This window comes from Candidatus Lokiarchaeota archaeon (assembly GCA_014730275.1).
GTDB lineage: Archaea > Asgardarchaeota > Thorarchaeia > Thorarchaeales > Thorarchaeaceae > WJIL01.
The window spans coordinates 114,361-169,636 of the sequence record WJIL01000016.1 but is presented as its reverse complement, the minus strand read 5'-3'; the positions used below and the strand labels follow the sequence as shown (position 1 = coordinate 169,636).

The following is a 55,276-nucleotide window of genomic DNA, read 5'->3' as shown; positions in this document are numbered from 1 at the left end:
TGCCCATTTATGCTCCGCAATCAGTTCATTCATGATTTTTTCATCACGATCATCCATTTCGACCGATTCCAGATCTCTGAACAGAATATCCTCTTCTTTTCCATGATGACAGGCATCTGCATAGATGCGAATGAAATCTACGGCGGTTTCAATGAAAGATGGATCGGGTTCTCCACCTTCTGCAATCCGTTCGGTTTCCTTTTTCATTGCAGAAATCATCCGCTCGATCAGCCTGTGCTCTATCATCAACGGGCCAATTGGTTGCACCAACGCTTTTACCTCGGTTTACTATAGTTAATAACATTATAAAAGTGATTGGATAGGAATTATTGGGGTACAAAGAGACTTGGAACATTGCGCACACGGAGGCTCGGCTGTAACGGTATGCAATTGCAAGATGAGGAATCATATGCGGTTTGTTGAAAAAGAAAAGCGCTGATGTTCTCAGTCATGTCACCGAAGAAGCATGAAAAGAAACTCCCAATGACCCAGCGATGTGGAATATTCCTCATTCTTCTGGTTTTCGCAGCCATTGCAACCTTTCTGGGATTGAATGCCCTTGGACAAGCAGAATCGCTTGGTATGCCTGCAATATTTTCCTACATTCCTCTTGGAATAGCTGTCATAATGGTTGTAACTGCACTCGACATTCTTACAGGATTATGGACTCCAAAGTCACGAGGCAGAATAGTAGTTAGACCCATGTAGGTCATGTGCAGGGAGGTCATTTGCCTGTACCAAGTAAGAGTTATTCTATTCCAAGTAGAGAGAGGGGCGTCCTGGCAAGGCAAATGTGGCTTTGCCCTTTGGATCGTATTCAGGGTCCGCTGCATCATGAACATGGACTTCTAGGTCTAGAGCTGCGCACATGTAATCTTCAGCATCATTGAAAACAGCCAGCTCCTGTTTGGCACTGTCTGAGTAGTCCCAGACGCCGTTTTCTTTCAGGATTCTGTCGACAATCTTCTTAACGTCCCCACCATGCTCTCGGAATTGCTCCTTCGACATCAGGTGGCCCATGAGCTTGCCAGTAACAATTGGCAGGTCCGCTTCCGCAACGCTATCAAGCGCATCAAATTTCCACTGAGGAGATACGTACACATGGACCTGTTCAGGAGTTTCATCCTTGAGCAGTTTTTGGATTTCCTCTACATCGTCGATAGCTCGTTGTACAATCTCATGAGCCTGTTCAGCCGTTGGGTCAATCAGTTGATTATCAGCTTCTGGCCAAGAAGCAAGTGATATGTAATCATCATGCCCCATGTTCTCCCACATTTCTTCAGCCGCATGCGGAGCCAAAGGTGCAATCAATCGGACCCAAATATCAGATACATACGCCATCACGTCATCACGTTCTTTGGAAGGTACCTCCGACCGATTCAAGTACTCATTAACGGTCCGAATCATATCTGAAGTAACACGAATAGAATAGTCTCTCAGCTTCAGGTTGTCAATGAATTCGCCGCATTTTGCAGCAGCAGAATTGGCCTTCGACAACAACCATCGCGTTGGTGTAGCCAAATCTTCTGGATCCTCAAATTCGACCGTCTCAGTACGTCCAAAGCGTTCTATGATGTTCATGAACTGCCGCAATCGGTTCTTAACGGCAGGTACATCACTTTCTCGCCAGTCCATCAGGCTACCAGGCTCAGCTGCGGAGATTGCATATATCCGATAGACATCCGCACCATACTTCTTGGGAATCTCAACCAGAGGTATGACATTCCCCTTGCTCTTGGACATCTTGGATCCTTCCATAATCACGTGCTCGTTCAAACTGATGCATTGGAGCCAGTGCTTCTCAGGGAATATTGCAACATGATGGAAGATGGCAAAACTCAGGTGGTTTGAAATATGTGAAGGGGCTGTGTGTCGCTGATCATTTGGATACCAGTACAAGAACTCATCACGCATGGAATCCAAGAGCTCAACGGATATGCCAGTCTCTTGGGACAGCTCATTCTTATCGCCTTCACCAAGGTAGACATAATCGAAGAAAGCCACTGTCAATTGCTCTGGATCCAAGTCTTCCTCCTTGATGGTATTGACAATGGTATAGAAAGCCATGTAGATCGTGGAATCGGAAAGCGCTTCGATTATCCATTCATCATCGAAGGGCAGCTCTGTGCCTATACCCCGCTTTCTAGCACATGGACGCTGAGCAAGCCAGTCAAAGGTAGCTTCAAACAGATTTCGGAATGTTTCAGGTAAGATGCACATCTCATTCAGAGCTTTCCAGGCTTCCTTCTTCCACCCCGGACTTTCATAATCCAAGAACCATTGACCGGCTAGAACAGCCACTCGTACATCAGTGCCGCATTTGCAAACAACAGGACGTTGATCTGGCTCGTAGAATACATCAGCTCTGTTATTGGATTTCATCCATTCGATGACATCTTCTTTTACTTCCTTGATAGGACGGCCTGAAAACTGCTCGCAATTTTCCTTCATGACACCATCATAGAATTCAGCCTTGTAGACCTCCTGGGTAACCTCCTCTAGATGCTTAGCCTCCTTCTGAGAATCGATACCATGTTTCTCAACAGCTTCCTTTGCTGGTAGTTCTCCATATCCTTCTATCTCAATCATGCTGATAGGTTCAACAGCTCGAATATCTTCAGCACTGATTCCATATTCTTCTAGACTGGATGGGTTCTCCCACAAATCTTTCAACGCAACATAGTCAAAGGGAGCGTGGCCTGGAACAGAATAAACAACTCCTGTTGCGTTAGCTGGATCAACAAAATCAGCGGGAAGAATGAGGATATCATGTTCATCATGGACAGCTTTTGCATCCCTGCCAACGATTTCTGAACCGGGGAAGGTTTCGATTATCTCAATATCTTTGTCCTGCAGTTTCATCTTCTCGGCGGCGGTTTTGGATACAACCCACTTCTCACCATCCACTTTCGCCCAGACATAGGTGGCATTTGGATTAATCCACATGTTTGTAACGCCAAATACGGTCTCTGGCCGCAGAGTGGCAGGTACCAGATAGCCATCTTTGAAACCGAATTTGATGGCTGTGAATTCCTTTATCTTCGCGGTCTCTCCTTCCAACAGGTCATCTTCGCCTACAGGATTGCCACAATTTGGACAATAAAGGAGAGGATGAGAACCTTTGCGGATGTATCCTTCATCCATGAGCTTATGGTACTGCCACGTGACGAACTGGTTGTAGATATCATCACCAGTAGTGAATTTCCGACGCCAATCAATTCCATATCCAAGCCGTTTGAAGTCCTTGTGTATGACATCAGCAAAGAATTTCGCTGTAGTCCACGGATTTGTGAATTCTTGGATTTGCTCTTCTACTTCTTCTTCTGAGTCCAGATAGAGACGCAGGTCTCGCTTGTATTGCTCAATAGCATCTGGATCGCCTTCTTTGATTCGCTCACACATCCCTAGAATCGGAGTGCCAGTCATGTGAGACGCCATTGGAAACAGAACATTGTAGCCCTTCATACGTTTGTAACGAGCGATAAGATCTCCTACGGTATATGTTCGACCATGCCCGATATGCAGTGCTCCATTTGTATATGGATAAGGAACCGTCACGAAGAATTTCGGTTTCGACGGGTCGGGGTCGACCTCAAAAATACCATCATCTTCCCAGCGTTGTTGCCATTTTGTCTCAATCTTGGTGTAATCACTCAATAAAGACACCACCGACTCGCATTGGTTTGTGTGAGGAGCCAGAGAAGGTATGGTCTATAAAATTCTCGTAAAAAGAGCTCAATTTACCAACTGAGAACGCAATACCTCATTGTGGCTCACTGTTTGAGTGGATAACTGGTTGCTTATTAGAGCTATGGTCAAAGACGGTTGACTAATGGCTTTCGTAGATAGTGACATTCGTACACTTGTGGTAGTATAATCAGCGGTGCAAGAACATGGATTCTCAGATTTCAGAAGAAACAAAGCATGTCGACCTTAAGATGGATCTTCATTATGAGCTGCTTCCATATAGTCAAGTCCTGTTGTTTCTACAGAAGATAGAACAAAAATCAGATATCAAAGAGTACTGCAATGGATCCAATCGGAGCGGTCGATGGTTCTTCCAGTTCTATTCGAAGGAGTTCATCAAGACACTTGCCAGCAAAATAGTGGACTGTCTAGAGAGAGCAAAAAGCAGGAACCCAATTCTGGAGATAATGGCTGGCAATGGCAAACTAACACAGTTCCTGCAACCTTTTGTTGAGAGAAGAGTCATAGCAACCGATGCGAAGACACGGCGGAGTGACATTGCGCATCCCAAATGGGTTGAGAAGCTAGATGCGTTGGAAGCTGCTGAAAAATATGATCCCGCACTTGTTCTAGTTTCATGGGAGCCATTCTACTCAGATATCGGCGTGAGGATTGTGGAAAAGGGATATCCTCTCATTTGGATCGGTGACCCGGATAGCTGTGCAGTCCATTCAGGTATTTTGGAGGAGCCCCATGTCAAATCCGACTGTGAATATGCATTGGGGCGTCATGACAGCTTCTTGGAGGAGAATTTCAGGACAGACATCTACCTTTTCAACTGCATGAAGTAGTGCGGATTTTCATGTGTTACATTATTTCATATTGACATATTCGATTCTTATCATGGCAGTCAGTGGGAGGTCTGCTGATGGTTGAAGCGAAGGTTCATGCTATTGATATAGACCCAAAAACGGGTTCCACTATTGGTTTCTATACTTTTGGTGATGATAGACCCAATGTGTTACTGCTGTCAGGTATGGACGGATCTTCCGCAAGCTGTGTCTATGCTACCTACCTTGTATTGAAACACCTTGAAAGTCTAAAGCGAATAGATGGTTCGGTGACCATCTTACCAGTAGCGAATCCTCTTGCGTTCCGACTAGGGACTATGGTATCACCATTGGATTCGAAGAACCTAGATTCTGTATTTCCAGGAGACGAACATGGTACAATAACACAAAGAATCGCTTGGGAGATATGGAGAAGAGTTTCGAAAGCAGAGTACGTGCTCAACGTGCAAACAGGAACCCAGCAGTGCCTGAGTTACGTGAAGGCAATGCACCGCGAGTATATTCATGTAAGAAACCTTGCTTCACAGATTTCTTTGCCCATTGTTGTTGAGAGTGATGGTAAGCGGGGATCTCTAATTACAGAGGCGGCACATGATGGAGTTCCTGTGGCAACCATAGAAATGAGAGGGAATGCACGAGAAATCGAACCACAGGCCGCTGTTGAGGTGCGTGAGGGTATTCTGAACTTCCTTCGGATTAAGGATATGATTCCAGGAGATTCGATGGAAGTATCCAACACGCTGACGGGTAGATTACAGCATGTGAATGTTGAAGATGAGGGGTTCTTCGTACCAAATTGCAGCCTAGGTGATTCAGTACGACCTGGTGATATCATCGGGAAGGTTGAAGACAAAGGCGAAATAACAACCCGCTATGAAGGGAAGGTTGTTTCCCTTAGCAGAATGAACTACGTCTTTGAAGGAGATATCGTCGCTCGTGTGGCCTTGCCGCTTGTAAGCCAATCCGAAACAGAAAAGAGCAACCATACCTCGAAGTACAGACGGAAATGGTAGCTGTGGCTTTTGATGGTACAAACATCCTGCATCTGATGCGAATAAATGTAGGGGATAGAATGATACGCGAAAAGGGCAGGCTTCTTTTGGTTGGCTCGTGTATGATGAGCCGATATCCTGAGATTGTTGAGGAGCACGTAAAAAGAAAGGGAGGATATGCGATTCTCCAAGTTTGTTTGGAGGAAACTCATGTGAATCAAGCAGGTTTCAAAATCGGCTCTATTGTGCGATATTCTAATCTAGAGGAGGTCGTAGCACTTACTGTTGATGGCAGCCCCCACTGTGTGCAGCTTCACTTTGTAATCGAGGATATCAAACGGCACTTCACACCAGATGTAGAGACTGACCATTATGTGGTTGAGAGAGGTAAGGTTCATCAGATATCGCCGAAAGCCGTGAAAAGAGCACGACACCTTTCCAAAATCCAGAAGATGTTCGATAAGGGTTGACATAGGCCATTTGAAACTCATTCATTCCCGCCTAGTCGAGGAAGAATGAATCCAGCCTTCTTCTTGTATTGTTCATACTCCTCACCGTAGTAGATGATGAGCTTCCGCTCTTCCAAGAACGCTCCAATGAGAAGATAGGTGTTCATGAGTATTGAGTAGATTACCACAGGTAGAAACGGGTAGAGCAAAGCAAAACCTGAGAACAGCAGAAGGGTAGCCAAGTAGAGTGGATGGCGAATGCTTCCATAAAGACCCTCTGTGATGAGCTCAGGCGTCCTATCATCCCGCATATCTGCTACAGTACTCACCGATATCACAGCTGAAGCTTTCTTCGCAAGCCAGAGACCAATAGCTCCACAGATAATGCCTGCAGCAAAAAGAGGAATTTGAATGTTCTCAGGCCGCAAAATGAAGTACAGCCAATCCCAGAAGTCAATCATCAGGAATGAAAAGATAAACGCCAGAATTGCAGTTCCTGTGAAGATATTGTGATATCCACTCTTTCCAAACCGATCTATGATTGCGTGCTTGATTCTCAAGGCTGACAACCCACTGTGTTGAAGACCAAAAACAAGCACTCCAAAACCGATTCTCAGTAGATCTTGCATCACCAAACCACCCGGTCAATCTTACAAGAACCATAATAACACTTCATGTTGTCCTATACCTTTCGGGGGTTTTCTGCGGTTGGTCCTCGAAAGTTATATGAAATGGGCCGCCCGAAAAGTTTATTACTGTACTATTGTTAATTTAATATAGTTAATTATGGTGATTGCAATGAGTGAAGTTCAGAAAAATCCATTTTCAGCAATAGAAATTGAAGCAGACACTCGTCTCCGTGTGAAAGATACTGAAGACGAACAAGACAGAATGGTAGATGCAAAACACTACCATGTCCGCTATGTCATTGGTGAAAGTGATGAAAAGCGGTTTGTGGACTCAGGCAACGATGGTGTTGATGAGGTGAGAGATAGAACAGTATACCTTGCGCCTTCAATCCACAAGATGAAGGATGATCCATTCCACTATGATGGGTCATTAGTGCAAAGGATTCAAGGAGAGAAACACCTCCAGAGAATGCGGGAGTTAAACCGAATCGATCACTGCCATGAGCATGAAATGGTGGAGATTGTATTCGAAAGTCCAGGTGTCGAGTGTTGCGCTATGAGCAAGGAAGAGGCAGACAAGCATCAGGTGCCGCTCCAATACATCGCGGGTTATCTATTAGGCAAAAGCGATGGCCTTGTAAAAATTGGTCGATCTAAAACAAAGCTGGACTCGGGTGAAGAGTATTTCGAAAACATCAATATCATCCCCGAAGCTGTAGTCAGGGAAATGACGTGCTTGGAATAATCCAAGCATCAAGGTGAGTTTAACAACTCACCAAGAAATACGGTTCCAGTAGAACAAGGCAAGTGGACTAATGACTGGCATGAAGCACGGTACCCAGAATTAGAAGGAGTGTATATTCTTCCAAACAGAAATCCTCCTTCCCCACACAAGGAGCTTCGTCAGGTTCATAAGAATCTGTGGCTGTTTGCTTTGTCCAACTGGTTCTGTCCGGCTTTGAAGACCGGACTAGGCCGAGTGATGAAAACCTTGTAAGGGTAAAAGATGCAGAAATCTCACCACCACCAAAGGCGGGATATCTAGGTCAGGGCAGGAGAAAAATGGAACCAAGGATTTTGCAAGCAGTTCTCGTTCATTCCTCTCTAATGATTTCGTCATAATGTCAACCCCGTGAGGACGGAGGTAAGGGGCCGCGGAAGTCCTGTGCTTTCAAACTACCCATTCTGTTTTCAAGTACCCAAGAAAAATGAAGTATCAATTTTGCGTCCAAGATACGTATTTTCAAATTAGATTGTTACGTCAGTGAAATATCGCTTCCACCTTTTGCGGCAGTTCTTTCGTGCGAATCGGAAGATGGAGTCGGCTTGACCTTCCTCGAGAAGGGTGCCAACTTGCTCTGTCAATCGGTTAATAACGAAAGAAATTGCTTCATCCATCTCGTCAAAATCTGCGGGAGTCATGGTTACATCGAACTTAGATTCAACCTCTAATTCGCTAGACACATCAATTCGAGCAATCCATGGGTGCAGTTCTATACCTTCTTTGGAAGCCTTCTGCAAGTACTTAGAAACAATTTCACTACCAAGGATATCAGCACTGACATTCAAAACCTCGCGCAATACGCATTCCTCTATCAACACCAGTTTTCGTTCCAGTGAAATACGTTGGATGTAACCCATGTTGATGAAATCTGCAATTTCAGAGAGAACCTGATCGACATATTCAAGTGGCACTTCGGAAAGAAATGAAGAGAGGGGAGTACGACCATCTAAAGAGGCCACAATCCTGATTGTGCGAGGGGAAATATTAAGGGGGTTTTCTTTGCTCAGCAATATACTTGAAGATCGCTCAGACATAACAAGGATATCATCATCTGCAGGAACATAGAGAATGTAGATAGCATGTCGCCAGAAGGCTCTTGAAACAAGGTCTTTGGCTTCTTTTAGGTCGAGTTTAAGCTGTCTGGCCAGTTTGCCAAGCGTTATTCCATCTCCAATGTGATGCATCATTTTTGCGACTCTGAAGGCGGTACTTGGTAAGGAGTAGATTTCAGAGTCTACTTCAGCATCAGGCCGCTTCATAATGATGGATCGTTTAGATAGGCGGTCTCCAAGAAAAATCCGCCTTACATAATGATCGAATTCGTCGAACATATTACCTTCAATTGCGTCAGCATTTCTTAAGAAAGCGAAATCTTCTTCAAATTCGTTGACCACACGCCGCAGTTTGCTTCTCACTTCATTGGTTTCTCGGGACACAGCGAGGACTCCAACGACCCACTCGCCCCCCTCTACTATGAAAACATGATCTGAACCATAGTGGGTTTTCCATCGCGAGAATTCGTCGCCGGTCACTTCACCCATGAAATTGCCCATTGCAGAAACGAAGCCTGAAAGCACCTGAGTGTCAATACCGCCCATAACAAACTCATGAGAATAGGGGGCCATTCCAGTAGATTTGTTGAGGAGGAATAGCACTTTTTCATTGGAGAGTGTTGATGGGTCTACAGTCATTTCTATTATCAAGAACCCCTGCAACCGTGCAAATTCGATAGTGAGGGCCAGTTGATAAATGAATTGTGGGTCCATGCCTGGTAGCGTTTTAATGCCAAATTATGAAAAATCATGAATTGGAAAGCTAAAGTGATTATTTTCTCATTACTCATTTATCCACACGAAAAAATTGGTTACCAGCGAAAAATACAATCAAGTTTTGTATAACCAAATATCTGTCCAGACCAAGGATTTATTTGCATTCCTGAGCGAAGGGTTCCGCAGATTGACCAAATCTGTACATCGTTCAACAAATGACCCCGCGTATACCAAACGGTGGTATTCGTGGGAACCAGACAACAAATCACACCTCCCTCGCCGACGAGCCCATGTCGGTCTTGTGTCACGAAAATAGTGACGCAAATTGAGAGGAGGAGGATTGGTAGTCAACCATGTCACATAAACCAGCACACAGTATGAAAAAAGGCGAAGAAAAGGAAAAGGTTTGCAGCAACTGTGGCGGTAACGATTTCTATGAAGATTCTAAGCGTGGTGAAAGCATCTGCACTAATTGTGGCTGCGTTTTATCCGATCACATAATGGATACTGGCCCTGAGTGGAGAGCATTTACCGCGGAAGAGCGAAACGCACGAGCTCGAACAGGATCACCAATGAGTCTAACAATGGCAGACAAAGGACTCGCAACCACTATCAGTTGGGGCAACCGTGACGCTAACGGACGGTCAATCAAAGGCAGTAGGCGAGCTGCGATTTACAGAATGCGGAAATGGCAGATTCGCACGCTTGCTCATAGTTCTCAGCACCGAAATCTGAGTCTTGCTATGAGTGAGATGGACAGGCTCTGTTCCCAGCTTGGCATCCCTCGGGAAACCAAGGAGACTGCAGCCCTAATCTACAGAAAAGCCTTGAACAAGCGTCTTGTTAGGGGAAGAAGTATAGAAGGAATGGTATCTGCTGCCATCTACTTGTCTTGCCGAATACACAAGATTCCAAGACAGCTTGATGAGATGGTCGGTGAAGCAAGGGTCAACAGAAAATCACTGGCCCACTGTGTCCGACTTATCATCAGACATGTCGATGTTCATATCCCGATTCCGTCAGCTAATGACTTGATGCCTCGCATTTCATCAGATTTGGGAATGAGCGGTAAAACGGTACAGACAGCGACCAAGATAATTAATGCTGCCAAGAAGAAGGGGATAACCGCAGGCAAAGACCCAGGAGGTATTGCAGCAGCTTCGTTGTATATTGCGGGAATTATTGAGGATGACCGGCGAACTCAAAGAGAAATCGCCAAAGCATCCAACGTGACCGAGGTCACAGTCCGTAATAGGTACAAGGAGCTTGCTAACGACCTGAATATCAGGATTCGACGGTAATCATACATTCAGCATCAGAGAAAGGATCTGTAAGAAGAGACGGTATGCCGTAGGTCAGGTAGGCGATAGTGCAGTATGAAACAATTCGTTGTCGCTCTTTGCGGTATACCCGCCTCAGGAAAAACAACCTTAGCTCGGCAAATCATTCACCATCATTTGTACCCATCAAAGGTAGAACTTGTCAGTACAGATCACTGGCGAGACGAAGCATTCTACGCAGATTTTTCGCCGAAGAAAGAGAACGAAGTACGAAGAAAAGCGCTTGAGAGAACAAGGGATTTAGCTGATAGCGGATTATCGGTGGTCCATGACGATACGAACTACTATGCAAGTATGAGACACGAAATCCGCGAAATTGCGCTGAACCACACCTGTGTATATGGAACCGTGTTCGTTACTACACCCCTTGAAGTAGCTCTCAAATGGAACAAAAAACGCCGAATGATTGTCCCAGAGCACGTCATTCACAGAATCGATGATCGATTAGACATTCCTGGAAAGAAATATGCTTGGGATGAGCCACTGGCAACAGTTGATTTGAGTAGGAAAAGCGCTACTCAGGAGGCTATTGAAATTCTTGAAGCCCTCCGAAAGGCAGAAGCTGAGGAACAACCACAGGATGTTGCGAAGACGGAGAACAACCAACTAGATGTGGCAACCAGGGGGGTAGTATCAGATTTTCTGGAAGACAATCCAGACCTTGGGCCGGATGAACGTGTTCATTTGACTAGGAGAGAAATACTGCAGCAGGCCTTGCTCGATGAATGGACCGTTGGAGCTACCAAGGCACGACTAAGAACGGAGTTGGAGAAGCTTAGCTCGAGAGAAAGAGGAGTAGGGACCAAAGAACGCTGACTTGCTGCGAATGATGGCCTTGCTCGGAGTTTATCTGAAGCAGTGAAAGTTATGCGAATAAAGCTTTCAGCAAGGTTATGGATGCTAAGGCAACAACAGCAACAGAAAGCCCAACTTCCAGCCATTTGGATTCAGTATCAAGAGAGAGCAAGCTGCCAACCCGTGAGCCGAGCAGTGAACCCACAAGAACAGCTAGTCCCTCGATCAATAGGAGTTGGCCCTGGCTCCAATAGAGGAACACCCCAATTGTTGAGGTAATTGTCGCAACGAAGAGAGAAGTAGCAATTGCTCTGTGGATGTTGACTTTGAAGGTCTTGAGGAGGGGGCCGTATAGTGAAGCACCACTACCACCCTTCATCGCAGCTAGCGTATTAGCACCGAATGTTGCGAGCGCAACAACGCGTCTTGAGGGTGATAGTTCGTTGGATAGGTGAGGTGCAATATGGTTCAGATTCATGCCGACTACGGCCAGGATCGAGACCACAACAAACATGATTGCCATACTTAGCGCTGACGCTGATAACCAGAAGGTCACAGCAGTGCCCATAAGCATACCAATAGACCCCCCGATAGCCATGGAAGAACCAAATGTGGAATCGAAATTCTCCCGTTGGGTGTAGGCCCCCATCGAACAGGAGACAGGGATTGTGAAAAAGTTCATTCCATAAGCGAAAATCAGGGGGAAACCTATCAAATTCAGAAGGGGAATTCTGATCGAACCACCGCCTAGACCTAGGAGGCCACTGATAAAGCCTGATGCGAACCCGATTCCAAGAAGCAAAAGGAGCATTACTATCACTTCAATCACGTCTGACGACTGTTGCCCTGAATGGTTGCTGGGATTTTGAGTGGCCACTCATGATGTTTAAACATTCCTGCGGTCCTTAGGTGTTGTATCCTCATTTCGTCACGTCCGTACGTTACCGACATTTAGCATCCTGTTTTTCTAGCAAGTAGAATAGTGAACCCCGCATTTGCAGAATATCCTTTGCGTGCCTTTTCTATATGTTTCACCTTCTCCGGTTCTTGGAAGAGTGTTGAGACAGTTTTCTCAATCGTGAAATCAGTTTCCTCAAGCAGTTTCGACATCTCATCCATGCTGAAGAAGGTCGCATAATCATAGAATGGATGGCCCTCAGCCTTCTTTTCTCGATAGTAGCTTCCCCAAGGGCTATCCCACAATACCAAGCCAAGAACAACCCTGCCTTCCGGTGTGAGGATTCTATGGATCTCGTGTAATACCTTCATGGGATTATCTAGGAAACATATAGTGACAATCAGAAACACAGTACCAAAGGTTTCATTCTTGAATACCGCGTCCTCGCCCCGTGCAAGAACGACATCGATGCCCCTTTGTTTCGCCATCTCAAGCAATTGTCTAGAGGGATCAATACCAACATCAATGCCCAATGCCCTTGCAAAACGGCCGCTCCCCACACCTATTTCAAGCCATGGTTCAGGCAACATTGGAAGGACGCTACGAAAAGCCCTGACTTCAGTTGAGAATATCAGTCTGCCAGCTTGTTCAAACCAAGAATCGTATCGCTCCGCCAGTCTGTCAAAGGTTGAATAGCTGTAACTGGGGTTTCTGTTTCCTTCCGGTCTCATAGTGGTATTCTTCTGCCCAATCTTTCAGATGGAAAAGTGGCGGCCCCCCCAGAGAATCGAACTCTTAGTTCTTAGCGAACTCATGGGTTTGAAGCCCACGGGGACAGTCCACCGTCCCTAGAGGGGGCCATGTTTGAATCAAGCTAGAATGCAGCTGGATTTGGACTTAAGTTCCCGGGTAGTAACAAATGATTTCTGAAGGATGTTCAGTGATAACAGATCATCTAGAGATAGTTTCCTATGACGCCGTGTGTTTCTTTCTTCCATTCTACTGTTTTCTTGGCAAGGTTCTCCGCAACATCAGATGGTGGAGGTTCATCTTGAGGGAGTTCTTCGATTTTCGTCAACCATCCGCTCGTCGTCAAAGCTAGTGGATGAATATCCTCGCCCTCGGTTGCTTTGATCATCATTTCTCTGCCATGAGCAACTTGAACATAGATGGAACTAAGTGGCGCCTTGTTCAGGATTTCATAGACTACGCGATCCCAACATGTTTTTGCAACTAATGCCCGGCGGACTTTCTGTCTATCTTCATCAGATAGCTCCAAGTACTTGCCGATGTAGGTCTCCAAACGTGAAACAACTTCATCTAGGTAGTCATTCAGCATCTCCTTATCGGGACCCCAAGCTGTCAATTCGATAGAGCGCTGAGCTTCTTCCACCCACAAGCGGACCTGCGTCTTAGTATCATCTAGAGGGACTGTAAACATAGCCTTACCCTTGAACAGCTTGCCCTCCCCTTCACTATACTCGTTGAGCATCGCCCCGGGTTTCAATCCAATTGCGAACCAAGAAATTCTGAATATGGTTGAGGATTGTGGACGATCATAGGTTATGGTGCGCTTGACCTTAGGCTGATTTTCCAAGTCTTCCATACAGGAGAAGCCTCCTTCAACCCTTCTTTAACCATTCGGTTAATTCCTTATATAGTCTAGTAGTAGCTTGTTTAACGTCTGTACGACTTGCTCCGATGGCGGCATTCATCACCAAGTAGCTGTGTGGGTAACCATCGATTGAAGCTCCCTTCCCGTTCTTAGGTACAGCTCGGGGACCGGTAACTCTTCTGTTATAGAGCCGCCCTCCAATCTTTTTTGCGTCAAATCCGTCAATAGTCATCGCACATGCCACTGGGTTCCAAATCGACAATAAGCGCTCATCAACAGAATCGGCAATAGATGCCATCTCATCCTCCAGAAAATTGAGGTTATTTACCTGTGCCTCCTGTAACTTGCTGTATTCCTCCAGTCCGAGAACTAGCAAAGCGGCTAATGTTTGAACGACTGGTGCTGCCGTTGCTCTCCCAGCATACGTTTCAGCAGCCTGTTCAATGATGTCATCACGAGGAGATACTAGGATTGAACCACCAACAGGCACCAAGAAGTTCTTGTCACTACTCTGCACAACTGCATCAACTCGGCCAGCATCAATTGCAGAACGAATCTCGCTCATAACACGCTTCGATTGAACACCATAGGCGTTGTTGATCACCAGAGGTATCTGTTTTTCTTCACATAGCTTGGCGATTGCTTTGACAGGATCAGATTCACGTGGGGGGAAGAAGGTGGTTGTTGCTAAAACGGCTGCGTTTTTTGCATCCTGCAAACACTTCTCAAATTCGTTCATATCGGGGACAACTGCATCTCCATCCAGAACAGTGGGTATAGTCTTCTCGTTTAGTCCGGCAAGTTGAATTGCCCGCTTAGGTGAGGTATGATCAATACGTGGATAAATGACGTTTCGTGTGCCAATTTCCCTCCGAAATGCCCCGAATACCAGTGCTAGTGTCATGCCGGTAGAAAGGGGAGTAACCAAACCAGCTCGGACATTGGGCAAGCCTAACTCACGAATGGCGTCAAGGGCAACAGAATTGGCTATTCTCTGCATTATAGATGCTCCCGGAGCCTTTGGCTGAGGAGCTGTCACATGGCCACTGCGCCCAATGCCATGATTAAATCCTGCCGCCAGCTTCTGTATCATTGGACTAGCGGTCCTTCCTTCTCGTTCACCCACTCTTGCTGCATCTGGATCTTTGTCTGTATCCATTGATGAAAGTAGTCGTAGCAGTAAATCGACCTGTTCTTCTGAGAGCGGTTCTTTCGGGAATTGTCTTCGATTTATCACATCACGAACTGGTGAAAGCAATGCCTCAAGCGTAATTCGCCCCCGTTCTTTCATGTTATGAGGTACAAGTGCTTCAAATCGGTCAATAGGCTCATCTGCCAAAACGGTATTCCTCCTCTATGTAGTCCTCCAATACGACTTCCTCTTTGAGTTCCACTTCATCTTCAAATGTCACTATTACGACACCACGGGTTCCAAACGCATCCAAGATTCTTCCTTTAGCTCCATTTTCACTACGGACGGTTTGTCCCTTCAGTGATTGTGCTTTTTGCTTGCTTCGGGCAAGGCCCTCTATCAGTACATCCTCATCTCGAATTCTACTGATTTCTCCATTTCTCGTCCGCACGTGGTGTAGTGTTACTACATTCATGAGGTCACCAATGATTCCACAACCAACGATGCGCATACTTGTTACAGGCATATCGGTTCGCATGAGTAGGACACGATTTCCTATTTCTGCAGGTACTTTCTCCTTCAGCAACAGCGCAGCTTCGAATACTCGCTCCTGAGGTTCTTCGACGGTAATTCGTCGTCCATCCATCTCTCTGAAAGGTACGATTTCTGCAGTAACGCTCGACATTCCAATCGTTGCATTCACAACCATCCGTGCAGTAATACGGCCCTCATACCCCGGATTGAGTTCGACTCCTATTAGAAGGGATTCTGCAGTCTTCATGCTATCAGGAGTGCAGAGATAGTTTCCACGCTCAATGCGTTTATGATCAAATGCTGGAGCATTCACACCCACGCGATCACCTGCGGTTGCTGACTCTCGTTCCTGTCCGAAGGTCTGAATCGTACGTACTGTTGCTCGACTTCCTCCTGGCACCAATTGTACCGCATCACCAGTAGATAGAGACCCCCTAAGAATAGTGCCAGTCAATACAGTTCCATGACCAGTAACGGGAAATGCGTGATCTATAGGTATGCGAAGGGGGCCTTCATCCTCTCGGTTGGGGGAAGTAAGTGAATCTACCAGTATCTCACGCAGCTTCTGGATGCCAGTACCTGTTTCCGCAGAGACAGGGATATAATCAACTGGCTCCAGTTTCAATCGCTTTGCGATTCCTTCAACTTCTCTTGAAACCTGCTTCACTTGATTGTTCTCAACAAGGTCGGTTTTCGTAATGGCAACAAGCAATTTGTCTATAGCCATCGCCTTGAGAACAGTGGCATGTTCGATGGTCTGTATCTGCACGCCTTCATCAGCTGCAACTGTCAGAATAGCGGCATCAATGATACTGGCACCAGCTACAACGCTTCGAATCAAATCAGCATGACCCGGAGCATCAACAAGGGTCACAAGGTATTTGTCGGAAGAAAACATGCTGAAGCCCAAATCGATTGTGATTCCGCGCTTTCTTGACTGGGGATGCTTATCAAGGCCAGCTGTGAATACTTTTTCACTAAGACATTTCGCCAATTCTGTTTTGCCATGGTCTATGTGGCCTACAAGTCCCACATGTACGGGAATCAGGTTTTGCAAGGTCACACTCCCAAGAAGTCAGTGAGTATCATCAGTTAAAACGTTATCACAAAAGGCGAAGCTCACATACTCGTATGCTTCCATTCGAGTGGTTTATTGGGTAGGATGCATTAAACAAGATATGGTTTCCAGATCACTGGAAAAGATGTTGCTCATTGCGGTTGGGCTATCAAGTGCGGTTATTGTCGGGGTACCTCTGCTGATGCATGCAGTCAATCTTATGGCGGGGGCCACCCGTTTCGAAATGGCACAACAGGCAGCCAACCAAATACATAACGCGACTGAAGAAATCGATATGGAGCAAGCAAACAGAACTACTGTCCAATTCAACGCCCCTGAAGGGTTTGCCATTCAGGTCCAAGACAACAAGCTAACTATCACATATTCTCAAGATGGCGAGATAGTCGGTTCGTGGCCACACACATACAGTCATTCTTTATTATCCACGGGATTCCAAGGAAGAGGAAACTATGTGCTAACGATAAGACTAGTTGATGAGGTGGTTCATCTCAGTTTCAACCATCAAGAATAGCCGCGTAGCCATCTGTTTTCGTCTATGGTACACGTTTTCAACATAATCCTTTTAACGTTGCCAAGGCACGCCAACATTGTTCCAGCCGAGGAATGAATGCCATGGCAGACAATGCCGATGAGAGCAAAAAACCACACGAATCTCAAGAAGACGAAGCAGTTTCAAAACAAGAATCTGCCTCAGATGATTCTTCGAGGGGCTTTGATGCCCGCGAATTAGTTGGTCGTTTCATAAATGTAAGAATGCTCCGTCGTGTGGTACAGATCTTGTTCTTACTGGGAATCAATGCCTATGTTTTCACTGCCTGGTTTGGTCAAGAACAAATACTTCAATTCTGGGACACATTTCACGAGATTCTACCAACGTTGCCAATAATAGCACCGCTGGAGGCGCCCTTTGCAATGATTGCGGGATCGTTTGATGTCATGCAGAGGGTATTTACAAATGGTGCATTTCCATTCTTTACCATTGGTGCCATGATTCTCATTCTGATAGTAATAGGACGAGCACCATGTGGATGGATTTGCCCAATTGGAACTATTCAAGACTTCGCAAATCTACCTAATAGGACAACGGTTCATCCTTCTCATGGCGCAGAGGAGGAACTGCGACGGATTAAAGCCTACATATTCGTCATTGTGATGTTCTTAGTCGTCTGGGTGGGAATAAGCAGATTACAGGGGTCTGAAGAAAATCTAGTTCGAGTTCTCGGACCATTTGCCAGAGCAGCATTCGATCCCCTCAATCCAGCATACATTTTGTTCGTGCTTTTCCCTGAACAGACCTGGCCTAGTGGGCTAGATAACCTCTGGCTTCTCTTAACATGGGAACCTGTGTTCTGGTTACAGGTTGTATTCATTGGGATTATTCTTGCAATTTCCTACTGGTTCCCACGGTGGTTCTGTAGATGGCTCTGTCCAGCAGGCTGGCTGTATGGTGTATTTTCCAGAGATGCGCTCATTGGAATAGGAAGGAATCCTGCACGCTGTACTCCTGATACATGTACGGTATGTGAGGAGGTCTGTCCGATGAATATCCGGATTCGCAGTTTTCCGTACCAGCATATGCATAGTCCTGACTGTATCATGTGTCTTGAATGCAAAAGCCACTGTCCAAATGGTGCAATCGAGATTAGATTCCTCTAAGAGGCAAGCTATTCATCTAGTATATTGATGAGGCGATATTGAGGAGAACATAGAACATACAGATTATGATTCATTACGAAAATCAGCAGTGGCAGATTCCAGTTTATTCTTCGCAGCTGCGAAAAGATTCATGAGCTTCCTGCCTTCTGGAGTTATCTTTGCTCCTCCGCCGCCAACGTTTCCACCCCGATATGTTTCTAGTATTCTGACACCAAGTTTCTTCTCAATGTCTTTTACTATCCCCCACGCGTAACGATATGACATATCTAGAGCCGCTGCGCCAGCTGTTATTGTACCCTCTTCGTCGATGCTTTTGAGTATGGCATATGCACCAGGACCGAAAACATACTCTCCATCATATTCCAACCACAGTTTCCATTCGGGTGCAACCTTGGCAAGAACTTCATCACTTGAAGACAAGAGACATGCCTCCTAGGGCATGCACTCTTTGGATTTCATCAGTATTAAACAGAGCTATTGTAAATTAGGGACCCCATCGAAGACGTTCAACATCTCGCTTCTTTTTGAATTCCTTTTTTACGATTTTCCAGTGCCGTCGACAGAGATATGTGCGCCTATAGCGAGAAGTTTCCATTTCTAGTCCTGCCTTTCGAATGCTGTTAGCTATTCGCTTTGTTGGAAAAGATCGCTTGACAGGTTTATCACAACCCACGATGCTGCATGTCTTATCAGCCAAATTTGTCACTTCTGAATGGGCAATTTCGGATATCATTATAATGATTTCCGCTCTCGCAGGCATTGAATAGAGAGAATAGAAATCAGCCTATCTCTGAAAATCAGTCATTCTGAAGTCTATTTTCTGGAGTAAGAACTGGGCCGTGAGAGAAGTCAAAAATCACTTTCTCGCGATTGGCCAAGCGAAGTCTAAGTTCTTCACTATCATCCACTTCGCCCACAACTACATGTTCCATACCATGTTTCGTACATATTTCCGACACTCTGGAATGATTCTCGGGGCTAACTGCAACCAGAAAGCCAAGTGAGATATACATTCTCAGCCAATCTTCGAGAGAAACCGTACTAGGAATCTCCGATTTTACTGCATTCAGATCTAGGTGTCCTCCTCTGCCAGAATATTCGAGGAGCATCCCTGCTGTTCCAACCATTCCAGCTGTTGAAACATCTTTGGATGCATGTACCAAGTGAAGCTCTGCAAGTTCATTCATTGTAGATAAACGTTGAATAACTGCATCCGAGTCTTGTTCAGTTACTGAATCCCAGCCCAGCTTATAATGCGCACCAACCTTACCATTCTTATCGAAAAGCAAAACCAGATGATCGCCAGAATGTGCACCTCCCGCGGTCAACAGGTTCGATTTCTCTACAGTTCCAGTAGCAGATCCAACAACATAAGTTGATTGAGATTGCGAATTTGTATGCCCACGAACCAAGGGGATTCTAAACTTGTGTGAGCCATCAATAAGCCCTTCAAGTAATTGCTCGCCCACATCTTCGTCAGAATAGGATAACGCAACAGCCAGTGATGTGGGTCTACCTCCTGCGGCATAAATGTCCATCACATTAGCCAAAATGGCATTGAAGCCAGCTGCTCGAGGGTGGTAAAGGCACAACTCTTCGACGATAGAATCAGTAGTCAAGAGAACGTATTCATCACAGCTAGTCTCTATTGCAGCTGAATCCTCGCCCAATGTATGCGGAAAATCACCATTGTAAGAAGACTTTCGAAGACGACTTATTATGCTGGGAAGCACGAATTTCCGAGAGATTCCATTGAATGAAAGCAACATGTCCACGATATCATCAAGACGGGACAATCAAATCCTCTCGGAGGTTTTGGTACCTAGAAGGCACTCACGGTGGTACTAAGAAATCAAGCGCGAACTCCCTTTGTCCCAGTAACAACCCTATGCCAATAAGTGACAGGGCAACCATGAAATAAATCAAAGCCCTCATTTCCGGGCGGACCTTATCTAGCACTTCTCTTCACCGTCTTTGTGAGCTTTCTAGCCAGCTGCTTATAGGCATTGTGGGACTGGCACTTAAGGAGAAGAATCCTGCAGAGGACTGAGTTATCAAAGGGCCTAGCGGTAACGGTGACCACGCTGGCTCTCAATGAAAACAACATCTTTTTCTCTCTGAAGAATCTTCCTTAGAAGACGAGTTAGGCTGTAGTAATAGCGAACCACAGGAATATTACAATTCCAAGAGCCGCGAACCCATTCTTGCCAGTATCCTCTTAGTAAAGCAGATCCATGGGCGGGACCCATACGAAGTGCACTTGTAATAGCAGATGCAATGACGAGCAAAGGATTGCGCGAAACGTAGTAACTGCGTCTTCCTCGCCTAAAATGACCCTCTTTGGACCAAAGAAATGTTGGTGGTGCAAGTATTTCTATATCATAACGGATGGCAATTTTGTATCCGCTCGCCAAGGCGATAATGTTCAAGAAAGTGTCAGGGTGAAGATCCCAAACTGAGTTGATTTGTTGGAGAATAGCCCATCGAAAAACCTTACCGCCACCCGAAGGCATAGTTCGTAGAGCAGGATTCTTAGGATTCTTTGGAGCAACCACTCCGATGCGAGGATGATTATCCAACCACGATAACATACGTTCAAAATAGTTGGAAGGAATTCTTCCGTCAACATCCATGAGAGCCCCATAATCCGAACTCAAGTCCTTGAGAACTGGAAGAGCCTTCTCATAAGATCTACCCACAGTATTGATATCGGGCTTGGTTTTTTGCGGCATCTGTATAGAGATGATATCGACAGGGCTTCTTGAAGAAAGGGTTTCAATAATCGAAGCTGTGTTGTCAGTTGAACCGTCATCAATCAATACCCAGTGAGCTGGTAGTAACGTCTGTTTCTCGATTTCATCAAACAGCCTAGGAATTCTATCCTCTTCATTATACACGTTCGTCAATACTGTATAACGAGATTTCAGTAACATCACCTTCGCCAAGAATCAAGTGTGGTTATCGACATCGCTTAGAAACTCATGCAGTGTCTCAAAATTCACTTAACTCATAAACCATTCGAAAACCTGTCATATCACCAAAAAATCACACTTGAGGCCACTCAAGTCAGAATAGGCATGCCTTCTTTAGGGAAGTACCTCATTGGCTTGTGCGATGCTTTGTTCCGCTATTTCCCTGCAGATTTCTAGGATTTCAATTTCTCTTCGAATTTCGTCACGTTGCCTAAAATAGTGGAATCTAGCTAGAGAGTCTATGTCGTATCGTGCACGGAGTTCAGTTTCTTCATTTCTTAGGTTTTGAATAGCATTAGCCATGCGATGAATACATTGCTCCAGGGTTTCTACTTCCTGTTTCAGATGCTGTTTGATTGTAGAAGAATCCATTTTGGTGATGTCATATGTACTAAGCGTTTCCGAATCCTTGTTTCTTCTAGAAGCGGGGGGTATTTCCAATCTTGTTTGGGAGGTTTTTCTCACAGCTTCAATGAGTATCTCAATACGCAATTTGATATCCACATTAGCCAAACTCTTTCGTTTTTTCCTGATGTTTTTGAGTCTGGTCGCAAGGGTTCTAGCCCTAGTACCAAGTAGCATCTTGTCAGCATTCTCCAGCTGAAGCGCCTGCCGCGTTGCCACGATTTCTTCTGTGAGTCTATCAAGCTCGCGATCCAACACTATTTGTTCTGCCCTTGAAATCAATGCCTCACGGGATTCCTCGTTCAAATCTGAAAAAATGTCTTCGTAATCAATCAAGATTAGCCCCCCATCTGGAGGGTCCCCCTTCTCAAGAGAAAGAGTGAGAAACGAACTATGCTAGCTCTGCAAGTCTAGCAACGAGGTCGTCAAACTTCGCCTTCGTGTTGACTATGGTCTCTGCACCATACGAGGGGAGAACCTTCAGTTCTTCAATTAGCAGGGCAATAGCCTTCTTGGGTGCAATTTCCTTCTTGTCAAAAAACCCATCCGGAAACGTAAGAGAACCCTCAATCCATTTCTCCTTGGTTTTGTCGGCAGGATACAAACAGTATGCATAGTCGTCATTACTGCAGATGAAACTAGGCGTGTTTTCCCAGGCCTCTGCGAGCAGCTTGCCGAAGGTCTTTGCATTTTCCGCTTTGTCTGGCATTGAATATCACCCTATTAGACTGTGAACTTAAGGAAATCATTAGGTTGGCCCTTTATTTGTCTTGCTCATTGCAATGTTGTTTCTTCCAAGATATAAACATACTAAGGCAGTAGCTACGTATCTACTCCAAAACTATGGTCTAAACCATTCAAAGGAGTAATAGCCGATTTCCCCGCGTTCTTCAACTGTTGCTATTATGAATTTCTTTCGCACACTCGTTGCCAAGCGGCTAGCTCGGACAATATCAAGTGGGTCAACACCCTTTTTCTGAGGAATAACATGAACCATGAAGGGTGCATGATCAATTCCCGGCCCCTTTTCATATACAGCAAAATCAGTACCAAATTTGAGACCAGGCCGTACTACATATCCGCGTCTGCGAAGCTCTGAGTATACTCTGTAGCGAACATTGAATTCAGGCGTTTTCTTCAAACCAATTTGAATCAAGGCCTCTTTCTCAAGAACCTGACCGTCTTCAGCCCGCTTGACAACCAATATACCCTCTTCACTAAGGTAGATGCTTTCCAGCAATGATAGTTCTAGTGGTTTGTCAAAATCAGGTGATTTGGGCTTCCTGATTCCCACAGGTTGACCGAAGTAGCCCATTCTGTAGAGCATGCTGCTGTGATCAGGATTCCAGACGATAGTTCGGTCAGTGACTAGCTGACCTTCTACAGTCTCATTTGAGGGGTCTGACACAGTCACACAACTCACTTGTAGTAATTTCAGGTTCGCAAGGTAAGAGAAAGGGACCGTATTGTAATAGCGGCATCTTCGCTAAGATTGGCTATCTCCTCAAGGGTGTTGAGAAAATCTCTGAATCTCAGCAGAATGGCTAAATCCAATTCTGCAGGATAGAGCATGCTTATAGCTTCCCGCTGGAGGATATCGATTTCCTTCTCAATGCTGCAAATCTGGTTTGCTTTCTCCATAGATTTTTCCATGTTTATTGAGAGGAATCGTACTCCTTCTTTCTGTTCTGTTACAGTGGCAATAATCTTCTCGCCAATAGTTGAAACAGTCTTCTTGAGTTTATCACTGGGCTCCCATTTACTTGCAACAGCAGCCAAATGATAACACGCAATTTCTGCCCCATCGATGAGCTTATCGTTGTAATGAATAAGTCGAACAAGGTCTTCGCGCTGTATGAGTGAGTTGGCCTTTGCAAGTTCGTTGAGAATGGATCGTTTTAGCTTGTCTGCCTTTTCTTCTATTGACGTGATTTCATCCAGCTTTTCAGGAGCAACCTTCTTTCCATCATCAAGCCATGTATTGAGACTGGTTGTCACAATCTTGTTCGCGGATAGAGCATACCTGAAGTGTTCCTCAAGCATCTGGGTTATATTAGCCAGTTCTTGAGTTAGAAATCGGCCATTGTCGAGAACCATGCTACGCACCAACACTCTCAGGGTCGGCAGGTTTAGAGGAGCTTTTAAGTCTTCGCCAGATGCTTCGAAGTAGAGGATTCACCCGATGGAACCATGGCAGGTCATTGCAGCACTACTACAAGGGCTCATCGAGTGGTTGCCCATAAGCAGTGAAGGGCAAACAATGCTATTTGTTTACAATTTTGCCACGTTCCCGGCAGAAAGTCTTCTTACACTCATCGTATGGCTTCATCTAGGTACGGCCCTTGCAGTTATCGTCAGATACCCAAGAGAAATACTGGAGATTCTAACTATTCAGGACAAGCAACTCTTCAAGCTTCTGCTAGTAGCCACTGGATGTACCGCCGTTACTGCAATTCCTTTGTATCTGCTACTCAAATCCAGTCTTTCTACCTTTCATGGTGAAACCTTGAATACCATGGTTGGTATGCTCTTGGTCTTCACAGCAATCATACTTTATCTTCCTACGAGAACAGGAATCGGAAATATGACTACTAAGGAGCCATCTATCAAGGAAGCTGCAGTGGCTGGATTAGTGCAAGGATTTGCTGTTTTACCAGGACTCAGCCGATCGGGTCTCACAATCTCTTCTTTGCTCATGCAGAGGGTCAACAAAGAAACTGCTATGAAAATCAGTTTCCTAATGAGTGTCCCAGCGGTTATCGGGATTTTTGTTATCGAGATGCTTACTGGTACCTCTTTACCACCACAGATGACACCACTAGATTTGGCAGCCACCGAAATCATCGTATTCATCGTGGGACTGGCATCAATGGAAACTCTGCTCAGATTGGCCAAGAAAATCAGCTTTTGGAAACTCTGTCTCTTCCTTGGGATTATCGCGATTGCCTTCGGCTTACCTGGAATCCTGGCAGCTATTTAGTGCGCTTCTGGAACATCACGGCTATTGGTGCATTAGCCTTCCGCCATTCCGCTAGTTTGCCTTCATAATCAAGCGGAATTTTTGTTCTTCCGTGATTCCCTACCACCACGAAAAGAGTATCCTTTCTGGCCTGCCTGCAGAAGACCTTAATCCAGTTATCCGTTCGACGAACAATCTTTTCCAAAAGTTTCTTTGGAGGGGTCCGATGTCCATATTGAGCGTATAGGCTTTCGAAATCGAGAAAGTGCAGATAAAGGAACTCGCTGCGAGCAATATGTTTGGTCGATTCCACGTAGACTGCCATATCGTTGCGAACCGTCATCGTGAATGATTGGTCGAGACCAAATTGCCTTTGATCTTCATCTCGGCAAATCGCCTGTACGACCTTGCCACTATCATCAATATGCTGCAGGAGATTGAACTTCTCCTCTTCTGGGCCATTTAGAATCGTGTTAATGAGAGGTATAGCATAGGGCTCATCGGTCTCTAGAACCGCTACGGCTTCAAGCTTCTTGATGAGGGCCTCAGGTTTGTAAACGACCGCTTCAAATAGGCCGAAGTTATCAATCATAATAAAGAAAATTGAGCTGGGATTGAATCGTTCCATCAGGTTAGGATTAGGAAATGGCAGAAAATCCGGCACTTCCACTTTCAGAAGTCTGAGAAGTGTAGATGTAAATTCCGGTGGATTTGTTCTGACTTGCGGGAACGACATCAGGTGTTTCCTCTTTTCTTTTCGAGCTGTTGTCGGGATAATGAGGTGATATGGCCCGGCTTAAAGGTTACCTAAAACGGAGATGTAGAGAATGAGAGGTGCGCAGAGAGAATAGCAATTATGGAAGAATTAATAGACCACTATACACCAGCTTCCAAGAGGACCCCCGATGACCCTGCATGACATAATTTACAATGATACAATTCGATTCATCCTCTCTGGCGGGAAGGGTGGTGTTGGTAAAACCACTTGCGCGGGAGCAATGGCCGTTCTTTCGGCAGAACATGGTTTCCGTACATTGGTTATATCGACAGACCCAGCCCATAGCCTAAGCGACAGCTTCAATCAGAATCTCTCAGGGGGTGAGGTCATACCTATCGAGGGGGTGGAGAAGTTGTGGGGCATGGAAATAGATACCGAGAAGGGCATGAATCAGTTCCAAGACATGTTAGGATCTGGGGCTGCTGGTGCTGAAGGCCAGATGGCATCTCAGCTTATGGGCGACATGGGCGGTATGTCACCACCGGGATCCGACGAGGCAATGGCATTTGGTAAAATCCTAGAATTCGTAGAAGATGCATCCTATGACAGGGTTATTTTTGACACGGCACCAACTGGACACACCCTGAAACTCCTTGAATTGCCGGATATGTTGGATAGCTGGCTAGGCCGGATCCTCACACTCAGACAACGATTGAGTTCAATGATGTCGGGTTTCAAGTCCATGTTCGGTAGTCAAGAACAAGAGGATACATCATGGCAGATGCTTCAACAAACAAAAGAGAAAATCAAGCTGGCCCGGGATGAACTATCTAACCCCGATATAACTCAGTTTGTCGTCGTCATGATTCCTGAAGCAATGGCTGTTTTTGAAACTCAACGCCTGCTTGGGAGCTTGGATGCGTGGGATATTCCCGCAAATAACATAATAGTGAATCAGATCGTACCTCCAAACCCAGATTGTACATTTTGCAATCATCGTCGCCAAATGCAGCAAAGGAACCTAGCTGATATTAGGGACCTCTTTCATGATATGGACATAACAGAGTTACGCCTCTTCCAAGAAGAAATCAGAGGTATCGAAGATCTCAGGAAAATCGGAAAGATCCTTGCATCGGAGGAAAAGACTTCATGAGGTATAGTCTTAAACGGAAATTAATGTCATTGTGTTTTGTCCTGCTATTTCTGGCATCTGTAGTTGCAGCTGCTTATCTCATATTCAAACCATAGATAAGCAGAAAAAAAAAGGAATCTATACACCCTTGACGCGTTTAACTACCGGAGGGCGCACCTTGTACAGGATTCTGCTACCGCAATATGGACATTTGACACCCGGCAAGGTTTCAAGACCTTCGGTTGTGACTTCTTTCTTACATTTATGACAGACATAGACCATGCGATTTTGAATCTCCTGTGCAATTGTATGAAATGCAGTACCACCTATCCGCTGGTAACTACAATCTGAATAGCTAATTGAGCACATATGAAGTTTTGCTTAGCGTTACACAGAAGAGGCTCTGAGAAGAGGAGCAATGAGGCTAAGAACGCACTACTTCTCCAGCCAAAAGGTTCTCACTTAGTATTTCTGTGATTCTCACATCGAGAACCGTCCCAGAAGTGAATCCACCCTGCACAGTCATTATTGGCCCCTCGCCAAGAGGGTAGACCATGGTGAAACCATGACGTGACCATGAGGGTTCCGCCGCAACCCCACGGACAGTCTTCCCCACATAGGATTTCTTTTCGCTCCTGTTAATTCGAGCAGCTTCTTTCCTGAGTTCCCTTGTTAATGAATGATCCATTTGCGGTCCTGAAAAGGATTCAAAAGCTGAACCAGGCAAGGGACGAAAACCATAGAGAATAATTCGACGCGCTCCAGCCTCGTGAAGCTTGCGCATAATCCGGATTGATTCTCTGACGGTCTCTTCCGTTTCGCCGGGCAATCCGTAAATGAAGTAAACATACGGATTGAGGCCATATTCAGAAGCTGTTTCAACAGCGCGAAGTACACCGTATACTGTGCCGCATTTACCGATTCTCTGCCGATGTTCTTCGGAACCAGTCTCAAGCCCAATATTGGGAGAAGTTTCGGGAACCGTGTGCGCAAGAACTTCTGTAACCTCTTCATCAAACAGGCAAGCCTTGATGTTCTCAATACTCAGGTGAGCAGTCCCATTCTCAAACTGTTGAAGGGTTGCTAAACGGGTCAGAAGTTCGGATATAGCCTCGAGATTCGGTGGTGGACTACATGGATTTGTTAGCGGGTAGCTGCCTCGCTTATAGTCCAAGAAGCCAGGAGCCTCGAGAACAATCCTATGAACTCCCAGATCAAGCAGCTCCTCAATCTCTTGCACTATCGCGTCAATCGACCGGCTCCTAGGAGGCCCCCATACCGAAGGTACACTACAAAATCCGCACCCGGGTGGGATATCTTCAGGGCAATACATTCGATCCTGTAAGTTCTCCGAAGCACAGTTCCCACACTCAGAACATCTTCTGCCATCTGGAAGTTGAATCCGGGCTCGATTGAAGTTGGAGCACCCGCGAATTGTCTCTACGTAGACCTTGGCGGCTGGATAGGTTTCGTAGTCAACTATCCGCACTGTCGAAGGAGTATATGTTTCGGATAAATCTCGCTCAGAAAGGGGAGGTCGTTGCTCTGTGAGGAATGGCCCGCTTTCGTCCACATAGCCGATTCCCTGTATCGACGATAATGAAACCGAATCCTCAAGGAATCCAGCGGAGAGCAGTGTATCAAGTGTGGCTTCACCTTCTCCTAGGACCAACACGTCAGGTTTCAGGGATTCGAGGATACTCTCCTTTCCCTGTGCAATGGGCCCCCCCAAGACGACCTTGCCTTCTGGTTGTCGATACCGCCATAATCCGATAAGAGACTCTGTAGCCGGCAAATCCATGGTCATGGCAGAAATGGCAAAATGAGAAAATCTCTTCATCCGAGACGGTTTCTGAAGTAAATCCTCAGCACGCATGATCCTGCAGGGAATACTGTGTTTCTCAAACACCCCTGCAACTGCTCTCGGGCCGCAGCCTATAGAATCCCGTGAACTTGTCCGTTTTCCGGACCCGGCTGCTAGAGCATCAGCAATCAGAATCCTGTCAGTCATGGGTAGTACCTTTAGTAGTTGGTAGCACTTATATGGGAGGGTTACGCGTAAACACACAACTGAATAAGAACCTAACAATGAAGGTGGAATTTTTACTGAGCGAAGACGAAGGCGGTATATGTCCGAATTGTGGGCTCCCTCGAGACTTGTGCGTTTGCGAAACCATTGCACAAGAAGAGGCACAAATCAAAGTAGATGTCGAGCGACGAAAATGGGGTCGCATGTATACGGTGCTGTCTGGATTTGATAAGGCAGTTGATCTCGACGATCTTTCTTCACAGCTAAAGAGTAAGTTGGCGTGTGGAGGTGCTGCCAAACATGGTCATATTGAATTGCAAGGTGATCATCGAGGTAGGATTGAAGATGTGCTTTCGGATCTGGGGTTCCCGCCCGAGATGATAAAAATAGACTGGAGTAACAGGCCAGGCAGACGCTAGCTCTACATTTCAGATAGTCTCTGCAAACGATTCAGCTGAAGCTGGATTGCGGCCGTTTTGAAAGACCTGATGGGCCAGCATGCACCGGAAGATAATGGCATGCGTAGCCATTCTTGTAGAAGTGATATCTAGAACAAGAGGATATCTTCTGATGCCAGGTTTTTTGAGAGGCTAGGTGGTTTGTATGTAGCCATCCTCAGTCACGATTATAGTATGTTCATGCTGAGAAACAAGTTCGCCTTCTTTCTCAGATAGAACATTGTGACCAATGAGCACATTATTCTTCTCCAGTTCTCTGATTGCCATCTCAAGAGCTGCATGCTTCATTTCTTTGGCCAACCAGCGTTTTGCGAATGGGAACTCGCCATAGTCGCGACGTGCGATTGCCAAGAATTGCTTGGATCCACGGAACCGTACAGGGACACGTATTGGCAAGAGCTGGTAGATGTAGGCATCAGGACCATCAGTGACATTGCCAGCTCCCGTACTCGCGAAAGTTTCTATTGCATACATTTCTCCTGCTTCAACTTTGACCTCGGATTTCCCTGAAACACACGGGACCTGCTTCTCAGCATGGAGCTCATATTCTCTCAGCTGATGTCCTGTCAGCTGCTTCACAGGCTTGAAACCTGCATCCTCAATCGTCTGTTCGATGAGGGCCCCAATGCTATTGAGCTTGGCACCTGGTCGAAACATCTTGATAGCAGTATTGGTGGCATCCACTGAAGCCTGAACCAAATCATCATGGTCGGGATTCAGTGCTACCGTGAAAGCAGAATCCGAGATACAACCATCGATGTGCGCTCCACAGTCGACCGTAACAAGATCGCCTTCTTCTATGACGGTTTCATCCTCCAGAGGAGAAGTGTAGTGGGCAGCTACATTGTTGATGGCTACGTTACATGGGAAAGATACACCGCTGGCATGCTTCAAAATGTGCCCTTCAACAGCTTCTACAATATCAAGCACTTTTGCACCGGGTTCAATCATGTCACGAGCAATGTCTAAAGCGTCTCTGGCCACTATCCCAGCTTCTTTCCACTTAGCCCACTCGTCCTCTTCCTCTTTCTCTTCCTGTTCCTCCTTCTGATTTGCATTACTCTTTTCTTCTTCTGACATAATAGCCACCGTTCAAGAAGTCGACTTACAGAAAACAAGCTTGTACTTGCAATTAAAGAATTGCGGAATAGGGTTTTCTATGCAAGGGCTGATTCTATTCCTTTTGCTATTCGACTCATCATGAAGAATAGATATCCAAGATTGACCCTCTTATTGGTCAACACGGCCAGAATCGCGTCATCGCCCGCTCCACAGATGATAGTATAGCCATTATCACCTTCGATAAGCATTCGTACAAGGGAGCCGCGTTCCAGTTCTTTGAACACCTTTCGGGTTTCCATCTGGATTTGCATAGATCGCCCAGCAATGACATCTTCTGCAGGTACGTTATCAGGCGGATCCTCCGGGAACCAACTGTAAATGGGAAGCCCCTGGGATCTAGAAATGATAGTGCTAGCTTCAATATTGCCTTGGGAGGCACGGCTTAAGTCCTCGAGCAGTTCTCTGAGCATTTCGGTCTTAGCAGACAAGCTTCTGAATCCTCCCGATGCATCTGGGATTGTTTCACATATTCACGGTATTTAAGTATGACCAGCTTGAACCTCATACCCGGTCCGAAGCTGCATTTTTGAGGGCATCGATGATTGAACTTAGTCCTTCACCGCCGTCTTCAGGGCAGTTTTCTTCGATGTAAGTGCCTTGGACGACAATTGATGCACCAGCTTCTACCAGTCTTACTGCTGATTCTGCATCATTGCAACCACCACCAGTGATGATTGGCAGTTCACAATACTGATCAACAGTTTGAATTACCTCAGATGGTACGCCTCCACCTTCTGCACCACTTCCGGCCTCGAGGTATACCAGTTTGAAACCCATGAACTGGGCTGCTAATGCATACATCAGGACGAGTTTCGGTTTATCACGGGGGAAGCATTTGGCATCACCGACCCACGCCGCAGTTTTTCCAGGTTCGATGAGAAGATAACCCATAGGAATGGTCTCAATACCAGACAATCTGACTTTACCAGCACCCAATGCCTGCGCCCCTATAATCCAGTACGGGTTTGTACTGTTTAGAAGGCTCATGAAAAACATCGCATCGGCATATTCGGATACGCCAGTAATGTTACCCGGGAAGAGAATTGTAGGAATGTCTATGGATTCGGTTATGGCTTTCACAGCCGGGTCGACCAATCCAAATATGGTACTGCCACCAATCATTATCGCGTCGGTACCTGCATCCTCAGCAATTGTCGCCAATTCAACGCATTTCTCGGTTGTCATCTTCAGAGGATCTGGATCGAGTAGTGAGAAGTGAAGGGCGCCTTCAGTGTCCAGCTTCTCAGAAATATAGGTCCATACCTTGCCGGGCATCGTAGCTCAAAGTTTCGGCATAATGCACTCTTTTTATCTCTTTGGTGGCGGATAAAAGGTATTCAGAAACACCTTATCAATTGTTAATACTCTATACACGGGGTATGAAACGCCCAGTTTGTTGCATATATTGGCGGTATTCATCTCCAAATTGCGAGATTAGAAGTTCCTCTTCGTGCAGTGAGATACTATAGTAAGCTGGGATGCCTATAAGAAGCAGGATTGACAATACAGAGGGGAGAAGGAAGTTTACACCTAGGATACAAATCAGGTACGAACTATAGGATGGATGACGGATCCACCCATATGGACCTGTCGTAACCAAACGGTGATTATCAGTCATGTCCCACGAGGAGGCCATATTTTTCCGTACAAACCGCGACCAACCATTGAGGAGGACACCTCCACAAAACAGAAACAGACCTGTGAATTCCAGCATCAGCCCGGGTCGAATGAAACGAATCAAACCGAGAAAATCATTGACTGGAAGAACGAACCACCCAACGGAAAGCAAGAACACGATGGAAAACAAAAGAAGTGTGGATAATGTTGCAGCGCCAAGAGCTGTTTTTGGAGTTTCAACATCGTTTGCTGTATCACTGTACCTCCGAGGCGTTTGCATCTTCCTGAAATCCAGTACAATATGCAGAAGCAAATCGGCAGCCGAGAAGAACAGAATGAGCGGGCCAATCAATTGATAGTCGTTCATGATTCCGTAATTTCTTTCAAATTCCTTTATAGGTTTTGTAGGCCCCCAATCCGTAACAATTTATTATCTAAAGTCAATCCAACGCTGATAATCTGGGAGTGGCAAGATAGCCACATGATTAAAGGATAATGTCTGATCGTAACAGAACTTGCCCATACGCAGACGAGGAGAATGCAATGCCTGAGAAAAGAATTGGAGTATTCATTTGCCATTGTGGTAGCAACATTGCCGGTGTTGTGGACGTCGAGAAGGTCGTAGAGGAAGTCAAGGATCTACCAAATGTAGTCCACGCTGAAGATTACAAGTATGTTTGCTCTAAGCCGGGGCAAAAAATCATCACGGACCGGATAAAGGAAGAGCAGCTTGACCGGGTTGTCATAGCAGCGTGTTCTCCAAGAATGCACGAACGTACTTTTAGAGAGACCATGAGAAACGCAGGCCTCAATCCTTACAAGCTGGAAATAGCGAATATTCGGGAACATAATAGCTGGATACATGCTGATGAGCCTGAAGCAGCAACAGAGAAAGCTATAGATCTCGTGAGAATGGCTATAGCCAGAGATAGACTCCTTGAACCATTGGAAGAACCCGAGGTCGAAATCGAGAAAGCAACAATGGTTGTTGGAGCCGGCATCGCAGGGATATCAGCCGCCCTAGATTTAGCCAACGGTGGATTCAAGGTCTACTTGATTGAAAAAGAACCCAGCATTGGCGGAAACATGGCAAGAATAGATAAAACCTTTCCAACGCTTGATTGTTCCTCCTGCATTCTCACACCCAGAATGGCCGAGGTAGAAGCACATCCGAACATCGAACTAATCACGATGGCTGAAGTTGAGAAGGTTGATGGTTATGTAGGCAACTTTGAGGTAACTGTGAAGCAAAGGCCAAGATATGTTGATGTTGAGAAATGTACCTCATGTGGAGATTGTGCGGAAGTTTGTCCAGTTGATGTTCCAGCAGATTTTGATGCTAATCTAACATATAGGAATGCGATTTACGTTCCCTTCGCACAATCTGTTCCTTCTGCATACGTTTTAGATATGGATAGCTGTCTGGGAGTAGATGTCGTGCGATGTGGAAAGTGTCAGGACGAATGTGAAGCTGAAGCTATCAACTATGATGACAAAGAGAAACTGATTGAGTTTACGGTGGGAACCATCGTCGTAACAACGGGATACAATGTATTCGATGCGACTCAGAAGCAAGAATACGGCTATCTGGAGTTTCCCAACGTTGTCAACATCATGGAAGTCGAGCGGATGCTAAGCTCCTCAGGCCCTACCCAAGGACATGTTGTCCGGCCATCTGACTTGGCTGAGCCAGAAAAGATTGTGTACATACAGTGCGTCGGGAGTCGGGATCAACAAACAAACCAATACTGCTCTCGAGTTTGCTGTATGACTGCTATCAAACAGGCACGGATGCTTAGAGACAAAACTGGAGCCGACATATACATCTTCTATATCGATTTGCGAACCTTTGGAAAAGGCTATGAAGAATTCTATGAAGAAACTGCTGAAGCAGGAGTAAATTTCATCCGTGGGCGTGTAGGAGAAATTCAGCAAGATGATGAGACGTACAACCTGATAGTTCGGGGTGAAGACACTCTCCTCAGCAAACCAATGGAACTCGAGGATATCGATTTGGTAGTCCTATCAACGGGTATCGTCGCACCCGAATCCGTAGATAAAGTCGCCAAGGCGCTGAACCTGAGTAGATCGCCTGATGGATTCCTTCTGGAAGCACATCCGAAACTACGTCCCGTGGAGACTTTTGGTGACGGGATTTTCATTGCAGGCATGGCGCAGGGACCAAAAGACATTCCAGATACGGTAGCACAGGCAAAGGGAGCTGCTTCTGGAGCAATGGCACTTATGGGGAGGGGCAAGATAACTCTAGAGCCGTACTACTCCGTTGTTGATGAAGATAAATGCGCAGGGTGCCACATGTGCATTTCAGTTTGTCCATACAATGCAATAGCAGCAAATGAAAGAAACCATGCAGAAGTGAATCCTGCACTCTGCAAAGGCTGTGGAACCTGTACAGCGGCATGCCCAAATGGAGCCATAACCTCACAGCACTATACCGATGGGCAAATCTCAGCTATGATAGATGAATACCTTACAGCCCGAGACTAACCCCGGAGGAAAATATAAGGAAGATAATCGCTTCTCTTAGATACCCAGGAAATGTGCCTTAATCTAAATCCGTACATTCAATCAATGACTGATTGTGCTCCAACTCGGGGGAACCAAAATGGAAGATATTTGTCTTGCAATACTATGTGGAGGACAATCCAATAGATTTCGTAGCAATAAGTCATTAGCGGAATTTCACGAAGAACCACTCATCTCACATATGATTGGAATTGCAAGAAAAACCTCCAATTCAGTATTTGTTGTCGTATCGAATAATGAACAGAAGCAGCAAATCCAGCCACTTATTGGAAATGTTCCGACAGTTCTTGATCCAAAGGGTTACCCTAGCTGCCCACTCACTGCATCTCTAGCTGCCTTCAAAGCCTGTCAGAAACAGTTCTGTCATTTGCTCCCAATTGACACACCGCTGCTCAAACCGGCTCTCGTTGAACTAGTTCTCAAACTTCACAACAATCATGATGCGGTCGTACCACGCTGGTCTTCTGGTTACATCGAGCCGCTCCATTCACTATACAAGACAGCATCAGCGATACCTGCAGCAAAGAAACTGCTTGCCAGTCGGTCTCTCAAAATGAGGAACCTTGTGAACGCACTGGAAGATGTACTTTTCATCTCTGTAGAAATCCTAAGACAAGTAGACCCGTATTTGGACAGCTTCAAGAATGCAAACACAAGAGAAGAACTACGTCAACTGGAAAAACAGTAGTTCTCATTTCCAAGATTCATTGTTCAAGATCCATGCCCTCGGCCCTAATCCTACAAGTTCCTTCATGTCCCACCATACACGGGCCATACGGATCATCGGGTGTACATCTATTGCCAAAAAGGCTGCAATCAGTCGGGTTGGCCATACCCAAAATCACTTTGTGACAGAGACAGCCGGGGAGAATATCAACAGATTCCATCTCGGGAAAATCATATTGCTCTCGGGTATCGTGTTCAGAGAATTCGTCCCGTAAGAAGTAACCCGAATCTTCTATCTCCCCAAGCCCCCGCCAAGGAGCATCATCGATTTTGAATGCCTCATCCAAGATTTTTCGAGCTGCAGGGTTTCCTTCCGGTCTAACTACTCGCGAATACTCGTTCTCCGATTCCGCCCGCCCTTCTTGAATCTGAAGCAGAATCATTCTAATTGATTCCAGAACATCCAATGGTTCGAAACCCGCTGCAACACATGGTACACTATAATCATGAGCAATATTCTGGTATACTTCAGTTCCGATAATAGTTGAGACATGACCCGGAGTTATGAAACCATCTACATCAAAACCCTCCAAATTAACCAATAGATGCATAGCCGGGGGTATCAACTTAAGGGAAGTCAGTATCGAGAAGTTGTCCGGGGGGCCCTTCAGTATCTCCACTCCCATTGTAGGAGCGGTGGTTTCAAAGCCAACTCCGACAAATATCGTTTCTCTATCAGGATTCTTTCTTGCAATTTCCACTGCATCATTTGGTCCATAGACCACTCTAATATCCGCACCAGCAGTACGTTCTTTCGCCAGTGTTGAATCAGTAGCAGGTACTCGTATCATGTCTCCAAAAGTAGTGATTATGTGGTCACGTCTTGCCAATTCTATAGCTTTGTCAATATCCTCAGCTGCGCAGACACAAACAGGACATCCGGGACCTGCCACCAAATCGATGTGATCTGGAAGGATTGTACGGATTCCATTGTGAGTGATTGTGTGTTCATGAGTGCCGCAGACATGAACAATCCTGATGTCCTCTCCTGAGCTTAAACGTTCAATCTCCTTCAGAACAACATCGGCGTATCTGCGATCCCTGAATTTGGATTGTTCTAACATGACAGCTTCCTTCGATGGAAAGACTGTTGTGCGGGGGCTTATAGTTCGTTAGATGACTACATTGAGAAGGGGGTTAAATTTTACTTCCGAACCTCGTCAAGGATTACGAGGGATTCCCCAATGGATATGGATAAGCGACTAGCCAATTCACGAACGCCAATATTCGGCTCTTCTTCAAGTATGGTGTTGCGGATGTAACCGCATAACCCGCTGTACATGGGATTTCTTTGTGCGGTTTCCACTAGAATCGTCCATAGGGGATGATTCTTGAAATCGGTGAGATCTATATCAACAAGACGAGCTGATTGAACCTCTTTCTCAAGAGCAATTTTTGTCTCTGAATAGTCTCCTTTTTCTTGGCTGTCAATAGATTTGTCTGTCAATTTATGTTGCTGACTCATGATGGTCCCTTCTTCGATTCTTCCCGGCGAAATTTGAGACTAGGTGTAGATACTACTTGGGTTTCAAATGATTATAAGAATTGGCACCCGTCTACTAATACCGCGCCATAATTCCCACCCCTGTTATGAAAAATAGAGAGATTATTTCAACAAATATGCAACTGTAGTAAACTTTTAAACAGGTGCGACTACGGATAGTCGCAACGATACAATTGACCTTGAACGGTCATTATCGGGGTTTGAAAGAAGATTGCCACAAGGTGTACGTAGAATAGTTCTAGACGTGCTGAAACCTCACACGCCGAGAGTTACTGATTTGGCGATGATGCTTGCCCGTGAAGAGCGTGTGAAAGGGACGAATATCACAGTCAAGGAAGTTGACCAAAATACGGAGAGCATATCAATAACGCTTGAAGGAAACGACCTTGATTATGATACAATCAAGGAAATCCTTGAACAAGCCGGTGCAGTCATCCACTCAATCGATCAGGTTGTAGCAGGAGAGCATTTTGTTGAAGATGTCGAGGTTGAGCCTGAAGACAGTTAGAAAACTCCGTCTTTCCCGCCCAGCTTCTCAATCAATCGCTCACTTTCAGTTTCAATTCGATTTCTGACAACACTTCGAAGCTCATGCTGAAATGCGGGGGGTATGATTTTCACTACATCACACAGCTGATCCACAATTCGCTCAGTTAGTTCGTGTGACGAAATAGGACTACCACGAACGATACTCTTGACAACAGCTTCTCCCACACTCATTTTCACAATTGAATCCATAACACTACAGATGGTCCCTTGTGAATCAATGAAAAAGGGCAAGTGATTCTTGTCGTGCAAGATAATGAAATCCAGCTTCTCAACAATGCTTTCGGTATACCATTCCAAACTGGATTCCTTCATACGAAACTTGCCAGCAAATTCGTTTTTGGTTAGGGGGTTCGGATGACTCCAAGGATGACGGCTAACCAAATAGAGTGCGGCCGCGAAGAATGGGTCAAGCTCCCGAGGCATACCCTCTTCAGAAATGTATCGCCGAATCAAATCCAAGGCCATGTTGCCATAGCGTTCATCAACTCGTGATTCTGCAAAGAATTCATTGGCATCCCGGATTGTTTGAACTACTTCCTGGGGGCTTACCACGAGCTGACTGTCTTCACTGCGATACATGTTACTGGAACTCCGAGTGGCTCTGATGGCTCCTCACTCCAGAAATCCTGCTGCAAACTAATATGGCTTTCGAATGGAAACGGAGGGTGAGTTAAAAGGCGCGTTTTCCTTCGAGACTGAGTAAATCATTCATTAATGTAGTAATAAAGGGGAAAAGAAGAAAAGAAAGGGCGTTTATTATACAAGAAATGGAGCGGAAAGAGATTGAATGAGGAGGAAGCTGACATTCGGAGTCATACACCTGAAGACGGATCCATAGATCAGGGTTCAGTAACTTTCACAGTAGAAGAACCGGATAGTGGAAGATTGATTGTGTACCTCATTATCGCCCTAATGATGAGCTTAGGCTACATTCTAGTATTAGTCGATTATGTGGATACACTGATACTGCCTGAGTGGGCTACGTTTTCATTCCATGTAGATGAACAGATTTTCGGTTTGATTGTTCCCAATATCTTGGTGATTCTCATAGCACCTGTAGTATGGAACAAGGTTTCTGGTTTTCTCCTTGGCTTCCGTCGCTTTTCTGACCATTATTTGGAGGCAGAAACGAACCCCACAGATCTAAATGACATTTGGAAGATATTCAAGACGAAGATTCTCTCCGGAATCTCCGCCAATATTGGTCTCACTTTCATTGCTGCATTTGGTCTCAACTACGTGCTTCCTCCCGAATTGTCCGGCAATGATGCCCTTTTCCTCTCAATGATGGTCATGCAATTGATTCCACTCATCATATCCGGGCTTGTTCCCTTCAATTGGGTTCTGAATGACGCTCTCATTAGATACACGGATGAAAACGGTCTCATTCACGATGTTGGAGAAGACATGAACAAAGGCCTTTTACGAAAACTCATAGGAATAGGTGGTCTGATTCTTGGGCTGGATGTTTGTTATCAGCTGGCATTCGAGGGTGAGGCTGGTTTTCTGACTAATTGGTATGTTACTGGAATCTACTTCGTATTCCACTTCATTCTGCTTAGTAGTGGTACAATAGTCATCATTACACTTATCTACCTGACAAGATTCCATGAGGCAAGCGTGAATGCTCTTCGAAGCAAACTATCCGAAGAGCTGCCCGTAGCAAGAACAATTGTGGATCGCAATCTACCAACCCGGTTTCAAGAGGCCGTATCCTCATTCACAGTAGAAACTTCGGCAAAAAGAAAAACGGTTTCGACGGTACTAATCATTATCTCCATAATTGTCTTGATTCTATGCGAATACTATGTCCTATTTGTAGTAGGCCCCTTTGCAATTATGTAATCTCTTGAATGTCAGTCGGCCCATACAAAAACGGAGTATGAAAAAGGAGGAATTGGAGCATCGTACTCATATACAGAAACAGCTATCGGGGTCGGTAGATTTTCTCAAGTGCCCATCGCAAAGTGTTCTTTATCTCTTCAAGTCGGCTCTTATCACCATAATTGCGTATGATAATCTCCTCGAGAATACCATCGTCAGCATGTACCTCAAAATCGAATGCCTCCTCCCATTCTAGCTCACCATCTTCAACTTTTTTCCTGTCGCTTTGTTGAAACTGACCCAAGATTCGTTCAACAAAAAATCGAGCAAATGCACCCTTCTTTATATCATAAAGGGCGTGTTCAGCTGGAAGAATATCCAACACATTGCCTTTTACTTCAATCGTGGCAAGGTCTTTGTCTCCGGCCTTATTCATCACTTCAATTGTCCGAAACTCTTCCTCTTCAGTTGCTGGTGCCGATTCCATTTCTTCAAGGGTTTCAGAGGCGGCTTCTTTGTTAGTGAATGCCGATGCAGCCGTTGCAAAGCTTCCTTTTCCTATCACAGCATCAACTGCCTTCAGGTACGATTTCAGCCGCTTAACATTTTCCTTTGCCTCAGCGAGCTGTTCTTCAAGTTCGTTTTTGAGGTCAAGAAGAGCTTGAACATCACGTTCTGCCAATATGAGCACCTGCCTAATATACAAAGGGAATAGTACTACTAATGAATATATCAGATGGAGTAATATTAGGGCATTGAGGCCGAGTAATTCGGTAATAGGGCCTATGCGTTACAATTCGAGCGCTATGTTCCCTCTGGCAGCTTTCAGTACTACTATGTGTTTCTCCATTGTTTCAAAAACCACTTGACAACACTGTGTACCGTTCTTTCATACGCAGTATTGTCAGAGAGCTCGTGATCTGCACCTTCTACCAAGATAAATTCTTTTGGCTCACCGCCTCGTTCATAGAGCTTCTTCACACCAGCCAAATCGATAGCGGTATCTTGAGCTCCGTGGATAATAAGAAGAGGAATGGGGGAAACCTTCGCTATTTCATCCATCGGATTGTGAATCTTAGCATCATCAATCATTCTCTGAAGGATTCTTTTTCGAATCTTAGGATCTTCAATTCGATTTATTTGGCTGGGATCTGTTTTGATTATATTTTCAACAGCCGGTTGAATCATTGGAGACTTAGCAAACCAGAGGGTATCGTAAACTGGTGCCCGCAGAACAACTGTATCGATTCTTTTGTCATATGCAGCTGTACAGACTGCAACTGCAGCACCATAGCTTGCGCCATACACGCCAACCCAAGAGTCACTCGCAAAGTCTGATTGCATAAGATGAGTGATTGCTACTTTTGCATCAGCTATCTCTCCAGACAGGCTAAACAATCCATCGCTCTTTCTAAACCCCCTAAAATCAAACACCAGAACTGCAAACCCTGCCTCAGCAAGCCTTGTTGCCACTCCACTGACCTGGTCAGGTCCTCCTGGAAGACCATGGAATTTGCAGACACCTGGAAACGGCCCTTTAGTGGTGGGGAGAACGAAATTGCCCCGTATAGTTTCACCCTTAGAGGTGAATTCGGTGGCAAGCACTTGTACATCGGTCATATTTGCTTCAATAACATGGTTTCTTATAACATTCATCTAAGAAATCTATGGAGCTAGTAATGTATTATGAAACAATAAGTGACGGCTTCCGATACATTTCCGGCTATTTGTCTTCAACAACCGAGATAGCAAAATCTGGACATTCCATCTCACACAATCTGCAAACAACGCAAGATTCCAAGTCCTTAACTACAGGAATAAAGAACCCTCTGCTGTCTACCTCTTCGGCTTTTTCTAAGACATCTCTAGGGCACACGGAGATACAGATATGACAGCCTTTGCATAGCTCTTCATCAATAACAATTTCCTTTGCATGCTTTGGCATCTAAGAGTTCTCCATTTGAGAGAAACTTGGTTGGAGATATAACGCTATTCATGCAATATCATAGCCTGTTTCCTACATCTTTAACAACTGTGTGAAACTTCTGTGTTTCAGCCTTTCCCCAGCCGGCATCAGAGTAGTACTTAGAGTAAATCTTGGTGTTATCTCACGCTTTCATGCATGGAGTTTCAATGATTCTGTTAGAGCTCTCTCGCAACAATAATGAAGACCATTGTCTTCCCAAGAGATAGATTGAAAGGAATAGAAGAAACTACTAGGAAGGAGACATTTCAGTGAAATCCTATTTTGTTTTCGCATGTCCCAAATGCACCAATTTCACGCTTGCACCAGTTGGACAAAAAAGAAGAAGATGCAGCTATTGCGGAAAGATAATCAACATCAGAAAGGCAGCAAAAACTGTCTTTAATGGTCATGATAGGGCTTCAGCAGCTGTAAAGGAATACAATGCTGGGGGAGATGATGAGTTTCGTGCAGCGGTTGAGAAATCACAAGAACGTGTGAAGGCACTTATGCCCGCAGAGAAGCTGACAGTAGATGATCTTGAAGCAGATGAAGAACCGCCACCAACAACGGGAAAACGCCGCCGATTACTGAATATGTTAGAAAAGGAGGCCAAAGGGAAACCATGCCCTTTAGAGCGAATTGAAAGTCTCTGTGAAGAGTACAAATTGGAATGGCCATGGGTTGAAGAACAAATCAGTAAAATGTCTAACGAGGGCACTCTCATTTTCCCGAGACCATGGTCTATTAAACTAGTAGGACGAGTTGAGGACGAAGGTAAGTCAGACAAAAGAAAAGTAGATGTCTCTAATGAGATAATGGAGCTGCTTAGAGACAAGGGTGGATCAGCAAGGATGGACGAGATTATCAAGCACTTCCTTGCCGAGGACGTTTCGGAATCATCAGTAGAATCCTCACTCGAGAAGTTAATGCGAAATGGACATATCTTCGCTCCAAGCAGAAACAAAATCAGCTTAGTCTAGAACACTCGATTGATTCAATAGGCAACTTACGGGATAGGAGAACGAAGACCAATGCCGATGGTAGAGCTCGTAGCAAAACGATTGCTCACACGGAATCCACATATAGGTCTAGGTGTAGTTGATCTCATAGTATTGCTCTGGTTGTTCACAAATCCATACGATAACAACAGACGCCAACTGAGTAGCATGAAAAACATTCTGAAGATGACAGAGACAATTCAAAGCCCGACTGGGCGCGTTAATCTTACGGATGAAGAATTAACCCAAGTAGTCTTAGGTAGTCTGAAGCGATTAAAGGAAAAACAGCTTATCTACATTCGATCAGCAGGAGTACACTACATCAGGGCCACCCTCACTCAGAAAGGCATAGATTTGGTCGAGAGCTCACTTCCTAGTGGTGTGTTGCGGCGAGTCACCGAAGAATTCGGAGATAATCCCTAGAGGTATTCTTTTCCATTAGTGGCCGATTTTAGAAATGTCTGGTTTTCGCTAATTGATAAGCTTTAAAAGTAGATTCTTGCCGCACCACCGTGTCGCTCTCGGAATACAAGTACCGAATAACCGAAGGAGCAGTGCAGGCAGCTTGTTCTGCGTGCGCGAACCGCCTGTATACGTTTGCCGGATAGGTTATTGGTGACTTGTTGAGGGCGCCATATGACTCGTCGGCTCACCGAGTTGACATGACGTGTGCCTTTTGGAGTCAAAAACACGGGAAGTGAACCGTTATGCCCAATTACGGATATAGCATAATAGGCCTAGACCCGGATAAAACAGCCGTGGCTAGTGGTCGCAACATGAGATGCTCCCCCAAGCATTGTGTGGAGATATGTAACGAAATCAGGGGAAAGATGTTACATGACGCTCTAGACCTTCTTGATAAGGTCATAGACGAAGAGGCCTGGATTCCATACAAGAAGTACAAGAAGAAGGGGGCCCACCACTCTGGAATGAAGAAATGGCACACTGGCGGACATCCGGTTAAGGCATCGAAGAAGATTCGGGAAGTCCTAGTTAATGCAGAGGCAAATGCAGATCATAAAGGTCTGGACATAGACCGCCTCAGAATCAAGCATGCAGCTACGCAAAAAGGACGGACCTACAAGAAGTATATCCAACGGGCATTTGGAAGAAGTACAGAGTACTTCGAACACACGGCACATGTCGAAATCGTACTTGAAGAGGTTGGCTAAAATGTCTGCTGTCAAACATTTCATCGAACAGAACGCGAGGAAACTCACTATTGACGAGTTTCTAAGCCGTGAGCTGAACACAGCTGGATACGGGGGTCTTGAAATCAAAGAAGGACCCATGAGAACTGATATCGTCATATACGCCTCTCGACCAGGCGTTGTGATTGGTCGAAGAGGATCAAATGTTAGAGAATTAACGTATACACTCGAAACACAGTTCATGGTTGACAACCCGCAAGTTGAGGTTAGCGAAATAGAAAACCCATGGCTCAACGCCCAAGTAATGGCCTCCAGAATTGCAAGACAAATGGAGCGCGGTGTTAGATTCAGAAGAATGGTCTACTGGATCATCAACAGGATTATGCGGGCTGGAGCCGAAGGCTGCGAGATTATTGTTAAAGGCAAGCTGTCAAGCAGGCGTGGTCGCTATCAGAAGTTCCGAAAAGGAACTATCACAAAAACAGGCGAACCCGCCAGAGCGTTCGTTGACGAAGCTGATGATACTGCGATTCTGAAACCAGGATCAATTGGAATCAAAGTTAGAATCATGAAAGCAGACGCCAAACTTCCTGGCAGAGTTCATGTAAAAGAACCAAAAGACAGAGAGAGAGAAGAACCACGTCTTCTTGCCGAACCTGAAGAAGACAAGGAAGAAAAAGAGGAAGAAGAGGCGGAAGCAGTTGAAGAGGTGCCTGAAGGCATCACTGACCTTGAAGAATTACGTGAACTTGAAGAGCTTGACGAGCTAGAGCTGGTAGAAGAAGAACCAGTTCAAGAAGCTCCAGAAGAAGAGCAACCCGAAGCTACTGAAGAAGAGAAAAAAGAAGATGAAGAACCAACAGTAGCAGAAACCGACAGTACCCTAGAAGAGCTCGAGGAGTTAGATGAGCTCGATCCATCTACTGAAGAAACTAAGGAAGAGGAGTAGCGAATGGCAAGACTTACCGCTCAAGACATCAGAAACCTCACACCTGAGGAACGTAAAAAGAGGCTAGAGGAGCTGTACGACCAGCTTTCAAGTCTTCGTACAGAAGTCGCGACAGGTGGAGGAACTGAGAATCCCTATCAGATTCGGCAAGTGAAGAAAACGATTGCGCGTATTCTTACAGTCGAACGAGAAGAAGAACTGGGGGTACCCCGATGAGAATTCAGCCCGAAAACATCGTTAGACACGAGCTGGTGGGGCTAAAGGCCCACGTAGCACAATCAACGGATCCAACCCAGATTTCAAACAAAGGACAGGTCATTAGAGAAAGCAAGAATATGTTGGAACTGAAAATAGCTTCTGGTACTGTTAAGATTCCAAAGGGTAATGCAGTATTTGATTTCTCACTTCCAGATGGGAGAGTTGTTCGAGTCGATGGAAAACTACTGGAAGGACGGCCTGAGGAACGAATGAAACAGAGGCTCAGGAGGAGATGGTAAACATGGCAAAAGGTGAAAATGCAGTCAGAAACATCGGTATTCCCGGGGTAGAACCTCCAGAGGAGGTTTGTGATGATCCGCATTGTCCATTTCATGGACACTTACCCGTAAGGGGAAGAATCATGGAAGGAGTGGTAACAAGTACGGAGATGCACAAGGCAATCACCTTCCAGATGGACTACCTATCTCTTGTCAAGAAATACTCCCGATATGAACGTCGCCGAACAAAGAAGCATGCGCACTTGCCACCTTGTATCAAAGTCAAGAAAGGAGACCAGGTGAAAGTAGTCGAATGTAGACCACTTAGCAAGAATGTTTCCTGTGTTGTTGTGTCAAGACAATCGCCAATTTCAGGAAAGGAGGAGTAAACAATGTCGAGAAAAGTTGGTAGAGGAATCAGGAGATTCATGCCGAAAATAGCTAGGGGGCTCCCCATCGGTGCACGGGTCTTGTGTGCTGATAATTCAGGAGCCAGAGAATTAGAAATCATTACTGTTTTCGGATACAAAGGCACTATCAGAAAGATTGGCAAGGCTGGCATTGGTGATTTGGTTAATGTCGGTGTTATCAAAGGAAAGCAAGAACTCAGAAAACAGGTGCTTCAAGCGGTAATCGTTCGGCAACGAAAGCCCTACAGACGGCCAGATGGATCGTGGATTCAGTTTGAAGACAATGCAGCAGTTCTTGTGAAGCCAGGTGGAGAACCACAGGGCTCAGAATTGCGAGGTCCAATGGCAAAGGAAGTTACGCTCAAATGGCCTCGAGTAGCGGCTATAGCATCCAAGATAGTGTGAGGTAGATACAATTGACGAAAGACAGTCCAAAATCACCGAGTAAGCAGCGGAAACGCATTCATCAGGGTAGTATACATTCACACAAGAATATGTTCAATGTAAGACTAGATGAATTTCTGAGAGAAGAATATGGTCTCAGATCTATGAAACTTAAGAAAGGTGATCTGGTCAAAATTATGCGAGGGCGATTCAGAGAGACAGAGGGCACTGTTGAACGGCTCGATTACAAGGAAGTAAGAGTCTATCTCGATAGTGCAAAGACTGAGAAAGCAGATGGCACCGAGATAGCTGTGCCGATCCACCCCTCAAACCTCATGCTTCTCCAACCGGAAATGGATGATGAGAGAGAAGAGCGAATAGAGAAGAGAATGATGCGAAGCATGGAGAGTGAATAGAAATGGCACGTCGCGGACAGAAAAAACACCAGAAACGTTTGCCAGCACCGAAGCATTGGCCCATTCCAAGAAAGGAGACCAAGTTTGTTGCAAGGGTTATTCCAGGGCCACATCCAAAAGAACACTGCCTTACACTAACTCTCTTACTAAGAGAAGTTCTTGGATACGCCGAGAATATGCGTGAAGTAAAGGCAATACTTTCTAGTGAGCAGTTGAAAGTTGATGGAATCATACGTAAAGATCCAAGATTCCCTGTTGGTCTTATGGATGTAATCCATATAGAGTCTTCAGATGAAAGATTCCGTCTTTTGCCTCATGTAAAAGGTGGATTTGAACTTCACCCCATTGATGATGAGGAAGCAAAAATCAAACTTTGCCGAATTGAGAAGAAGCAGATGGTTCCCGGAGGGAAAGTTCAGCTTACGCTTCATGATGGAAAGAACATATTGCTTCCTGAAGGCGAGGACCAGTCAAGTTACTCTCCCTATGATACGCTCAAAATCACAGTGCCTGAGCAGGACATACTGAAGGTCATTCCGCTCAAGGACGGGGTAGATGCACTGGTTACACGTGGAAAGAACGTCGGTATGGAAGGAACCATCATAAAAATTCAGAAACAACTCGGTACTCATGCGAGTACTGTAACAATTCAAGATAGACAGGGCGACAGGTTTGAGACTGCCCTAGATTACATATTTGCTTTGGGAGAAGACAAGCCCGAAATTAGCTTAGGGGGCAATTCTAAATGAGTATACCAAATGAAGAACTGTACGTCCAAGATTGGCAAGCATATCCAATGAGACAGCCGAAGATAGCGAAAGTAGTTGTCGATATGTGCACCAGTGGCGGAGATGAGCTAGACAAAGCGGAGACTATTCTTGAGAAGCTTACCCACCAAGAACCCGTATACTCCAGAGCAAAACAGACGGTTCGTGAGTTTGGTATTCGTCGTAGAGAGCCCATAGCGGTAAGAGTTACGCTTCGACACGAAAAAGCAGAGAACTTCTTGGAAAGAGCCCTTGAAGCGAAAGAAAACACTCTCCTAATCAAAAATTGGGATCAGAGCGGCAATTTCGCATTTGGAATAGATGAGCATATCAACATTCCAGGTATCGAATACGATCCAGACCTTGGCATACAGGGCATGAATATTACTGTGTGTGTAGAGAGGCCTGGTTTCAGGATAAAGCGAAGGAGAAAACGGAAAAAGAAGATACCATACCGCCATAGAATTACACCAGAAGAAAGTATGGTATTCATCAAGGAAAAGTTTGGCGTTGAGATTCTTGAGAAGGAAAGGGAGCGAACATATCTCTTCTGAGGTGACAGATAATGACGAACAATGATGAAAATGAGACGAAACCGAGAGGCAAAGGAAATAGAACTTGTATGCGCTGTGGTACACATCAGGGCATTATTCGTCGATATAATCTGAATCTTTGCCGACGTTGCTTCAGGGAGGTAGCGGAGAAACTCGGATTCCGTAAATACAGCTAAGGAGGCAAGAAGGAAGATGACATTATTAGATCCATTGGCTGATGCGATGTCAACCATCTATAACTCGGAATTAGTCGGAAAACCAGAAATATCCATCGCTCCAGCATCTAGTCTGATTGAGCGAGTACTTCGAGTCATGCAAATGACTGGATACATCGGAGAATTCGAAAGAATTGATGATGGAAAAGCAGGTAGATTTAGAGTTCAACTGATGGGCCGGACGAACAAGTGCGGTGTAGTCAAACCGAGATTTCCAGTCAAACATGATGGTTATGAGAAGTTTGAGAAAGAATACTTGCCCGCCTATGACTACGGTGTTCTCATAATAACTACCCCACAAGGGGTCATGACACATCGAGAAGCCAAGAAACGTGGAATTGGTGGAAGATTACTGGCTTATGTATATTGAAGGAGGTTCAAAAATGTCCACAGAAGCAGCATACGAACAAAGAATAGAGATTCCTGATGAAGTAGACGTTACAATCGAGGAAAAGACAATCAAAGTTGCAGGAGAGCTTGGTGACTTAGAAAGAAGCTTTCCGGAACCTCTGGTAGATTTCTCTATAGAAGAAAACGAGCTAGTAGCTACAACCCCTATTTCTCGTAAGAATACAAGGGCATTGGTGGGAACCGTCATTGCGCACACTCGCAACATGATGATAGGTGTGACAAAAGGTTACACCTACGAGATGAAAATCGTCTACAGCCACTTTCCAATAACTGTGGAACGTGATGGAGACGTGGTGCTCATCAAGAATTTCATTGGAGAGCAAGGACCACGTCGAGCAAGAGTAATGGGAGACGTGGAAATCGAAACCACAGATGATGACGTTATCATTAGTGGAATAGACATCGAAGCCGTTTCTCAAACAGCAGCCAATATTCAGCAATCACTGAAGATCAGAGACAAAGACAGGCGAATCTTCCTTGATGGCGTCTATGTTATCAGGAAGAGGAAAGGCGACGAAATCGAATCAATAGTCTAAAGGAGACAGAGAAATGTCAGGAAGTTCCAAAGAAAAACCCACTCTCAAGGATTTGGATGGCGTAGGACCTACGCTACAGGAGAGATTGAAAGAGAGTGGATATTCGTCACTCAAGAAACTTGCAAAAGCTCAACCTGAAAAAGTTGCGGAAGTAAAAGGTATCAGCGAGAGCAAAGCTGAGGACCTTATTGCACAAGCGAAGAAGCTTGTACCTAAGCCAAAAAAGAAGAAAAAGAAAGCAAAGAAGAAAGAACCGTCGTTGAGTGACATATCAGGTGTGGGGCCTACTCTTGAAGAGAGACTGATTGATGCAGGATACAAGAATCTCAATGACTTGGCACGGGCAGAAGCTGAAGAAGTTGCTACCAAGGTTGATGGAATAAGCGAAAGCAGAGCAGAGGAAATGATTTCAGCGGCGGAGGATATGCTTCCCGAGAAGGCAAAGAAAAAGAAGAAGGCAAAGAAGCCAACTCCTCCCAAGGAGGCAGCGGCTCCAGAAGAACCGGGTCCTGAAATGGATACTGAACCAGAAGTTGATGAACGGATTTGGAGAATAGCGAAGAAAAAGAAGCAACGAAAACCCAAATTCAGACACAATCAAGCTCATCGATGGAAGAGAGTAGATGATTCCTGGAGGCGAGTACGCGGAATCGATAGTGATATCCGTGAAAAGAAGAAAGGGCACATAAAGATGCCATCTGCTGGCTTTCGTACACCTAAGGAAGTACGAGGGCTTCATCCTTCAGGATACGAAGAGGTGCTTGTTCATCGTCCTGCAGACCTAGAAGGACTGGATCCCACAAAACAAGCTGTCCGGATTGGCGGTACTGTCGGAGAGAGGAAGCGTCAGAATATCATTCAGAAAGCTGATGCAATGATGCTTAGAGTTCTCAACCCGGGTGTAGAGGAAGCTATCATCGAAGAAGAACTATTCGAGGAGCTCGAAGGCTTAGAAGATATCGAGGTGGAATGAAATGAAGCTTACTGCACAGAAAAGACTAGCTGCAGAAGTGATGGGTGTAGGCAAATCCCGTGTTTGGATTGACCCAGAATGGGTAGATGAAGTAAGCCTGGCCATCACAAAGAATGACATCCGAAGACTCATTGATGAAGGTATCATCCAGAAGAAAGCAAAGAAGGGTGTCAGCAGAGGCCGAGCACGACATAAGGCAGCTCAGAAGCGGAAAGGACAACGAAAAGGACCAGGCCGCAAGAAAGGCAAGGCCACCGCAAAGCTGTCAAAGAAGGACCGCTGGATTAGAAAAATCCGGCCAATTAGGAAGGAACTTCGACGTATGCGTGATGAAGGTGAAATCACATCTTCGGTCTACAGAACCCTCTACAGAAAAGCCAAGGGGAACACATTCAGAAACGTTGCACACCTGAGAACATACATTTCAGAAAGAAACTTGGAGACTGAAGAATAATGGCACGTGGATCTACGTACAAAGTCAAATTCAGACGTCGTCGAGAAGGCCGCACTGATTACTATCGCAGGCGCAGGCTTCTGTTGTCTGGAAAACCACGTTTGGTTGTCAGAAAAACCAATACACGAACTATTGCACAATTCATCATTGCAAAGCGCTCTGGTGATCGGACGATAGCAGCAGCGGTCTCCAGCGAGCTATATGCATATGGCTGGGATATGGGGATGGGAAATATGCCCGCAGCATATCTTACGGGTCTTCTCGCAGCAAAGAGAGCAAAAGAAAAAGGAATCGAAGAAGCTGTATTGGATATAGGATTGAATCCCCCAGTTGCGGGGTCTTCAGTCTTTGCTGTTCTGAAAGGAGCACTTGATGGCGGGATTGATGTCCCCCATAATCCAGAAGTGTTACCAGACGACTCAAGAATACAAGGCGAACATATTGCAGCTGCCTATGAGCATTTCAATGAAAGTGATGAGGAGAATCATATGTTCGATCGTCTCGAGCGCATGGGTGTTGATGTATCAAAGGCTCCTGAGCAGTTTGAGAAAGCCAAAGAGACAATCATTGAAAGCTCGGTTGAAGAACTCGAACAGATGAAAGAAAAGGCAAAAGACAGACGGCCTATTCAAAAGAAGCATGAGCCCAAAGAACGTGAAGAGCCAGAAGAGCACCCACCACGGGCGAAGCCTATCAAGCACCGAAGAAGACTGGTCCAAAGCCATGACAAGAAGCGTAAGAAATAGAGGATTGATGAAGAATGAGTAGAAATAGAGATTCACTAGAAGACTGGGTCCCGAAGACCAGACTTGGTCGTCTTGTCAAGGAAGGACACATCAATAGTCTTGAAGAAATAGTTGAGAACAACTACACTATACGTGAACCAGAAATTGGTGATATGCTGTTTCCCGATTTAAGACAGGAAATTGTAGATGTAACTGTTGTGCGCAGACAGTCAGACAGCGGCCAACAGCGGAGCTTCAGAATCAGTGTTGTTGTTGGTAACGGGGAAGGAATTATCGGAATAGGTACTGGAAAGGCTGGAGAGTTTGTTCCGGCCATTCGAGCGGCTGAGGCAAGAGCCAAACTTAACCTGACTCTCTTCAGGAGAGGCTGTGGATCGTGGGAATGTCGCTGCGATGATCCGCATAGCATTCCATTCGAAGTCACAGGAAAATCGGGTTCAGTCCGTGTGACTCTTAAACCAGCTCCAAAAGGAACAGGACTTGTCACCGCAGATGTGGGAAAAACTGTTCTTAGTATAGCTGGTGTTGAAGATGTCTGGTCGGAGCGTCGAGGAAGATCAAGGATTTCTGGCAACTTCGCCAAAGCATTTGTTGACGCACTGCAGCAAACCTACAAGATGCTTCCACCCCAAGAGTGGGCCAGACGAACAGGGGTTGTTACAGAATGAGTAACGAAGGACAAATGTTGCTGGTTATCCGAACACGTGGTAACGTAAGAGTTAGACCTCAAATTGAGGATACTCTGAAGAAGCTACGACTAGGAAGAAATCATAGCGCCATAGTCATACAGAACACTCAGTCTATGAGAGGCATGATCAATAGAGTGAAGGATTATGTCACGTGGGGTGAAATAGACTCAGACATAGCTGAGATGCTTGTTAGGAAACGTGGTCGCCTTTCTGGAAACAGAAGACTAAGCGATGAGTACGTCAAAGAGCATTCTGAGTACAAGTCTATGAAGGAATTTTCGAAGTCACTCGCAGCAGGTGAGGCCAAACTGTCAGACGTTGAAGGTCTGAAGCCATTATTCAGACTAAGTCCACCAAGTGGAGGATATCGCGGAAAAATAAGTGACCCAATCAAGAAAGGGGGAGTACTCGGATACCGCGGTCCTGACATTAATAACCTTGCCAAGAGAATGATATAGTGAAGCAAAAGAGGTGAAAAATCATGTCTTGGTATTATGATGACGATGATGAGGATCCACGCAAGGAATTACGTAAGTGGTTTGGTGAGTTCCTTCCGGAAGGGTTCTTTGCAGATATTGATAAGATGATGGAGCGGATGATGAGACAGATGAGGAAGGAGGGTATGCTAGACAGAAAATCACTCAACGAATTCATGAAACAGCAAGGAAGAACCAATCCATTTGTCTTTGGATTCTCAATGAGTGTTGGTCCCGATGGGCAACCGGTCATCAAGAGATTCGGTAACACTGATTTCCAGGAAAAAGGAAGTCCTAGAGCCGGTCAATACGAGCCGCTAGTGGATGTTATTGAGGAAGATAATGAGATTATCGTCGTGGCAGAATTGCCAGGTGTAGACAAGGACGATATTAACGTCCGTGTTAAGGGACAGCAGCTCACAATACGTGTTGATAATCCGGCAAAACCTTATCACAAAGAAATTGAGTTGCCGGGCAAAGTCAAGAAGGAAGATGCGAGCTCTTCTATCAGAAATGGCGTCCTAGAAATTCGATTGAAGAAAGCATAGAGGAGATAAAAGAATGGCTAATCGAAAGAAGAAGAAAATCAACAAAACCCGTGGTCGACGAGGTTCAGGATACGGATTCACGAAGGGTCATAGGAAATCAGGTCAACGTGGCGGTAAGGGTGCAGCAGGATCCGAGAAGCACCACTATCAGAAGGTAATAGCTGAAGATCCCAACTATTTTGGAAAGCATGGTTTCACAAGACCACAGCGGGTTATTGAAGACATCAGTGTGCTTAACATACGAGATATCGATATGCGCGCAGATCAGCTGGTTGAACAAGGTCTTGCTGAGAAGAACGGCGAAAGATATGAAATTGATGTTTCTGAAATGGGAATAGACAAGGTCCTCGGCGCAGGCAGAGTTACACGAAAACTAGATCTCCGAGGTGTTGAGGACATTTCAGATAGTGCCAAGAGGAAAATCACCGAGGAAGGCGGTACAATCGATCTAATAGAGGATTGAACCTCCTCACCTCGTTTCTTTTCTGAGTATATCTCCCTTTTTCCGCAGATAGAAGACGAATCGCTCTGTGAAATGGAATTCTCGTAGAACAATACATACCGGAGCAGGGAGTTTTCTGTCCCGATCAGGCTTGTGATGCATTATGAATTCCACTCTATAGACCGTTAATCGACTGAGTTCGTCTCTGTGGATTGCTCTAATTCTTTGATATAGCAGCTAGCAAGGCCACCTAAATCTAACATGCCTTTTGCTTAATGTATCAATCATGCTATTTTTTTGGATTTCTTAGAATAAACTATGCCTTCATCCATCAATATGTTTAAAGGCACAATCAAGGTGGACCCACAATAACCTGCAGGAGGAATCCTATTGTGACGTCTACGTTCCTTAGACTGCTTTCGCCTTTCGTGCGAATCATGCCGCAGGTGAAGGCACCAGATCGAGAAGTGTCGTTTAGAGAAAAAGCGATATGGACTCTCTTGGTGCTCATAGTTTTTCTCGTAATGTCTCACATGCCGTTATACGGAGTTGATCCGCAAACCGGTACGGATTATCTATGGGCAATGAGAGTTATCCTAGCTAGCTCACGCGGTACGCTTATGGAACTGGGTATAGGACCCATAGTCACTGCAGGACTTGTTATGCAACTCCTATCAGGGTCGAAAATCATCGATGTTGATTACGGTAATCCGGAGGAACGAGCACTCTTCACGGGCGGACAGAAAGTACTGGCCATGTTCATGACAGCATTCCAAGCCCTCGCTTACATCTTCGGTGGCGCATATGGAGAACTGTCCCCAAACAACCAAGTTTTCGTGTTCATGCAGCTCTTCATCGCGGGTATTGTTGTCATTCTTATGGACGAACTTGTACAGAAGGGTTGGGGACTTGGTTCAGGTGTCTCATTGTTCATCATGACCAATGTCGCGGGACAAGTCATCTTCAACATGTTCAACATTACCGAATTTGAAACGACTGTACCTGAAGGCAATCCGACCAATCTGCCAAAGGGAATCATAGCTGCGCTCGTCTCCAATCTCCTCCGATGGATTGGGATTGGAACGGAGCAAGGTCGAGTGGTTGGATTGGGCTGGTTCCTTGTTCGTGATGGCTTCAATCCGAGCATCATGTCACTAGCTGTGACCTTTGGAATCTTCTTTGTCGTCATTTGGCTGGAGTCTGTTCGTGTAGAAATACCCCTTCAATATGCAAAGTATCGAGGAATGAAAGCGAGGTATCCCATCAAACTGCTTTATACCTCGAATATCCCGGTAATCCTGTCACAGGCCCTGTATGCAAACATACTGTTCTTTGGACAAATCATATTCACCAACTTCAACAGTGAAGGAAACAATCCATTCCTCAACCTCATAGGGACCTTTAAACAGGATCCGAATAGCACGCGGCTGATAGCAGATGGAGGCTTGGCCAAATACATAACGCCGCCGCAGGGGCTATTCAGTATCATAAATGAAGGGTTCGATGGTATTCTGCACATCATCGTATATGCCGTTCTTATGGTGTTGCTTTGTTGGGGTTTCAGCACTATATGGGTCGAAATTTCAGGAATCGCACCACGGGATGTGTCTCGCCAGCTTCTGAATTCTGGATATATTGTTCCGGGCTTTAGAAGAAGCGAGAAAGTCCTTGAGCGATTATTGCAGAGGTATATTCCGGTAGTAGCTGGACTTGGTGGAGTCATCATCGGTTGCCTAGCAGCCGCTGCAGATGTTCTAGGAGCGCTAGCCAGCGGAACTGGAATTCTGCTTATGGTATCCATCATCAAGCAATACTACGAGCAAATTGCCAAGGAGCAACTCTCCGCCATGGGCGGTGAAGGCGTCGAGGGCTTACTTGGTATTCTCTAGCCATACTACTGTGCGAAATCTGATCTGGAGGGGGCCACCCCTCCAGTGAAAAGAATACCAAAAATACTCTATAGACAAAAGACAGCCATGATTCGATTCATGTACGAGGGAAGGAACTATTAAAAGCCTGATAGCTGATGAGCCAATACGATACGACAGGTGACCAATAACATGAGCGATGCAAGAAATGTCGTAATAGCAACTGGAATTCCAGGCGTTGGTAAGACCACAGTCATTGATGGCGCTGTTGAAGCCGTTGATGAAGAACATGGTGAAGAAGTCAATGTTATCAATTTCGGTACAGAGATGTTTGAGGTGGCTTCAGAACGAGGTCTTGTAACCGACCGAGATGAAATGCGAAAACTACCTACTACTAAACAACGAGAGATTCAACGACTCGCAGGAGAGTCCATTGCAAAGAAAGCAGAAGCGTCGCGAGTTATTGTTGACACTCACACCCTGATAGAGACGCCCAATGGATTCCTAATTGGTCTTCCGGAATGGGTCGTCAAGGCTATTATGCCAAAGACCATCGTGTTGGTTGAAGCAGAACCTGAAAATATCGCCAGCAGGCGTGCCCAAGACGAGACCCGTAACCGAGACGTGCAGCTGGCCACCGAGATTAGAACCCACCAAGAGATGTGCAGAGCCGCAGCAGCAGCGGCAGGTACCTTAACTGGTGCAACTGTAAGAATCATCAAGAATCGGCAAGGCAAAGCAGAGGTAGCAGCTGCGAAGCTTGCAGAAACAGTAATGGAGTAACCACATATGCAGAACCTAATCGCAGATTTCATGAATTGGTTCACTGCCACATTCGCAATTTTCCGGGAACCACCCCTTTCAGCCCTGTTTGTGGTTTTTGTATCAGTGACAATATCAAGTATCAGCAATCTTGCAATGAAACGTTTTGCAGATATGCGGACATTGAAGCGACATCAGAAGCAAATCAAGGAATTCCAAGAACTCCAGAAGAAAGCAGAAGAAAGTCAGGACGAAAAGATGCTCAAGAAATTAGAGCGAAAACGAGGATACATAGAAAAGATTCAGCGTGAGAT

70 protein-coding genes and 1 tRNA gene (2 of these 71 running past the window's edge) are annotated in these 55,276 nt (G+C 45.5%); 40 read left to right on the top strand and 31 right to left on the bottom strand.

The genetic code is table 11. From position 1 onward, the window contains the following. Positions 1 to 267, bottom strand: the 5' portion of a protein-coding gene (locus GF309_03205; GenBank protein ID MBD3157774.1) for a cation-binding protein. Its footprint begins 276 nt before the window's first position; only the first 267 of its 543 coding nucleotides appear in the window; its start codon is at positions 265 to 267; the stop codon falls past the left edge of the window. Positions 268 to 450: 183 nt separating this feature from the next. On the opposite strand from GF309_03205, the gene GF309_03200 reads away from it, so the two are divergent. Next, positions 451 to 708: a hypothetical protein gene (locus GF309_03200; protein ID MBD3157773.1), complete on the top strand. Its 258-nt coding sequence runs from the start codon at positions 451 to 453 to the stop codon at positions 706 to 708. 45 nt (positions 709 to 753) lie between these two features. Here GF309_03200 and leuS read toward each other — a convergent pair whose 3' ends face one another. Next, entirely contained in the window at positions 754 to 3,708 is a 2,955-nt protein-coding gene (gene leuS, locus GF309_03195) for a leucine--tRNA ligase (protein ID MBD3157772.1), read from the bottom strand. Positions 3,709 to 3,893: 185 nt separating this feature from the next. Here leuS and GF309_03190 point away from each other — a divergent pair, with 185 nt between their 5' ends. The 3 genes from GF309_03190 (at position 3,894) to GF309_03180 (ending at position 6,000) form a co-directional block, all read left to right on the top strand. Continuing rightward, the gene (locus tag GF309_03190; protein MBD3157771.1) at positions 3,894 to 4,538 is read left to right on the top strand and encodes a hypothetical protein; all 645 of its coding nucleotides are present in this window, start codon (positions 3,894 to 3,896) and stop codon (positions 4,536 to 4,538) included. 77 nt (positions 4,539 to 4,615) lie between these two features. After that, a complete protein-coding gene (locus GF309_03185; GenBank protein ID MBD3157770.1) occupies positions 4,616 to 5,551 on the top strand; it encodes a hypothetical protein in 936 nt (311 codons plus the stop codon). Between the two features lie 59 nt (positions 5,552 to 5,610). Next, a complete protein-coding gene (locus GF309_03180) occupies positions 5,611 to 6,000 on the top strand; it encodes a 4Fe-4S ferredoxin (GenBank protein MBD3157769.1) in 390 nt (129 codons plus the stop codon). Positions 6,001 to 6,017: 17 nt separating this feature from the next. Here GF309_03180 and GF309_03175 read toward each other — a convergent pair whose 3' ends face one another. Then, positions 6,018 to 6,608 (bottom strand): hypothetical protein, encoded by a 591-nt coding sequence (locus tag GF309_03175; GenBank protein ID MBD3157768.1) that lies wholly within the window; start codon positions 6,606 to 6,608, stop codon positions 6,018 to 6,020. A gap of 169 nt (positions 6,609 to 6,777) precedes the next feature. On the opposite strand from GF309_03175, the gene GF309_03170 reads away from it, so the two are divergent. Next, positions 6,778 to 7,353, top strand: coding sequence for a hypothetical protein (locus GF309_03170; GenBank protein MBD3157767.1), 576 nt, complete (start codon positions 6,778 to 6,780; stop codon positions 7,351 to 7,353). Positions 7,354 to 7,856: 503 nt separating this feature from the next. On the opposite strand, the gene GF309_03165 is transcribed toward GF309_03170, so the two are convergent. Beyond that, on the bottom strand, positions 7,857 to 9,083 hold the full coding sequence (locus GF309_03165) for a hypothetical protein (GenBank protein ID MBD3157766.1): 1,227 nt from the start codon (positions 9,081 to 9,083) through the stop codon (positions 7,857 to 7,859). A gap of 455 nt (positions 9,084 to 9,538) precedes the next feature. On the opposite strand from GF309_03165, the gene GF309_03160 reads away from it, so the two are divergent. Continuing rightward, complete coding sequence (locus tag GF309_03160) at positions 9,539 to 10,462, top strand: transcription initiation factor IIB (GenBank protein ID MBD3157765.1); 924 nt, start codon at positions 9,539 to 9,541, stop codon at positions 10,460 to 10,462. 75 nt (positions 10,463 to 10,537) lie between these two features. Continuing rightward, the gene (locus GF309_03155) at positions 10,538 to 11,317 is read left to right on the top strand and encodes an AAA family ATPase (GenBank protein ID MBD3157764.1); all 780 of its coding nucleotides are present in this window, start codon (positions 10,538 to 10,540) and stop codon (positions 11,315 to 11,317) included. Between the two features lie 49 nt (positions 11,318 to 11,366). Here GF309_03155 and GF309_03150 read toward each other — a convergent pair whose 3' ends face one another. From GF309_03150 to selB, 6 genes are all read right to left on the bottom strand, one after another. Further along, positions 11,367 to 12,107 (bottom strand): TSUP family transporter, encoded by a 741-nt coding sequence (locus tag GF309_03150; protein ID MBD3157763.1) that lies wholly within the window; start codon positions 12,105 to 12,107, stop codon positions 11,367 to 11,369. Positions 12,108 to 12,247: 140 nt separating this feature from the next. Continuing rightward, a complete protein-coding gene (locus tag GF309_03145) occupies positions 12,248 to 12,925 on the bottom strand; it encodes a methyltransferase domain-containing protein (protein ID MBD3157762.1) in 678 nt (225 codons plus the stop codon). A 37-nt stretch (positions 12,926 to 12,962) separates the two neighbouring features. Beyond that, positions 12,963 to 13,054, bottom strand: a tRNA-Sec gene (locus GF309_03140). Between the two features lie 95 nt (positions 13,055 to 13,149). Beyond that, positions 13,150 to 13,800, bottom strand: coding sequence for a hypothetical protein (locus GF309_03135; GenBank protein MBD3157761.1), 651 nt, complete (start codon positions 13,798 to 13,800; stop codon positions 13,150 to 13,152). Between the two features lie 16 nt (positions 13,801 to 13,816). Further along, the gene (gene spcS, locus GF309_03130; GenBank protein ID MBD3157760.1) at positions 13,817 to 15,148 is read right to left on the bottom strand and encodes an O-phosphoseryl-tRNA(Sec) selenium transferase; all 1,332 of its coding nucleotides are present in this window, start codon (positions 15,146 to 15,148) and stop codon (positions 13,817 to 13,819) included. Then, a complete protein-coding gene (gene selB / locus GF309_03125; protein MBD3157759.1) occupies positions 15,138 to 16,538 on the bottom strand; it encodes a selenocysteine-specific translation elongation factor in 1,401 nt (466 codons plus the stop codon). Before selB ends, spcS begins: the two co-directional genes overlap by 11 nt. Before the next feature lie 115 nt (positions 16,539 to 16,653). On the opposite strand from selB, the gene GF309_03120 reads away from it, so the two are divergent. Beyond that, the gene (locus tag GF309_03120) at positions 16,654 to 17,064 is read left to right on the top strand and encodes a hypothetical protein (protein MBD3157758.1); all 411 of its coding nucleotides are present in this window, start codon (positions 16,654 to 16,656) and stop codon (positions 17,062 to 17,064) included. 92 nt (positions 17,065 to 17,156) lie between these two features. Further along, entirely contained in the window at positions 17,157 to 18,209 is a 1,053-nt protein-coding gene (locus GF309_03115) for a 4Fe-4S binding protein (GenBank protein ID MBD3157757.1), read from the top strand. A gap of 63 nt (positions 18,210 to 18,272) precedes the next feature. On the opposite strand, the gene GF309_03110 is transcribed toward GF309_03115, so the two are convergent. The 8 genes from GF309_03110 to GF309_03075 all read right to left on the bottom strand — a co-directional run bounded on the left by GF309_03110 (position 18,273) and on the right by GF309_03075 (position 23,683). Beyond that, the gene (locus GF309_03110) at positions 18,273 to 18,629 is read right to left on the bottom strand and encodes a LysR family transcriptional regulator (GenBank protein ID MBD3157756.1); all 357 of its coding nucleotides are present in this window, start codon (positions 18,627 to 18,629) and stop codon (positions 18,273 to 18,275) included. A 64-nt stretch (positions 18,630 to 18,693) separates the two neighbouring features. Then, positions 18,694 to 18,942, bottom strand: a complete 249-nt coding sequence (locus GF309_03105) for a hypothetical protein (protein ID MBD3157755.1) — start codon at positions 18,940 to 18,942, stop codon at positions 18,694 to 18,696. Between the two features lie 64 nt (positions 18,943 to 19,006). Next, positions 19,007 to 20,005, bottom strand: coding sequence for a hypothetical protein (locus tag GF309_03100; protein MBD3157754.1), 999 nt, complete (start codon positions 20,003 to 20,005; stop codon positions 19,007 to 19,009). Positions 20,006 to 20,272: 267 nt separating this feature from the next. Beyond that, on the bottom strand, positions 20,273 to 21,142 hold the full coding sequence (locus GF309_03095; protein MBD3157753.1) for a glycosyltransferase: 870 nt from the start codon (positions 21,140 to 21,142) through the stop codon (positions 20,273 to 20,275). A 153-nt stretch (positions 21,143 to 21,295) separates the two neighbouring features. Then, positions 21,296 to 21,922: a hypothetical protein gene (locus GF309_03090; protein ID MBD3157752.1), complete on the bottom strand. Its 627-nt coding sequence runs from the start codon at positions 21,920 to 21,922 to the stop codon at positions 21,296 to 21,298. Positions 21,923 to 21,977: 55 nt separating this feature from the next. After that, entirely contained in the window at positions 21,978 to 22,295 is a 318-nt protein-coding gene (locus tag GF309_03085) for a hypothetical protein (GenBank protein ID MBD3157751.1), read from the bottom strand. A 132-nt stretch (positions 22,296 to 22,427) separates the two neighbouring features. After that, a complete protein-coding gene (endA, locus tag GF309_03080) occupies positions 22,428 to 23,009 on the bottom strand; it encodes a tRNA-intron lyase (protein MBD3157750.1) in 582 nt (193 codons plus the stop codon). A gap of 11 nt (positions 23,010 to 23,020) precedes the next feature. Next, the gene (locus tag GF309_03075; GenBank protein ID MBD3157749.1) at positions 23,021 to 23,683 is read right to left on the bottom strand and encodes a DUF47 family protein; all 663 of its coding nucleotides are present in this window, start codon (positions 23,681 to 23,683) and stop codon (positions 23,021 to 23,023) included. An 85-nt stretch (positions 23,684 to 23,768) separates the two neighbouring features. Between GF309_03075 and GF309_03070 the strand changes: the two genes are divergently transcribed. Beyond that, positions 23,769 to 24,566 (top strand): hypothetical protein, encoded by a 798-nt coding sequence (locus GF309_03070; GenBank protein MBD3157748.1) that lies wholly within the window; start codon positions 23,769 to 23,771, stop codon positions 24,564 to 24,566. Here the strand turns inward: GF309_03070 and GF309_03065 are convergent. Further along, positions 24,559 to 25,281, bottom strand: a complete 723-nt coding sequence (locus GF309_03065) for a hypothetical protein (protein ID MBD3157747.1) — start codon at positions 25,279 to 25,281, stop codon at positions 24,559 to 24,561. The two genes, GF309_03070 and GF309_03065, sit on opposite strands and share 8 nt — an antisense overlap. Before the next feature lie 169 nt (positions 25,282 to 25,450). On the opposite strand from GF309_03065, the gene GF309_03060 reads away from it, so the two are divergent. Further along, positions 25,451 to 26,416, top strand: a complete 966-nt coding sequence (locus GF309_03060; GenBank protein ID MBD3157746.1) for an AAA family ATPase — start codon at positions 25,451 to 25,453, stop codon at positions 26,414 to 26,416. Between the two features lie 117 nt (positions 26,417 to 26,533). On the opposite strand, the gene GF309_03055 is transcribed toward GF309_03060, so the two are convergent. Further along, a complete protein-coding gene (locus GF309_03055; GenBank protein MBD3157745.1) occupies positions 26,534 to 26,677 on the bottom strand; it encodes a DNA-directed RNA polymerase subunit P in 144 nt (47 codons plus the stop codon). Between the two features lie 142 nt (positions 26,678 to 26,819). Further along, positions 26,820 to 28,406: a radical SAM protein gene (locus tag GF309_03050; protein MBD3157744.1), complete on the bottom strand. Its 1,587-nt coding sequence runs from the start codon at positions 28,404 to 28,406 to the stop codon at positions 26,820 to 26,822. A gap of 77 nt (positions 28,407 to 28,483) precedes the next feature. On the opposite strand from GF309_03050, the gene yciH reads away from it, so the two are divergent. Beyond that, positions 28,484 to 28,843: a stress response translation initiation inhibitor YciH gene (yciH, locus tag GF309_03045; protein MBD3157743.1), complete on the top strand. Its 360-nt coding sequence runs from the start codon at positions 28,484 to 28,486 to the stop codon at positions 28,841 to 28,843. A 171-nt stretch (positions 28,844 to 29,014) separates the two neighbouring features. Here the strand turns inward: yciH and GF309_03040 are convergent, their stop codons facing one another. The 4 genes from GF309_03040 to GF309_03025 all read right to left on the bottom strand — a co-directional run bounded on the left by GF309_03040 (position 29,015) and on the right by GF309_03025 (position 31,988). Further along, complete coding sequence (locus tag GF309_03040) at positions 29,015 to 29,962, bottom strand: type II methionyl aminopeptidase (GenBank protein MBD3157742.1); 948 nt, start codon at positions 29,960 to 29,962, stop codon at positions 29,015 to 29,017. A gap of 77 nt (positions 29,963 to 30,039) precedes the next feature. Beyond that, a complete protein-coding gene (locus GF309_03035) occupies positions 30,040 to 30,432 on the bottom strand; it encodes a hypothetical protein (protein MBD3157741.1) in 393 nt (130 codons plus the stop codon). Positions 30,433 to 30,505: 73 nt separating this feature from the next. Beyond that, the gene (locus GF309_03030) at positions 30,506 to 31,279 is read right to left on the bottom strand and encodes a geranylgeranylglyceryl/heptaprenylglyceryl phosphate synthase (GenBank protein ID MBD3157740.1); all 774 of its coding nucleotides are present in this window, start codon (positions 31,277 to 31,279) and stop codon (positions 30,506 to 30,508) included. Positions 31,280 to 31,370: 91 nt separating this feature from the next. After that, positions 31,371 to 31,988, bottom strand: coding sequence for a hypothetical protein (locus GF309_03025; GenBank protein MBD3157739.1), 618 nt, complete (start codon positions 31,986 to 31,988; stop codon positions 31,371 to 31,373). A gap of 176 nt (positions 31,989 to 32,164) precedes the next feature. Here GF309_03025 and GF309_03020 point away from each other — a divergent pair, with 176 nt between their 5' ends. Together GF309_03020 and GF309_03015 are read left to right on the top strand one after the other, a co-directional pair. Continuing rightward, positions 32,165 to 34,129 carry a 4Fe-4S dicluster domain-containing protein gene (locus GF309_03020; protein ID MBD3157738.1) on the top strand — a complete coding sequence of 655 codons (1,965 nt, stop codon included), beginning with the start codon at positions 32,165 to 32,167 and terminating at the stop codon, positions 34,127 to 34,129. A gap of 118 nt (positions 34,130 to 34,247) precedes the next feature. Beyond that, complete coding sequence (locus GF309_03015) at positions 34,248 to 34,856, top strand: NTP transferase domain-containing protein (GenBank protein MBD3157737.1); 609 nt, start codon at positions 34,248 to 34,250, stop codon at positions 34,854 to 34,856. Between the two features lie 16 nt (positions 34,857 to 34,872). Here the strand turns inward: GF309_03015 and hypD are convergent, their stop codons facing one another. Further along, a complete protein-coding gene (gene hypD, locus GF309_03010) occupies positions 34,873 to 35,958 on the bottom strand; it encodes a hydrogenase formation protein HypD (GenBank protein ID MBD3157736.1) in 1,086 nt (361 codons plus the stop codon). A gap of 80 nt (positions 35,959 to 36,038) precedes the next feature. After that, a complete protein-coding gene (locus tag GF309_03005) occupies positions 36,039 to 36,359 on the bottom strand; it encodes a hypothetical protein (protein MBD3157735.1) in 321 nt (106 codons plus the stop codon). Positions 36,360 to 36,609: 250 nt separating this feature from the next. Here GF309_03005 and GF309_03000 point away from each other — a divergent pair, with 250 nt between their 5' ends. Next, positions 36,610 to 36,906, top strand: a complete 297-nt coding sequence (locus tag GF309_03000; GenBank protein ID MBD3157734.1) for a hypothetical protein — start codon at positions 36,610 to 36,612, stop codon at positions 36,904 to 36,906. Here GF309_03000 and GF309_02995 read toward each other — a convergent pair. After that, entirely contained in the window at positions 36,903 to 37,526 is a 624-nt protein-coding gene (locus GF309_02995) for a hypothetical protein (protein MBD3157733.1), read from the bottom strand. The two genes, GF309_03000 and GF309_02995, sit on opposite strands and share 4 nt — an antisense overlap. Before the next feature lie 204 nt (positions 37,527 to 37,730). Between GF309_02995 and GF309_02990 the strand changes: the two genes are divergently transcribed. Then, positions 37,731 to 38,792 carry a hypothetical protein gene (locus tag GF309_02990; GenBank protein MBD3157732.1) on the top strand — a complete coding sequence of 354 codons (1,062 nt, stop codon included), beginning with the start codon at positions 37,731 to 37,733 and terminating at the stop codon, positions 38,790 to 38,792. An 82-nt stretch (positions 38,793 to 38,874) separates the two neighbouring features. On the opposite strand, the gene GF309_02985 is transcribed toward GF309_02990, so the two are convergent. The 3 genes from GF309_02985 to GF309_02975 form a co-directional block, all read right to left on the bottom strand. Continuing rightward, on the bottom strand, positions 38,875 to 39,453 hold the full coding sequence (locus GF309_02985; protein ID MBD3157731.1) for a hypothetical protein: 579 nt from the start codon (positions 39,451 to 39,453) through the stop codon (positions 38,875 to 38,877). 152 nt (positions 39,454 to 39,605) lie between these two features. Continuing rightward, complete coding sequence (locus GF309_02980; GenBank protein ID MBD3157730.1) at positions 39,606 to 40,427, bottom strand: alpha/beta fold hydrolase; 822 nt, start codon at positions 40,425 to 40,427, stop codon at positions 39,606 to 39,608. A gap of 67 nt (positions 40,428 to 40,494) precedes the next feature. After that, positions 40,495 to 40,716 (bottom strand): 4Fe-4S dicluster domain-containing protein, encoded by a 222-nt coding sequence (locus GF309_02975; GenBank protein ID MBD3157729.1) that lies wholly within the window; start codon positions 40,714 to 40,716, stop codon positions 40,495 to 40,497. 290 nt (positions 40,717 to 41,006) lie between these two features. Here GF309_02975 and GF309_02970 point away from each other — a divergent pair, with 290 nt between their 5' ends. The 24 genes from GF309_02970 to GF309_02855 form a co-directional block, all read left to right on the top strand. After that, positions 41,007 to 41,717: a hypothetical protein gene (locus GF309_02970; protein MBD3157728.1), complete on the top strand. Its 711-nt coding sequence runs from the start codon at positions 41,007 to 41,009 to the stop codon at positions 41,715 to 41,717. Between the two features lie 51 nt (positions 41,718 to 41,768). Next, positions 41,769 to 42,158, top strand: a complete 390-nt coding sequence (locus GF309_02965) for a hypothetical protein (GenBank protein MBD3157727.1) — start codon at positions 41,769 to 41,771, stop codon at positions 42,156 to 42,158. A gap of 284 nt (positions 42,159 to 42,442) precedes the next feature. Next, positions 42,443 to 42,907 (top strand): 50S ribosomal protein L22, encoded by a 465-nt coding sequence (locus GF309_02960; protein MBD3157726.1) that lies wholly within the window; start codon positions 42,443 to 42,445, stop codon positions 42,905 to 42,907. A 1-nt stretch (position 42,908) separates the two neighbouring features. Then, positions 42,909 to 43,835, top strand: a complete 927-nt coding sequence (locus GF309_02955) for a 30S ribosomal protein S3 (GenBank protein ID MBD3157725.1) — start codon at positions 42,909 to 42,911, stop codon at positions 43,833 to 43,835. A gap of 3 nt (positions 43,836 to 43,838) precedes the next feature. After that, positions 43,839 to 44,051 (top strand): 50S ribosomal protein L29, encoded by a 213-nt coding sequence (rpmC, locus tag GF309_02950; GenBank protein MBD3157724.1) that lies wholly within the window; start codon positions 43,839 to 43,841, stop codon positions 44,049 to 44,051. Beyond that, positions 44,048 to 44,332 (top strand): ribonuclease P protein subunit, encoded by a 285-nt coding sequence (locus tag GF309_02945; protein ID MBD3157723.1) that lies wholly within the window; start codon positions 44,048 to 44,050, stop codon positions 44,330 to 44,332. Before rpmC ends, GF309_02945 begins: the two co-directional genes overlap by 4 nt. 2 nt (positions 44,333 to 44,334) lie before the next feature. Then, a complete protein-coding gene (locus GF309_02940; protein MBD3157722.1) occupies positions 44,335 to 44,700 on the top strand; it encodes a 30S ribosomal protein S17 in 366 nt (121 codons plus the stop codon). 3 nt (positions 44,701 to 44,703) lie between these two features. Next, positions 44,704 to 45,126 carry a 50S ribosomal protein L14 gene (locus tag GF309_02935; GenBank protein MBD3157721.1) on the top strand — a complete coding sequence of 141 codons (423 nt, stop codon included), beginning with the start codon at positions 44,704 to 44,706 and terminating at the stop codon, positions 45,124 to 45,126. Between the two features lie 5 nt (positions 45,127 to 45,131). After that, positions 45,132 to 45,521: a 50S ribosomal protein L24 gene (locus GF309_02930; protein ID MBD3157720.1), complete on the top strand. Its 390-nt coding sequence runs from the start codon at positions 45,132 to 45,134 to the stop codon at positions 45,519 to 45,521. A gap of 2 nt (positions 45,522 to 45,523) precedes the next feature. Continuing rightward, positions 45,524 to 46,270, top strand: coding sequence for a 30S ribosomal protein S4e (locus tag GF309_02925; protein MBD3157719.1), 747 nt, complete (start codon positions 45,524 to 45,526; stop codon positions 46,268 to 46,270). Beyond that, a complete protein-coding gene (locus GF309_02920) occupies positions 46,267 to 46,842 on the top strand; it encodes a 50S ribosomal protein L5 (protein MBD3157718.1) in 576 nt (191 codons plus the stop codon). The genes GF309_02925 and GF309_02920 overlap by 4 nt, the downstream gene beginning before the upstream one ends. Positions 46,843 to 46,853: 11 nt before the next feature. Further along, positions 46,854 to 47,018, top strand: coding sequence for a 30S ribosomal protein S14 (locus tag GF309_02915; protein ID MBD3157717.1), 165 nt, complete (start codon positions 46,854 to 46,856; stop codon positions 47,016 to 47,018). Between the two features lie 16 nt (positions 47,019 to 47,034). Next, a complete protein-coding gene (locus GF309_02910; protein ID MBD3157716.1) occupies positions 47,035 to 47,427 on the top strand; it encodes a 30S ribosomal protein S8 in 393 nt (130 codons plus the stop codon). A 13-nt stretch (positions 47,428 to 47,440) separates the two neighbouring features. Next, positions 47,441 to 48,004, top strand: coding sequence for a 50S ribosomal protein L6 (locus GF309_02905; protein ID MBD3157715.1), 564 nt, complete (start codon positions 47,441 to 47,443; stop codon positions 48,002 to 48,004). A 13-nt stretch (positions 48,005 to 48,017) separates the two neighbouring features. After that, positions 48,018 to 48,977 (top strand): 50S ribosomal protein L32e, encoded by a 960-nt coding sequence (locus tag GF309_02900; protein MBD3157714.1) that lies wholly within the window; start codon positions 48,018 to 48,020, stop codon positions 48,975 to 48,977. Between the two features lies 1 nt (position 48,978). Continuing rightward, entirely contained in the window at positions 48,979 to 49,431 is a 453-nt protein-coding gene (locus GF309_02895) for a 50S ribosomal protein L19e (GenBank protein MBD3157713.1), read from the top strand. Then, positions 49,431 to 50,177, top strand: a complete 747-nt coding sequence (locus GF309_02890) for a 50S ribosomal protein L18 (GenBank protein MBD3157712.1) — start codon at positions 49,431 to 49,433, stop codon at positions 50,175 to 50,177. The genes GF309_02895 and GF309_02890 overlap by 1 nt, the downstream gene beginning before the upstream one ends. 14 nt (positions 50,178 to 50,191) lie before the next feature. Continuing rightward, entirely contained in the window at positions 50,192 to 50,845 is a 654-nt protein-coding gene (locus GF309_02885) for a 30S ribosomal protein S5 (protein ID MBD3157711.1), read from the top strand. Positions 50,846 to 50,859: 14 nt separating this feature from the next. After that, a complete protein-coding gene (locus GF309_02880) occupies positions 50,860 to 51,324 on the top strand; it encodes a 50S ribosomal protein L30 (GenBank protein MBD3157710.1) in 465 nt (154 codons plus the stop codon). A 23-nt stretch (positions 51,325 to 51,347) separates the two neighbouring features. Next, on the top strand, positions 51,348 to 51,890 hold the full coding sequence (locus GF309_02875; protein ID MBD3157709.1) for an Hsp20 family protein: 543 nt from the start codon (positions 51,348 to 51,350) through the stop codon (positions 51,888 to 51,890). Positions 51,891 to 51,903: 13 nt separating this feature from the next. Beyond that, positions 51,904 to 52,353, top strand: a complete 450-nt coding sequence (locus GF309_02870) for a 50S ribosomal protein L15 (GenBank protein MBD3157708.1) — start codon at positions 51,904 to 51,906, stop codon at positions 52,351 to 52,353. Between the two features lie 371 nt (positions 52,354 to 52,724). Next, positions 52,725 to 54,221 (top strand): preprotein translocase subunit SecY, encoded by a 1,497-nt coding sequence (gene secY / locus GF309_02865; GenBank protein MBD3157707.1) that lies wholly within the window; start codon positions 52,725 to 52,727, stop codon positions 54,219 to 54,221. A gap of 171 nt (positions 54,222 to 54,392) precedes the next feature. Beyond that, on the top strand, positions 54,393 to 54,983 hold the full coding sequence (locus tag GF309_02860) for an adenylate kinase (protein MBD3157706.1): 591 nt from the start codon (positions 54,393 to 54,395) through the stop codon (positions 54,981 to 54,983). Between the two features lie 6 nt (positions 54,984 to 54,989). Next, a protein-coding gene (locus GF309_02855) for a DUF106 domain-containing protein (GenBank protein ID MBD3157705.1) crosses the window boundary here: on the top strand, positions 54,990 to 55,276 show its 5' portion. It continues 271 nt past the right edge of the window; the window shows 287 of its 558 coding nt (coding positions 1-287); its start codon is at positions 54,990 to 54,992; its stop codon lies off the right edge, out of view.

What these genes read in the sequence shown, in the direction of transcription:
- GF309_03200 (MBD3157773.1), top strand. Translation starts at nt 451, where the DNA reads ATGTCACCGAAGAAGCATGAAAAGAAACTCCCAATGACCCAGCGATGT.
- GF309_03190 (MBD3157771.1), top strand. Translation starts at nt 3,894, where the DNA reads ATGGATTCTCAGATTTCAGAAGAAACAAAGCATGTCGACCTTAAGATG.
- GF309_03185 (MBD3157770.1), top strand. Translation starts at nt 4,616, where the DNA reads ATGGTTGAAGCGAAGGTTCATGCTATTGATATAGACCCAAAAACGGGT.
- GF309_03180 (MBD3157769.1), top strand. Translation starts at nt 5,611, where the DNA reads ATGATACGCGAAAAGGGCAGGCTTCTTTTGGTTGGCTCGTGTATGATG.
- GF309_03175 (MBD3157768.1), bottom strand. Translation starts at nt 6,608, where the DNA reads ATGCAAGATCTACTGAGAATCGGTTTTGGAGTGCTTGTTTTTGGTCTT.
- GF309_03170 (MBD3157767.1), top strand. Translation starts at nt 6,778, where the DNA reads ATGAGTGAAGTTCAGAAAAATCCATTTTCAGCAATAGAAATTGAAGCA.
- GF309_03165 (MBD3157766.1), bottom strand. Translation starts at nt 9,083, where the DNA reads ATGACTGTAGACCCATCAACACTCTCCAATGAAAAAGTGCTATTCCTC.
- GF309_03160 (MBD3157765.1), top strand. Translation starts at nt 9,539, where the DNA reads ATGAAAAAAGGCGAAGAAAAGGAAAAGGTTTGCAGCAACTGTGGCGGT.
- GF309_03155 (MBD3157764.1), top strand. Translation starts at nt 10,538, where the DNA reads ATGAAACAATTCGTTGTCGCTCTTTGCGGTATACCCGCCTCAGGAAAA.
- GF309_03150 (MBD3157763.1), bottom strand. Translation starts at nt 12,107, where the DNA reads ATGCTCCTTTTGCTTCTTGGAATCGGGTTCGCATCAGGCTTTATCAGT.
- GF309_03145 (MBD3157762.1), bottom strand. Translation starts at nt 12,925, where the DNA reads ATGAGACCGGAAGGAAACAGAAACCCCAGTTACAGCTATTCAACCTTT.
- GF309_03135 (MBD3157761.1), bottom strand. Translation starts at nt 13,800, where the DNA reads ATGGAAGACTTGGAAAATCAGCCTAAGGTCAAGCGCACCATAACCTAT.
- GF309_03120 (MBD3157758.1), top strand. Translation starts at nt 16,654, where the DNA reads ATGGTTTCCAGATCACTGGAAAAGATGTTGCTCATTGCGGTTGGGCTA.
- GF309_03115 (MBD3157757.1), top strand. Translation starts at nt 17,157, where the DNA reads ATGAATGCCATGGCAGACAATGCCGATGAGAGCAAAAAACCACACGAA.
- GF309_03105 (MBD3157755.1), bottom strand. Translation starts at nt 18,942, where the DNA reads ATGATATCCGAAATTGCCCATTCAGAAGTGACAAATTTGGCTGATAAG.
- GF309_03095 (MBD3157753.1), bottom strand. Translation starts at nt 21,142, where the DNA reads ATGTTACTGAAATCTCGTTATACAGTATTGACGAACGTGTATAATGAA.
- GF309_03085 (MBD3157751.1), bottom strand. Translation starts at nt 22,295, where the DNA reads ATGCCAGACAAAGCGGAAAATGCAAAGACCTTCGGCAAGCTGCTCGCA.
- GF309_03075 (MBD3157749.1), bottom strand. Translation starts at nt 23,683, where the DNA reads ATGGTTCTCGACAATGGCCGATTTCTAACTCAAGAACTGGCTAATATA.
- GF309_03070 (MBD3157748.1), top strand. Translation starts at nt 23,769, where the DNA reads ATGGAACCATGGCAGGTCATTGCAGCACTACTACAAGGGCTCATCGAG.
- GF309_03065 (MBD3157747.1), bottom strand. Translation starts at nt 25,281, where the DNA reads ATGTCGTTCCCGCAAGTCAGAACAAATCCACCGGAATTTACATCTACA.
- GF309_03060 (MBD3157746.1), top strand. Translation starts at nt 25,451, where the DNA reads ATGACCCTGCATGACATAATTTACAATGATACAATTCGATTCATCCTC.
- GF309_03055 (MBD3157745.1), bottom strand. Translation starts at nt 26,677, where the DNA reads ATGGTCTATGTCTGTCATAAATGTAAGAAAGAAGTCACAACCGAAGGT.
- GF309_03050 (MBD3157744.1), bottom strand. Translation starts at nt 28,406, where the DNA reads ATGACTGACAGGATTCTGATTGCTGATGCTCTAGCAGCCGGGTCCGGA.
- yciH (MBD3157743.1), top strand. Translation starts at nt 28,484, where the DNA reads ATGAAGGTGGAATTTTTACTGAGCGAAGACGAAGGCGGTATATGTCCG.
- GF309_03040 (MBD3157742.1), bottom strand. Translation starts at nt 29,962, where the DNA reads ATGTCAGAAGAAGAAAAGAGTAATGCAAATCAGAAGGAGGAACAGGAA.
- GF309_03030 (MBD3157740.1), bottom strand. Translation starts at nt 31,279, where the DNA reads ATGCCCGGCAAGGTATGGACCTATATTTCTGAGAAGCTGGACACTGAA.
- GF309_03025 (MBD3157739.1), bottom strand. Translation starts at nt 31,988, where the DNA reads ATGAACGACTATCAATTGATTGGCCCGCTCATTCTGTTCTTCTCGGCT.
- GF309_03020 (MBD3157738.1), top strand. Translation starts at nt 32,165, where the DNA reads ATGCCTGAGAAAAGAATTGGAGTATTCATTTGCCATTGTGGTAGCAAC.
- GF309_03015 (MBD3157737.1), top strand. Translation starts at nt 34,248, where the DNA reads ATGGAAGATATTTGTCTTGCAATACTATGTGGAGGACAATCCAATAGA.
- hypD (MBD3157736.1), bottom strand. Translation starts at nt 35,958, where the DNA reads ATGTTAGAACAATCCAAATTCAGGGATCGCAGATACGCCGATGTTGTT.
- GF309_03005 (MBD3157735.1), bottom strand. Translation starts at nt 36,359, where the DNA reads ATGAGTCAGCAACATAAATTGACAGACAAATCTATTGACAGCCAAGAA.
- GF309_02995 (MBD3157733.1), bottom strand. Translation starts at nt 37,526, where the DNA reads ATGTATCGCAGTGAAGACAGTCAGCTCGTGGTAAGCCCCCAGGAAGTA.
- GF309_02980 (MBD3157730.1), bottom strand. Translation starts at nt 40,427, where the DNA reads ATGAATGTTATAAGAAACCATGTTATTGAAGCAAATATGACCGATGTA.
- GF309_02975 (MBD3157729.1), bottom strand. Translation starts at nt 40,716, where the DNA reads ATGCCAAAGCATGCAAAGGAAATTGTTATTGATGAAGAGCTATGCAAA.
- GF309_02965 (MBD3157727.1), top strand. Translation starts at nt 41,769, where the DNA reads ATGCCGATGGTAGAGCTCGTAGCAAAACGATTGCTCACACGGAATCCA.
- GF309_02960 (MBD3157726.1), top strand. Translation starts at nt 42,443, where the DNA reads ATGCCCAATTACGGATATAGCATAATAGGCCTAGACCCGGATAAAACA.
- GF309_02955 (MBD3157725.1), top strand. Translation starts at nt 42,909, where the DNA reads ATGTCTGCTGTCAAACATTTCATCGAACAGAACGCGAGGAAACTCACT.
- rpmC (MBD3157724.1), top strand. Translation starts at nt 43,839, where the DNA reads ATGGCAAGACTTACCGCTCAAGACATCAGAAACCTCACACCTGAGGAA.
- GF309_02945 (MBD3157723.1), top strand. Translation starts at nt 44,048, where the DNA reads ATGAGAATTCAGCCCGAAAACATCGTTAGACACGAGCTGGTGGGGCTA.
- GF309_02940 (MBD3157722.1), top strand. Translation starts at nt 44,335, where the DNA reads ATGGCAAAAGGTGAAAATGCAGTCAGAAACATCGGTATTCCCGGGGTA.
- GF309_02935 (MBD3157721.1), top strand. Translation starts at nt 44,704, where the DNA reads ATGTCGAGAAAAGTTGGTAGAGGAATCAGGAGATTCATGCCGAAAATA.
- GF309_02925 (MBD3157719.1), top strand. Translation starts at nt 45,524, where the DNA reads ATGGCACGTCGCGGACAGAAAAAACACCAGAAACGTTTGCCAGCACCG.
- GF309_02920 (MBD3157718.1), top strand. Translation starts at nt 46,267, where the DNA reads ATGAGTATACCAAATGAAGAACTGTACGTCCAAGATTGGCAAGCATAT.
- GF309_02915 (MBD3157717.1), top strand. Translation starts at nt 46,854, where the DNA reads ATGACGAACAATGATGAAAATGAGACGAAACCGAGAGGCAAAGGAAAT.
- GF309_02910 (MBD3157716.1), top strand. Translation starts at nt 47,035, where the DNA reads ATGACATTATTAGATCCATTGGCTGATGCGATGTCAACCATCTATAAC.
- GF309_02905 (MBD3157715.1), top strand. Translation starts at nt 47,441, where the DNA reads ATGTCCACAGAAGCAGCATACGAACAAAGAATAGAGATTCCTGATGAA.
- GF309_02900 (MBD3157714.1), top strand. Translation starts at nt 48,018, where the DNA reads ATGTCAGGAAGTTCCAAAGAAAAACCCACTCTCAAGGATTTGGATGGC.
- GF309_02895 (MBD3157713.1), top strand. Translation starts at nt 48,979, where the DNA reads ATGAAGCTTACTGCACAGAAAAGACTAGCTGCAGAAGTGATGGGTGTA.
- GF309_02890 (MBD3157712.1), top strand. Translation starts at nt 49,431, where the DNA reads ATGGCACGTGGATCTACGTACAAAGTCAAATTCAGACGTCGTCGAGAA.
- GF309_02885 (MBD3157711.1), top strand. Translation starts at nt 50,192, where the DNA reads ATGAGTAGAAATAGAGATTCACTAGAAGACTGGGTCCCGAAGACCAGA.
- GF309_02880 (MBD3157710.1), top strand. Translation starts at nt 50,860, where the DNA reads ATGTTGCTGGTTATCCGAACACGTGGTAACGTAAGAGTTAGACCTCAA.
- GF309_02875 (MBD3157709.1), top strand. Translation starts at nt 51,348, where the DNA reads ATGTCTTGGTATTATGATGACGATGATGAGGATCCACGCAAGGAATTA.
- GF309_02870 (MBD3157708.1), top strand. Translation starts at nt 51,904, where the DNA reads ATGGCTAATCGAAAGAAGAAGAAAATCAACAAAACCCGTGGTCGACGA.
- GF309_02860 (MBD3157706.1), top strand. Translation starts at nt 54,393, where the DNA reads ATGAGCGATGCAAGAAATGTCGTAATAGCAACTGGAATTCCAGGCGTT.